The 46,391-nt window shown below is 52.2% G+C and carries 57 protein-coding genes, 4 tRNA genes and 1 rRNA gene; 53 read left to right on the top strand and 9 right to left on the bottom strand.

Annotated features, from left to right (window positions below; genetic code table 11):
• The 3 genes from rrf to birA form a co-directional block, all read left to right on the top strand.
• Positions 1 to 80: ribosomal RNA gene (rrf, locus tag MJ923_RS20920) — 5S ribosomal RNA — on the top strand; the annotation flags it as partial.
• Positions 81 to 301: 221 nt separating this feature from the next.
• Entirely contained in the window at positions 302 to 1,315 is a 1,014-nt protein-coding gene (gene murB / locus MJ923_RS20345; RefSeq protein ID WP_240592626.1) for a UDP-N-acetylmuramate dehydrogenase, read from the top strand.
• Between the two features lie 20 nt (positions 1,316 to 1,335).
• The gene (gene birA, locus MJ923_RS20340) at positions 1,336 to 2,289 is read left to right on the top strand and encodes a bifunctional biotin--[acetyl-CoA-carboxylase] ligase/biotin operon repressor BirA (RefSeq protein ID WP_240592625.1); all 954 of its coding nucleotides are present in this window, start codon (positions 1,336 to 1,338) and stop codon (positions 2,287 to 2,289) included.
• A 134-nt stretch (positions 2,290 to 2,423) separates the two neighbouring features.
• Here the strand turns inward: birA and coaA are convergent, their stop codons facing one another.
• Entirely contained in the window at positions 2,424 to 3,371 is a 948-nt protein-coding gene (coaA, locus tag MJ923_RS20335; protein ID WP_240592624.1) for a type I pantothenate kinase, read from the bottom strand.
• A gap of 212 nt (positions 3,372 to 3,583) precedes the next feature.
• On the opposite strand from coaA, the gene MJ923_RS20330 reads away from it, so the two are divergent.
• The 45 genes from MJ923_RS20330 to rplQ all read left to right on the top strand — a co-directional run bounded on the left by MJ923_RS20330 (position 3,584) and on the right by rplQ (position 35,969).
• Positions 3,584 to 3,659 (top strand) — tRNA-Thr (locus tag MJ923_RS20330).
• Between the two features lie 8 nt (positions 3,660 to 3,667).
• A tRNA-Tyr gene (locus MJ923_RS20325) sits at positions 3,668 to 3,752 on the top strand.
• A 35-nt stretch (positions 3,753 to 3,787) separates the two neighbouring features.
• Positions 3,788 to 3,861: transfer RNA gene (locus tag MJ923_RS20320), tRNA-Gly, on the top strand.
• Between the two features lie 14 nt (positions 3,862 to 3,875).
• Positions 3,876 to 3,951 (top strand) — tRNA-Thr (locus MJ923_RS20315).
• A gap of 118 nt (positions 3,952 to 4,069) precedes the next feature.
• Entirely contained in the window at positions 4,070 to 5,254 is a 1,185-nt protein-coding gene (tuf, locus tag MJ923_RS20310) for an elongation factor Tu (protein ID WP_126169070.1), read from the top strand.
• 241 nt (positions 5,255 to 5,495) lie between these two features.
• On the top strand, positions 5,496 to 5,867 hold the full coding sequence (gene secE / locus MJ923_RS20305; RefSeq protein WP_126169071.1) for a preprotein translocase subunit SecE: 372 nt from the start codon (positions 5,496 to 5,498) through the stop codon (positions 5,865 to 5,867).
• A 4-nt stretch (positions 5,868 to 5,871) separates the two neighbouring features.
• The gene (gene nusG, locus MJ923_RS20300; RefSeq protein ID WP_126169072.1) at positions 5,872 to 6,423 is read left to right on the top strand and encodes a transcription termination/antitermination protein NusG; all 552 of its coding nucleotides are present in this window, start codon (positions 5,872 to 5,874) and stop codon (positions 6,421 to 6,423) included.
• Between the two features lie 127 nt (positions 6,424 to 6,550).
• Positions 6,551 to 6,979: a 50S ribosomal protein L11 gene (rplK, locus tag MJ923_RS20295; RefSeq protein ID WP_126169073.1), complete on the top strand. Its 429-nt coding sequence runs from the start codon at positions 6,551 to 6,553 to the stop codon at positions 6,977 to 6,979.
• A 4-nt stretch (positions 6,980 to 6,983) separates the two neighbouring features.
• Positions 6,984 to 7,685, top strand: coding sequence for a 50S ribosomal protein L1 (rplA, locus tag MJ923_RS20290; RefSeq protein WP_126169074.1), 702 nt, complete (start codon positions 6,984 to 6,986; stop codon positions 7,683 to 7,685).
• 256 nt (positions 7,686 to 7,941) lie between these two features.
• The gene (gene rplJ, locus MJ923_RS20285; protein ID WP_126169075.1) at positions 7,942 to 8,442 is read left to right on the top strand and encodes a 50S ribosomal protein L10; all 501 of its coding nucleotides are present in this window, start codon (positions 7,942 to 7,944) and stop codon (positions 8,440 to 8,442) included.
• A gap of 54 nt (positions 8,443 to 8,496) precedes the next feature.
• Complete coding sequence (gene rplL / locus MJ923_RS20280; protein ID WP_240592623.1) at positions 8,497 to 8,865, top strand: 50S ribosomal protein L7/L12; 369 nt, start codon at positions 8,497 to 8,499, stop codon at positions 8,863 to 8,865.
• A 240-nt stretch (positions 8,866 to 9,105) separates the two neighbouring features.
• On the top strand, positions 9,106 to 13,134 hold the full coding sequence (rpoB, locus tag MJ923_RS20275; protein WP_240592622.1) for a DNA-directed RNA polymerase subunit beta: 4,029 nt from the start codon (positions 9,106 to 9,108) through the stop codon (positions 13,132 to 13,134).
• Positions 13,135 to 13,219: 85 nt separating this feature from the next.
• A complete protein-coding gene (gene rpoC, locus MJ923_RS20270; protein WP_240592621.1) occupies positions 13,220 to 17,434 on the top strand; it encodes a DNA-directed RNA polymerase subunit beta' in 4,215 nt (1,404 codons plus the stop codon).
• 175 nt (positions 17,435 to 17,609) lie between these two features.
• On the top strand, positions 17,610 to 17,984 hold the full coding sequence (rpsL, locus tag MJ923_RS20265; RefSeq protein ID WP_126169079.1) for a 30S ribosomal protein S12: 375 nt from the start codon (positions 17,610 to 17,612) through the stop codon (positions 17,982 to 17,984).
• An 80-nt stretch (positions 17,985 to 18,064) separates the two neighbouring features.
• Positions 18,065 to 18,535, top strand: coding sequence for a 30S ribosomal protein S7 (gene rpsG / locus MJ923_RS20260; protein WP_126169080.1), 471 nt, complete (start codon positions 18,065 to 18,067; stop codon positions 18,533 to 18,535).
• A gap of 81 nt (positions 18,536 to 18,616) precedes the next feature.
• Positions 18,617 to 20,713 (top strand): elongation factor G, encoded by a 2,097-nt coding sequence (gene fusA, locus MJ923_RS20255; protein ID WP_126169081.1) that lies wholly within the window; start codon positions 18,617 to 18,619, stop codon positions 20,711 to 20,713.
• An 83-nt stretch (positions 20,714 to 20,796) separates the two neighbouring features.
• Positions 20,797 to 21,981, top strand: a complete 1,185-nt coding sequence (gene tuf, locus MJ923_RS20250) for an elongation factor Tu (protein WP_126169070.1) — start codon at positions 20,797 to 20,799, stop codon at positions 21,979 to 21,981.
• A 370-nt stretch (positions 21,982 to 22,351) separates the two neighbouring features.
• A complete protein-coding gene (rpsJ, locus tag MJ923_RS20245) occupies positions 22,352 to 22,663 on the top strand; it encodes a 30S ribosomal protein S10 (protein WP_011758333.1) in 312 nt (103 codons plus the stop codon).
• 28 nt (positions 22,664 to 22,691) lie between these two features.
• Positions 22,692 to 23,330: a 50S ribosomal protein L3 gene (rplC, locus tag MJ923_RS20240; RefSeq protein WP_240592620.1), complete on the top strand. Its 639-nt coding sequence runs from the start codon at positions 22,692 to 22,694 to the stop codon at positions 23,328 to 23,330.
• Positions 23,331 to 23,347: 17 nt separating this feature from the next.
• Positions 23,348 to 23,953 (top strand): 50S ribosomal protein L4, encoded by a 606-nt coding sequence (gene rplD / locus MJ923_RS20235; RefSeq protein WP_126169083.1) that lies wholly within the window; start codon positions 23,348 to 23,350, stop codon positions 23,951 to 23,953.
• A complete protein-coding gene (rplW, locus tag MJ923_RS20230; protein WP_126169084.1) occupies positions 23,950 to 24,252 on the top strand; it encodes a 50S ribosomal protein L23 in 303 nt (100 codons plus the stop codon). The genes rplD and rplW overlap by 4 nt, the downstream gene beginning before the upstream one ends.
• An 11-nt stretch (positions 24,253 to 24,263) precedes the next feature.
• Positions 24,264 to 25,088 carry a 50S ribosomal protein L2 gene (rplB, locus tag MJ923_RS20225; protein WP_126169085.1) on the top strand — a complete coding sequence of 275 codons (825 nt, stop codon included), beginning with the start codon at positions 24,264 to 24,266 and terminating at the stop codon, positions 25,086 to 25,088.
• A gap of 15 nt (positions 25,089 to 25,103) precedes the next feature.
• On the top strand, positions 25,104 to 25,382 hold the full coding sequence (gene rpsS, locus MJ923_RS20220; RefSeq protein ID WP_011758338.1) for a 30S ribosomal protein S19: 279 nt from the start codon (positions 25,104 to 25,106) through the stop codon (positions 25,380 to 25,382).
• 15 nt (positions 25,383 to 25,397) lie between these two features.
• Positions 25,398 to 25,730: a 50S ribosomal protein L22 gene (rplV, locus tag MJ923_RS20215; RefSeq protein WP_126169086.1), complete on the top strand. Its 333-nt coding sequence runs from the start codon at positions 25,398 to 25,400 to the stop codon at positions 25,728 to 25,730.
• A gap of 13 nt (positions 25,731 to 25,743) precedes the next feature.
• On the top strand, positions 25,744 to 26,436 hold the full coding sequence (gene rpsC, locus MJ923_RS20210) for a 30S ribosomal protein S3 (RefSeq protein ID WP_126169087.1): 693 nt from the start codon (positions 25,744 to 25,746) through the stop codon (positions 26,434 to 26,436).
• 11 nt (positions 26,437 to 26,447) lie between these two features.
• Positions 26,448 to 26,858, top strand: a complete 411-nt coding sequence (rplP, locus tag MJ923_RS20205) for a 50S ribosomal protein L16 (protein ID WP_126169088.1) — start codon at positions 26,448 to 26,450, stop codon at positions 26,856 to 26,858.
• Positions 26,858 to 27,049: a 50S ribosomal protein L29 gene (gene rpmC, locus MJ923_RS20200; protein ID WP_011758342.1), complete on the top strand. Its 192-nt coding sequence runs from the start codon at positions 26,858 to 26,860 to the stop codon at positions 27,047 to 27,049. Before rplP ends, rpmC begins: the two co-directional genes overlap by 1 nt.
• Complete coding sequence (gene rpsQ / locus MJ923_RS20195) at positions 27,049 to 27,297, top strand: 30S ribosomal protein S17 (RefSeq protein ID WP_126169089.1); 249 nt, start codon at positions 27,049 to 27,051, stop codon at positions 27,295 to 27,297. Before rpmC ends, rpsQ begins: the two co-directional genes overlap by 1 nt.
• A gap of 174 nt (positions 27,298 to 27,471) precedes the next feature.
• Complete coding sequence (gene rplN, locus MJ923_RS20190; protein WP_011758344.1) at positions 27,472 to 27,840, top strand: 50S ribosomal protein L14; 369 nt, start codon at positions 27,472 to 27,474, stop codon at positions 27,838 to 27,840.
• Between the two features lie 11 nt (positions 27,841 to 27,851).
• A complete protein-coding gene (rplX, locus tag MJ923_RS20185; RefSeq protein ID WP_011758345.1) occupies positions 27,852 to 28,166 on the top strand; it encodes a 50S ribosomal protein L24 in 315 nt (104 codons plus the stop codon).
• A gap of 12 nt (positions 28,167 to 28,178) precedes the next feature.
• Positions 28,179 to 28,718, top strand: a complete 540-nt coding sequence (gene rplE / locus MJ923_RS20180) for a 50S ribosomal protein L5 (protein ID WP_011758346.1) — start codon at positions 28,179 to 28,181, stop codon at positions 28,716 to 28,718.
• A gap of 11 nt (positions 28,719 to 28,729) precedes the next feature.
• Complete coding sequence (gene rpsN / locus MJ923_RS20175) at positions 28,730 to 29,035, top strand: 30S ribosomal protein S14 (protein ID WP_203325703.1); 306 nt, start codon at positions 28,730 to 28,732, stop codon at positions 29,033 to 29,035.
• Between the two features lie 24 nt (positions 29,036 to 29,059).
• On the top strand, positions 29,060 to 29,455 hold the full coding sequence (gene rpsH / locus MJ923_RS20170) for a 30S ribosomal protein S8 (protein ID WP_011758348.1): 396 nt from the start codon (positions 29,060 to 29,062) through the stop codon (positions 29,453 to 29,455).
• 10 nt (positions 29,456 to 29,465) lie between these two features.
• On the top strand, positions 29,466 to 29,999 hold the full coding sequence (gene rplF / locus MJ923_RS20165; protein WP_126169091.1) for a 50S ribosomal protein L6: 534 nt from the start codon (positions 29,466 to 29,468) through the stop codon (positions 29,997 to 29,999).
• An 11-nt stretch (positions 30,000 to 30,010) separates the two neighbouring features.
• Positions 30,011 to 30,361, top strand: a complete 351-nt coding sequence (rplR, locus tag MJ923_RS20160) for a 50S ribosomal protein L18 (protein WP_126169092.1) — start codon at positions 30,011 to 30,013, stop codon at positions 30,359 to 30,361.
• Between the two features lie 13 nt (positions 30,362 to 30,374).
• Positions 30,375 to 30,881, top strand: a complete 507-nt coding sequence (gene rpsE / locus MJ923_RS20155) for a 30S ribosomal protein S5 (protein ID WP_011758351.1) — start codon at positions 30,375 to 30,377, stop codon at positions 30,879 to 30,881.
• A gap of 6 nt (positions 30,882 to 30,887) precedes the next feature.
• A complete protein-coding gene (rpmD, locus tag MJ923_RS20150; RefSeq protein WP_011758352.1) occupies positions 30,888 to 31,067 on the top strand; it encodes a 50S ribosomal protein L30 in 180 nt (59 codons plus the stop codon).
• A 2-nt stretch (positions 31,068 to 31,069) separates the two neighbouring features.
• A complete protein-coding gene (rplO, locus tag MJ923_RS20145) occupies positions 31,070 to 31,504 on the top strand; it encodes a 50S ribosomal protein L15 (RefSeq protein WP_126169093.1) in 435 nt (144 codons plus the stop codon).
• Positions 31,505 to 31,511: 7 nt separating this feature from the next.
• Complete coding sequence (gene secY, locus MJ923_RS20140) at positions 31,512 to 32,852, top strand: preprotein translocase subunit SecY (protein WP_126169094.1); 1,341 nt, start codon at positions 31,512 to 31,514, stop codon at positions 32,850 to 32,852.
• Between the two features lie 21 nt (positions 32,853 to 32,873).
• On the top strand, positions 32,874 to 32,987 hold the full coding sequence (rpmJ, locus tag MJ923_RS20135) for a 50S ribosomal protein L36 (RefSeq protein ID WP_011758355.1): 114 nt from the start codon (positions 32,874 to 32,876) through the stop codon (positions 32,985 to 32,987).
• Between the two features lie 114 nt (positions 32,988 to 33,101).
• Positions 33,102 to 33,458, top strand: coding sequence for a 30S ribosomal protein S13 (gene rpsM, locus MJ923_RS20130; protein ID WP_126169095.1), 357 nt, complete (start codon positions 33,102 to 33,104; stop codon positions 33,456 to 33,458).
• A 14-nt stretch (positions 33,459 to 33,472) separates the two neighbouring features.
• Positions 33,473 to 33,865 carry a 30S ribosomal protein S11 gene (gene rpsK / locus MJ923_RS20125; RefSeq protein WP_011758357.1) on the top strand — a complete coding sequence of 131 codons (393 nt, stop codon included), beginning with the start codon at positions 33,473 to 33,475 and terminating at the stop codon, positions 33,863 to 33,865.
• A gap of 31 nt (positions 33,866 to 33,896) precedes the next feature.
• Positions 33,897 to 34,517: a 30S ribosomal protein S4 gene (gene rpsD, locus MJ923_RS20120; RefSeq protein WP_011758358.1), complete on the top strand. Its 621-nt coding sequence runs from the start codon at positions 33,897 to 33,899 to the stop codon at positions 34,515 to 34,517.
• A gap of 24 nt (positions 34,518 to 34,541) precedes the next feature.
• The gene (locus MJ923_RS20115) at positions 34,542 to 35,531 is read left to right on the top strand and encodes a DNA-directed RNA polymerase subunit alpha (RefSeq protein WP_126169096.1); all 990 of its coding nucleotides are present in this window, start codon (positions 34,542 to 34,544) and stop codon (positions 35,529 to 35,531) included.
• 39 nt (positions 35,532 to 35,570) lie between these two features.
• Positions 35,571 to 35,969 carry a 50S ribosomal protein L17 gene (gene rplQ, locus MJ923_RS20110; protein WP_126169097.1) on the top strand — a complete coding sequence of 133 codons (399 nt, stop codon included), beginning with the start codon at positions 35,571 to 35,573 and terminating at the stop codon, positions 35,967 to 35,969.
• Positions 35,970 to 36,024: 55 nt separating this feature from the next.
• Here rplQ and MJ923_RS20105 read toward each other — a convergent pair whose 3' ends face one another.
• The 6 genes from MJ923_RS20105 to ccmA form a co-directional block, all read right to left on the bottom strand.
• The gene (locus tag MJ923_RS20105; RefSeq protein ID WP_240592619.1) at positions 36,025 to 36,996 is read right to left on the bottom strand and encodes an ABC transporter substrate-binding protein; all 972 of its coding nucleotides are present in this window, start codon (positions 36,994 to 36,996) and stop codon (positions 36,025 to 36,027) included.
• Positions 36,997 to 37,077: 81 nt separating this feature from the next.
• Positions 37,078 to 37,566 carry a cytochrome c maturation protein CcmE gene (gene ccmE, locus MJ923_RS20100; protein WP_126169099.1) on the bottom strand — a complete coding sequence of 163 codons (489 nt, stop codon included), beginning with the start codon at positions 37,564 to 37,566 and terminating at the stop codon, positions 37,078 to 37,080.
• Positions 37,563 to 37,763, bottom strand: coding sequence for a heme exporter protein CcmD (gene ccmD / locus MJ923_RS20095; RefSeq protein ID WP_126169100.1), 201 nt, complete (start codon positions 37,761 to 37,763; stop codon positions 37,563 to 37,565). The genes ccmE and ccmD overlap by 4 nt, the downstream gene beginning before the upstream one ends.
• Positions 37,763 to 38,509 (bottom strand): heme ABC transporter permease, encoded by a 747-nt coding sequence (locus MJ923_RS20090; protein WP_240592618.1) that lies wholly within the window; start codon positions 38,507 to 38,509, stop codon positions 37,763 to 37,765. Before MJ923_RS20090 ends, ccmD begins: the two co-directional genes overlap by 1 nt.
• 1 nt (position 38,510) lies before the next feature.
• Positions 38,511 to 39,197, bottom strand: a complete 687-nt coding sequence (ccmB, locus tag MJ923_RS20085) for a heme exporter protein CcmB (RefSeq protein WP_126169102.1) — start codon at positions 39,195 to 39,197, stop codon at positions 38,511 to 38,513.
• A gap of 11 nt (positions 39,198 to 39,208) precedes the next feature.
• Positions 39,209 to 39,853: a cytochrome c biogenesis heme-transporting ATPase CcmA gene (gene ccmA, locus MJ923_RS20080; RefSeq protein ID WP_418856590.1), complete on the bottom strand. Its 645-nt coding sequence runs from the start codon at positions 39,851 to 39,853 to the stop codon at positions 39,209 to 39,211.
• 320 nt (positions 39,854 to 40,173) lie between these two features.
• On the opposite strand from ccmA, the gene MJ923_RS20075 reads away from it, so the two are divergent.
• Positions 40,174 to 40,467, top strand: a complete 294-nt coding sequence (locus MJ923_RS20075; protein WP_126169104.1) for a c-type cytochrome — start codon at positions 40,174 to 40,176, stop codon at positions 40,465 to 40,467.
• A 317-nt stretch (positions 40,468 to 40,784) separates the two neighbouring features.
• Here MJ923_RS20075 and ccmI read toward each other — a convergent pair whose 3' ends face one another.
• Positions 40,785 to 42,038 (bottom strand): c-type cytochrome biogenesis protein CcmI, encoded by a 1,254-nt coding sequence (gene ccmI / locus MJ923_RS20070; protein WP_240592617.1) that lies wholly within the window; start codon positions 42,036 to 42,038, stop codon positions 40,785 to 40,787.
• A gap of 390 nt (positions 42,039 to 42,428) precedes the next feature.
• On the opposite strand from ccmI, the gene MJ923_RS20065 reads away from it, so the two are divergent.
• The 4 genes from MJ923_RS20065 to MJ923_RS20050 are packed head-to-tail and all read left to right on the top strand — an operon-like array spanning position 42,429 to position 46,085.
• Positions 42,429 to 44,405, top strand: coding sequence for a heme lyase CcmF/NrfE family subunit (locus MJ923_RS20065; protein WP_240592616.1), 1,977 nt, complete (start codon positions 42,429 to 42,431; stop codon positions 44,403 to 44,405).
• A 14-nt stretch (positions 44,406 to 44,419) separates the two neighbouring features.
• Complete coding sequence (locus MJ923_RS20060) at positions 44,420 to 45,004, top strand: DsbE family thiol:disulfide interchange protein (RefSeq protein ID WP_126169107.1); 585 nt, start codon at positions 44,420 to 44,422, stop codon at positions 45,002 to 45,004.
• Positions 45,001 to 45,507, top strand: coding sequence for a heme lyase NrfEFG subunit NrfF (nrfF, locus tag MJ923_RS20055; RefSeq protein WP_240592615.1), 507 nt, complete (start codon positions 45,001 to 45,003; stop codon positions 45,505 to 45,507). Before MJ923_RS20060 ends, nrfF begins: the two co-directional genes overlap by 4 nt.
• Complete coding sequence (locus MJ923_RS20050; protein WP_240592614.1) at positions 45,504 to 46,085, top strand: TlpA disulfide reductase family protein; 582 nt, start codon at positions 45,504 to 45,506, stop codon at positions 46,083 to 46,085. The genes nrfF and MJ923_RS20050 overlap by 4 nt, the downstream gene beginning before the upstream one ends.
• Positions 46,086 to 46,189: 104 nt before the next feature.
• Here the strand turns inward: MJ923_RS20050 and MJ923_RS20045 are convergent.
• A partial coding sequence (locus MJ923_RS20045; RefSeq protein ID WP_240592613.1) for a hypothetical protein occupies positions 46,190 to 46,391 on the bottom strand: 202 nt, incomplete at its 5' end.

Here is a 46,391-nt window from a genome sequence, read left to right as displayed (position 1 = left end):
ATTCCGAACTCAGTAGTGAAACGGAGCAGCGCCGATGGTAGTGTGGGGTCTCCCCATGTGAGAGTAGGTCATTGCCAAGCGCCTATTTCTGGTTTCCGCTTTGAAAAGTGAAATCAAACTGAGTTGAAGAGGCTACCCAAGCGGGTGGCCTTTTTGCGTTTGGACCCCTCATAACCTCACAACTGCGGCATTTACGCGCAATCAACGAGATTCCTTGCGGGTTTGGCAGTTTCTGTCTGTCGCTAATGCGCGGAATGCCACCCTTGGTTACAATGGCTTTTTATTCGTGGCGGAAAGCGGTATGCCTGTTTCTCTCAAGTCCTACAATACCTTTGGTATCGATCATCAGTGTGCTGAGCTTATCGAGATCACCGATGCCGCTAAGTTGCCAGCGTTTATTCATGATCTGGATACGCGCGGTCAGTCTTTCTTTGTTCTCGGTGGCGGCAGCAATGTGGTTCTGACATCGGACGTCGATACCACAGTGCTTAAGATGGCAAATAAGGGAATAGACGTGTTCGAGGATAAGTCCGCCTGGTATTTAAGTGTGGCTGCTGGCGAAAACTGGCATGAGCTGGTTAGCTGGACCCTTGAAAAGCAGATGCCGGGGCTTGAGAATCTGGCACTTATTCCTGGCACTGTTGGCGCTGCCCCTATTCAAAACATAGGTGCTTATGGTGTTGAGCTGATGGATGTCTGTGAGTGGGTTGAGTACCTGTCGCTGCCGGAGTGCGTGACTGTCAGGCTGACGGCTGCCCAATGCCAGTTTGGCTACCGAGATTCCATCTTTAAACAGCAGCTTAAGGGTAAAGTGATTATTACCCGGGTTGGCTTTAAGCTGCCTAAGTTGTGGCAGCCTAACCTGAATTATGGCCCGCTGGCTGAGTTTGGCATGGATACAGTGACGCCGAAGATGATCTTCGAGCGGGTAATAGCCGTGCGCTCAGAGAAGCTTCCCGACCCTGCCAAATTGGGTAACGCCGGTAGCTTTTTTAAGAATCCTATTGTGGATGCAGCAACCTTTGCGAGCATAGTAAAGCAGTATCCCGATGCAGTGGCTTACGCCCTGGAAGACGGCCGGATGAAACTGGCAGCCGGCTGGCTGATTGATAAAGCAGGTTTGAAAGGCTTTCGATTGGGCGAGGCCGGCGTGCACGATAAACAGGCGCTGGTACTGGTTAACTTTGGAAAGGCCAGCGGCAAGGATATCCTTAAACTCGCCAAGCATGTTATCGATGAGGTGCATACCCGCTTTGGGGTGCAACTTGAAGCTGAGCCCAATGTGGTGGGTCAATTTTCACTCTTAAACGATTAACCCCGGACAGGGAGTTGCAAATGGAACAGTGGCAACGCAAGCGCGACATCATCGCCATGCTATCAACCCAGGAGTTTGTCTCGGGCGAAGCCCTCGCTGAACGACTTGGTATTTCACGTGCTGCGATCAGTAAGCATATTGATGTACTTGAAACTCTTGGACTCAGTATCTTCAGCGTGAAAGGTCGTGGATATAAGCTGGCAACGCCGGTTTCTTTAATTGATGAGGCTGCACTCAAACAGGGCATTGAGCGGCGCTGTTTCTATTTTGATGACATCCCCAGCACCAATGCCTTTATGTTGTCCCACTCTGATGAGCTGGAAAGCGGCGATGTGTGCATTGCCGAGCATCAGTCTGCGGGGCGCGGGCGTCGAGGCCGCAAGTGGGTGTCACCCTATGGCAGCCATCTGTATTTCTCACTGTTCTGGCGTTTAACCGATGGCATGAGTAAGGCAATGGGGCTGAGCCTTGTTGTCGGCTGCTCCCTAGCCAGGGTACTGGCTGATCTCGGAGTAGATAATATTGGCCTTAAATGGCCAAACGATGTGTATCTCGATGGTCGCAAACTTTCCGGTATCCTGGTGGAGATGAAAGGCCAGGCCGACAGCAATTGTGAGCTTATCATAGGTATTGGGGTAAATATGGCCATGCCGGATGCACAGGGTGAGGCTATTGATCAGCCATGGGCTGATTTGCAGGGCGTTGCCATGCCGGACAAGACCGAATTTGCGATAAAGCTGCAACGTCAGCTACAGGCAGATTTAACCCTGTTTGAGCGCGAAGGGTTGCCAGCCTTTGTAAGTCGCTGGCAGCAAGCGGATCTCTTTATTGGTAAGAAGGTTAACTTGCTGATGGCCGATAAAGTGGAGAGCGGGATTTGCCGCGGAATTGATAGCCAGGGGGCTTTACTGCTGGACATTGAGGGTGAACTGAAGAGCTTCATCGGCGGTGAAATCAGCCTGCGACCCGCCTGATAGAAACTCGCATAAGTCACGAAAGACACGAAAGACACGAAAGACACGAAAGACAATGCCGACTGGGATGCAGATAGTTGTTATCTGCACCTAGGTCGGCATTTTTGTATATTGAGCTATGTGCGAACTGGGGGTTACTTACGCAGCAGTACCCGATTCATCAGGTGATCTTCGCCCTTTTGCAGGATCAGATGGGCGCGCTCGCGGGTGGGTTGAATATTCATCCGCAGGTTAGGGCCGTTAATACTGTCCCAGATCTGCGCCGCAATGTCCCGCGCTGAGTGATCATCGAGACTGGCGTAGTGACGGAAGTAAGAGTTTTCGTCGGCGAAGGCGCCGCTTCTGAACTGCAGGAAACGCTCGATATACCAGTCTTTCAGCAATGACTCATCGGCATCTACATAAATAGAGAAGTCGACGAAATCAGAGACGAATGGACGACGGATATCCACTGGCGAGTCCAGCCCGGTCTGCAGCACGTTCAGGCCTTCCAGGATTAGAATGTCCGGCTTTTCGATGATCTGACGGGTATCCGGCAGGCGGTCATAAATAATGTGCGAATACAGCGGCGCTTCAACCTGTTCCTGACCCGACTTCACCGATGAAACGAAATCAATCAGCATCTTGGTGTCGTAGCTTTCCGGGAAGCCTTTTCGCTGCAGCAATCCCTTACGCTTAAGTTCGGTCAGTGGATACAGAAAACCATCGGTGGTTACCAGATCAACCTTGGGGTGCTCGGGCCACTGTTTCAGCAGCGCCTGCAGAATACGAGCGGTGGTACTTTTGCCCACGGCCACACTGCCAGCGATACTGATGATATAAGGGCTGCCTGACTGATGATTACCCAGGAATTTATTCAACACCACGCCGCGCTGTTGACGGGCGCCCACAATCAGATTAAGCAGGCGGCTCAGCGGCAAGTATATGTCGGTCACTTCAGACAGGGAAATACGTTCATTAATACCACGCAGACGAGCCAAATCGGCCTCTGCCAACGTCAGCGGAACTGAGTTCCTGAGTTCTGCCCAGCGCTCCCGATCGAAATCGAGATAGAGCGCCTGCTGCGCCTGGTTATTAATCATTCAATTTCCTCGCCTTAGGCTGCGCACAGTACAACAGCTATGGCGCATTAACAATAGTTCAACGGCAATTGTCGGCCAGTGGAAGCAATTTGTTGTAATCGCCATCGGAGCGCGTGCAAAAAAGCGCCGCTTGGCACTTTTTTTGGCTGAAATTCGATTTTTCTATTGCAACCCAAGCCACATTTACCTAATATCCGCTACCGAAATGAAGCGCCGGCATAGCTCAGTTGGTAGAGCAACTGACTTGTAATCAGTAGGTCCCGAGTTCGACTCTTGGTGCCGGCACCATTTTGATTGGAGGGGTTCCCGAGTGGCCAAAGGGATCAGACTGTAAATCTGACGGCTCCGCCTTCGAAGGTTCGAATCCTTCTCCCTCCACCATTTTCTAGGTACTAGGTGGCCTACAGTTAGGTTGCGCGGGCATCGTATAATGGTATTACTCCAGCCTTCCAAGCTGATAACGCGGGTTCGATTCCCGCTGCCCGCTCCAAAAAATTAAGAGATGCTGATATAGCTCAGTCGGTAGAGCGCATCCTTGGTAAGGATGAGGTCGGCAGTTCGATTCTGCCTATCAGCACCAGCCTCTCTTAACATGCCGCCTTTTATCTAAACGAACGGTTCGATGTCATTGAGTGACATCGGATTTTTTCTGTATGTGCAGGTTTTCATCACCAAGAATCTTGGACTGAGGCAATACCATGGCTAAAGCTAAATTTGAACGTAACAAGCCCCACGTAAACGTGGGTACCATCGGTCACGTTGACCATGGTAAAACCACTCTGACTGCTGCTATCTCTCACGTGCTGACCAAGACTTTCGGCGGTGAGGCTCGCGACTTTTCTCAGATCGATAACGCTCCAGAAGAGCGTGAGCGCGGTATTACCATCAATACCTCTCACATCGAGTACGATACTGCAACTCGTCACTACGCTCACGTTGACTGCCCAGGTCACGCTGACTACGTGAAAAACATGATCACCGGTGCTGCCCAGATGGACGGCGCTATCCTGGTAGTAGCTGCGACTGACGGCCCAATGCCACAGACTCGTGAGCACATCCTGCTGTCTCGTCAGGTAGGTGTACCTTTCATCATCGTGTTCATGAACAAGTGTGACATGGTAGATGACGAAGAGCTGCTGGAACTGGTAGAGATGGAAGTTCGTGAACTGCTGTCTGAATACGACTTCCCAGGTGATGACCTGCCAGTAATTCAGGGTTCTGCTCTGAAAGCTCTGGAAGGTGACCCAGCTTGGGAATCCAAGATCCTTGAGCTGGCTGAAGCCCTGGATACTTACATCCCTGAGCCAGAGCGTGCTATCGACAAGCCGTTCCTGATGCCAATCGAAGACGTATTCTCAATCTCTGGCCGTGGTACTGTAGTAACCGGTCGTGTAGAGCGCGGTATCGTTAAAGTTGGTGAAGAAGTAGAAATCGTTGGTATCAAAGATACCACCAAGACTACTTGTACCGGCGTAGAAATGTTCCGTAAGCTGCTGGACGAAGGTCGTGCCGGTGAGAACTGCGGTATCCTGCTGCGTGGTACCAAGCGTGATGAAGTTGAGCGTGGTCAGGTACTGTCCAAGCCAGGCACCATCAAGCCACACACCAAGTTCGAATCAGAAGTATACGTACTGTCTAAAGAAGAAGGTGGTCGTCACACTCCATTCTTCAAAGGCTACCGTCCACAGTTCTACTTCCGTACAACTGACGTGACCGGTACCATCGAACTGCCAGAAGGCGTAGAGATGGTAATGCCAGGCGACAACATCAAGATGGTTGTAACCCTGATTTGCCCAATCGCGATGGACGAAGGCCTGCGCTTCGCTATCCGTGAAGGCGGCCGCACTGTAGGTGCTGGTGTAGTAGCCAAGATCCACGAGTAATCTCGTAGACTTGGAAAAAGGCGACCTTAGGGTCGCCTTTTGCTTTTTCCGGCATTTGTGGCCCAACTCGGCGCCTAAGTGGCTGAACTGGCCTTGCTATGCAAGCTGAATAAGAATACAATCTATGGCCGATTTTTGAGCCCCGAAACCGCACTGCGGCTATCCTTGGGGGCGAATTCGGATAGGCGGATCCCAACAGGGGATACCTAGCTCAGGCCGTAGTGAGTAACGGAATTAACCGATGACGACAAATACTGAAAACCAGGGCAGCTCCCTGGATATCGTGAAGTGGGGCGTAGCCATCCTGCTGTTGGCTGCGGCCGTAGTGGGTAACCAGATGTACAGCGAGGCCAGCGTGGTCGTGCGTGCTCTGGGTGTAATTGTGGCGTTTGCCATCGCCGGTTTTGTGGCTCTGCAAACCGAAAAGGGTAAGCAGGCGCTGGCGTTTGCCCGTGAATCTCACATCGAAGTGAAAAAAGTGGTGTGGCCTACCCGTCAGGAAGCCCTGAACACCACCTTCATCGTGCTGGCTGCGACCGGTGTTTTGGCCCTGATCCTCTGGGGTTTGGACGCGCTGCTGCTGAGAATCGTCAATCTGATCACCGGTGTATAACTCGATGACTGAAGCTAAAGAAGCAAAGAAAAGATGGTATGTGGTACAGGCTTTCTCTGGTTATGAGGGGCGTGTAGCCAAGTCTCTGGTCGAGCATATCAAAATGCACGGCATGGAAGAGTACTTCGGTGAAGTACTGGTTCCAACTGAAGAAGTGGTTGAAATGCGTGCCGGTCAGCGTCGCAAGAGCGAGCGCAAATTCTTCCCCGGTTACGTACTGGTGCAAATGGAAATGAACGATGATTCCTGGCACCTGGTTAAGAGCATTCCACGCGTGATGGGCTTTATCGGCGGCACCTCTGACCGTCCTGCGCCTATCACTGACCGTGAAGCCGAAGCCATCCTGCGTCGTCTGCAGGAAACCACTGAGTCTCCGACTCACCGCGTTATGTACGAGCCAGGTGAAGTGGTTCGTGTGGTTGACGGTCCTTTTGCCGATTTCAACGGTACTGTGGAAGAGGTCGATTATGACAAGAACCGCGTGAAGGTCTCTGTTATGATCTTCGGCCGCTCGACTCCGGTAGAGCTGGACTTCAATCAGGTTGAGAAGTCCTGATTAAATAAAGTACAAAATCCGTTTGGCAACGGGTGCGGGTTTCTATATAATCCGCACCCGTTGTTTTCGGGGAGCTGAACCGCATGTTGCGGGTTGGCGTTAGAACCCAAATAGAGGAAATGTCACAATGGCAAAGAAAATTGAAGCTTACATCAAGCTGCAAGTTGCAGCTGGTGCCGCTAACCCATCTCCACCAGTTGGTCCAGCTCTGGGTCAAAAAGGTGTGAACATCATGGAATTCTGTAAGGCCTTTAACGCTCGTACTGAAAAGTTTGAGAAAGGCATGCCGATTCCAGTAGTGATCACTGTTTACAACGATCGCTCTTTCACTTTCGAGACCAAAACTCCTCCAGCATCATTCCTGCTGAAGAAAGCTGCTGGTCTGAAGTCAGGTTCTAGCCGTCCTAACACCCAGAAAGTGGGTACTATCAAGCGCGCTCAGGTTCAGGAAATCGCTGAGACCAAAGCCGCCGATATGACTGGTGCTGACATTGAAGCGATGTCTCGCTCAATCGAAGGTACTGCACGTTCCATGGGCTTGGTAGTAGAGGACTAATACAATGGCAAAGCTGACTAAACGCATGCGCGTAATCCGCGACAAAGTGGATTCAACCAAGGCCTATGACATCAACGAAGCTATCTCTCTGCTGAAAGAACTGGCCACTGCCAAGTTCGTTGAAAGCGTAGACGTAGCCGTTAACCTGGGCGTTGACCCACGTAAATCTGACCAGAACGTTCGTGGCGCTATCGTACTGCCACACGGTACCGGTCGTGACGTGCGCGTTGCCGTGTTCACCCAGGGTGCCAACGCTGAAGCTGCCAAAGAAGCCGGTGCTGAACTGGTAGGTATGGAAGATCTGGCCGAGCAGGTTAAAGCCGGCGAAATGAACTTCGACGTAGTTATTGCTTCTCCAGATGCAATGCGCGTTGTAGGTATGCTGGGTCAAATCCTGGGCCCACGTGGCCTGATGCCTAACCCTAAGACTGGTACTGTAACTCCTAACGTTGCTGAAGCCGTTAAGAATGCCAAGGCCGGTCAGGTTCGCTACCGTAACGACAAGAACGGTATCATCCACACCACCATCGGTAAGGTTGATTTCGATTCTGTTAAGCTGAAGGAAAACCTGGAAGCTCTGCTGGTTGCGCTGAAGAAGCAAAAGCCTGCTGCTGCCAAGGGCCAGTACGTTAAGAAAGTAAGCATTTCCACCACCATGGGTGCCGGTGTTTCTGTTGATCAGGGCACCTTGGAAGCTACTGCTTAATTTTACAAGGGGCGCGCATTAGTCTATAATGCGCGCACTTTTGTGGGTTGAAGCCTGTGTTTTACCTTCGGGTGAGAGCAGGTTTCCGTCCAAGACCGCAGGTGTAACTCATTAGATTTACTTAATTTCCTGCGTAGACGGTGTCAGTCCCCAGTTTAGATTTTTTCTGCTGGATACTCTGCACCGTAAGTCACTCACCCTCGGGTGGGTAGGTAAATTCCGGGGTTTCCCCGGGTAGAATCCAGGAGTATAGCCAATGGCATTAAGACTCGAAGACAAAAAAGCGATTGTTGCTGAAGTCAACGAAGCTGCCAAAGGTGCACTGTCTGCAGTTGTAGCCGATTCTCGCGGTGTAACTGTAGGCGCCATGACCGCTCTGCGTAAAGCTGCTCGCGCCAACGCTGTGTACGTAAAAGTTGTACGTAACACTCTGGCTCGTCGTGCAGTTGAAGGTACTGCTTTTGAGTGCCTGAACGAAGTGTTCACTGGCCCAACTTTGATTGCTTTCTCTAACGAGCACCCAGGTGCCGCCGCACGTCTGCTGAAAGACTTCGCGAAAGAGCAAGCTAAATTCGAAGTTAAAGGTGCAGCTTTCGAAGGGAACTTCATCCCTGCAGCTGACATTGATCGTTTGGCAAAACTGCCAACTTACGAAGAAGCACTGGCACAGCTGATGATGACTATGAAGGAAGCATCTGCTGGCAAGTTCGTTCGTACTCTGGCCGCGCTGCGCGATCAAAAGCAAGAAGCCGCTTAATTTTAAGCTGGCCGCTTGAATTAATTGAATTCAGAACATTAGGAAATTTTTGTTATGTCTATCACTAAAGACCAAATCCTTGAAGCCTTTGCAGCTATGTCTGTAATGGAAGTTGTTGAACTGATCGAAGCTATGGAAGAGAAGTTCGGTGTTTCTGCTGCTGCTGCCGTAGTAGCCGGTGGTGCCGGTGACGCTGCTGCCGTAGAAGAGAAGACTGAGTTCGACGTAGTTATGACCTCTCATGGCGACAACAAGGTAGCTGTTATTAAAGCTATCCGTGGCGCTACCGGTCTGGGCCTGAAAGAAGCCAAAGCTATGGCCGAAGCTGCTCCAGTAGCTGTTAAAGAAGCTGTATCTAAAGAAGAAGCTGAAGCTCTGAAGAAAGAGCTGGAAGAAGCTGGCGCTCAGGTAGAGATCAAGTAAGCTATTCTGTAGCTTACAACATCCGGGAGTGATCCCGGATGGAGGCTGACGGTTTTTTAGCCGTCGGCCTTTTTTGCGCTGTAAGCGCCGGCGATTTTTTTCACCGTTTATCGCCACAGTCTGCAGTCCCTAGCAGTGATTATTGGTTAGGTTCTTGCCTTCAACGGTGATGGGCAAACGTGCTGGATTAACAAAGAGTTAGTTCAGTCTTGGTCACATCTCGCAAGCAAGAGGAAACCCATGGTTTACTCCTATTCTGAAAAGAAGCGTATTCGCAAAGACTTTGGTAAGCGTCCACAGGTGCTGGATATTCCTTACCTGCTGTCGATTCAGTTAGATTCTTTCAAGAAGTTCACCGATCAAGATCCTACCGGTGAGCGCGGTTTGGAAGCCGCCTTCCGCAGCGTTTTCCCCATCAAGAGCTTTTCCGGTAACTCTGAGCTGCAATATGTCAGCTACAAGCTGGGTGAGCCTGTATTTGATGTGAAAGAATGCCAAATCCGTGGCGTTACTTATTCTGCCCCCCTGCGCGTTAAACTGCGCATGGTGCTGTTTGACCGTGAAGCAGCTCCTGGCACGGTTAAAGACATTAAAGAACAAGAAGTCTACATGGGGGATATCCCTCTTATGACTGAAAACGGTACCTTCGTTATTAACGGTACCGAGCGTGTTATCGTATCTCAGCTGCACCGCTCTCCCGGTGTGTTCTTCGACCACGACCGTGGCAAGACTCACTCTTCGGGCAAGGTGCTGTATAACGCGCGTATTATTCCTTACCGTGGTTCCTGGCTGGACTTCGAATTCGATCCGAAAGACGCTCTGTTCGTTCGTATCGACCGTCGTCGTAAGCTGCCTGCGACCATCATCCTGCGTGCCCTCGAGTACTCTACCCAGGACATCCTGGATATCTTCTTTGAGCGCGTAGACTTCAGCATCAAGAAAGATTCTCTGGTGATGAAGCTGCTGCCTGAGCGTCTGCGTGGCGAAACCGCCAGCTATGACATCAAAGACTCTGAAGGCACCCTCGTGGTTGAGAAGGGTCGTCGCATCACTGCGCGTCACATCCGCCAGCTGGAAAAAACCAACACCACTGAACTGGAAGTACCGGTTGAGTACATCGTTGGTAAGATTGCAGCTCAGGACTACATCGATCCGGATACCGGCGAAGTACTGCTGACCGCCAACAACGAAGTACGTCTGGAAGATCTGGCTCAGCTGTCGCTGGCCGGCATCAAGGATATCTCCACGCTCTACATCAACGAGCTGGATCACGGTGCCTACATTTCTGACACCCTGCGTATCGATTCCACCACCAACCGCCTCGAGGCGTTGGTTGAAATCTATCGCATGATGCGTCCTGGCGAGCCACCAACCAAGGATGCTGCCGAAGCCCTGTTCCAGAACCTGTTCTTCAGCGAAGAGCGTTACGACCTGTCTAAAGTAGGTCGTATGAAGTTCAACCGTCGTCTGGAAATTGCCGATGACGTGGGCACTGGCGTACTGTCTAACGACGATATCGTTGCGGTGATGAAGAAGATCATCGAAATCCGTAACGGCAACGATGAAGTGGACGATATCGACCACCTGGGTAACCGTCGTATCCGTAGCGTTGGCGAAATGGCCGAAAACCAGTTCCGCGTAGGTCTGGTACGTGTTGAGCGCGCTGTACGTGAACGTCTGTCTCTGGGCGACCTGAACGAGCTGATGCCTCAGGATCTCATCAACGCCAAGCCAATTTCGGCCGCGGTGAAAGAGTTCTTCGGTTCTTCTCAGCTGTCTCAGTTTATGGACCAGAACAACCCGCTGTCTGAAGTAACCCACAAGCGTCGTATTTCGGCCCTGGGTCCAGGCGGTCTGACCCGTGAGCGTGCCGGCTTCGAAGTGCGAGACGTGCACCCTACTCACTACGGTCGTCTGTGTCCAATTGAGACCCCTGAAGGTCCAAACATTGGTCTGATCAACTCGCTGGCTACTTTCGCTCGCACCAACTCTTACGGCTTCCTGGAAACTCCATACCGTAAAGTAGTTGATGGCGTAGTAACCGACGACGTGGAATACCTGTCTGCCATCGAAGAAGGCCGCTATGTGATTGCACAGGCCAACATCGAACTGGACAACGAAGGCCGCATCCTGGAAGAGCAGGTTGCCTGTCGTCATAAAGGTGAATCTACCTTTATGCGCGCCTCTGACATCCAGTACATGGACGTATCGCCACAGCAGATCATCTCTGTTGCTGCTTCTTTGATTCCGTTCCTGGAACACGACGATGCTAACCGCGCACTGATGGGCGCGAACATGCAACGTCAGGCCGTTCCAACCCTGCGCGCAGAAAAGCCGCTGGTAGGTACCGGTATCGAACGCGCACTGGCTGTGGACTCCGGCGTAGTAGTAGCCGCCAAGCGTGGCGGTGTGATCGATTACGTTGATGCCAGCCGCATCGTGGTTAAGGTGAATGAAGATGAGCTGCGCCCAGGCGAAGCCGGTATCGACATCTATAACCTGACCAAGTACACCCGTTCTAACCAGAACACCTGTATCAACCAGCGTCCATGCTGCCAGGTAGGCGATCCTATCGTTCGTGGCGACGTACTGGCTGACGGTCCTTCTACTGACCTTGGTGATCTGGCTCTGGGTCAGAACATGCGCGTGGCGTTCATGCCATGGAACGGTTACAACTTCGAAGACTCCATCCTCATTTCTGAGCGTGTAGTTCAGGACGACCGTTTCACCACTATTCACATTCAGGAACTGTCCTGTATCGCCCGTGACACCAAGCTCGGCAGCGAAGAGATCACCGCTGACATCCCTAACGTGGGTGAGTCTGCGCTGTCTAAGCTGGACGAGTCAGGTATCGTTTACATCGGTGCCGAAGTGAAAGGCGGTGACATTCTGGTTGGTAAGGTAACGCCAAAAGGCGAAACCCAGCTGACCCCTGAAGAGAAACTGCTGCGCGCCATCTTCGGTGAGAAGGCTTCTGACGTTAAGGACAGCTCACTGCGCGTGCCTAACTCAGTAACTGGTACTGTAATCGACGTTCAGGTATTTACCCGTGACGGCGTTGAGAAAGACAAGCGTGCCATCGAAATCGAAGAGATGCACATCGCTCAGGCCCGTAAGGACCTGTCTGAAGAGTTCAAGATCCTCGAAGAAGGCGTTCTGAGCCGTGCCCGTGGTCTGCTGCTGGCCGGTGGTTACACCGAAGCTCAGCTGGATGCCATCCCACGCAAGGAACTGCTGACTCAGGTTATCGATGACGAAACCAAGCAGACCGAACTTGAGCAACTGGCGGAACAGCACGAAGAGCTGAAAGCCGACTTCGACAAGAAGTTCGAGCACAAGCGTCGCAAGATCACCCAGGGCGATGACCTGGCTCCAGGCGTACTGAAGATCGTTAAGGTTTACCTGGCGGTTAAGCGTACCATCCAGCCTGGTGACAAGATGGCGGGTCGTCACGGTAACAAGGGTGTGATCTCCAAGATCTGTCCTATCGAAGACATGCCATACGACGAGCAAGGCAACCCAGTGGATATCGTACTGAACCCACTCGGTGTACCGTCTCGTATGAACATCGGTCAGGTACTGGAAGTTCACATGGGTGCTGCTGCCAAGGGTATTGGTAACCGCATCAGCGCTATGCTCGAAGAGCAGCGTGAACTGGCCGAACTGCGCGATTACATCAAGCAGGCTTACGAGCTGGGTGAAACCCAGCAGAAAGTGGATATCGACTCCTTCACCGATGAAGAAGTTATCCGCCTGGCCAAGCACCTGAAAGACGGTCTGCCAACTGCGACTCCTGCGTTCGACGGCGCCAAAGAGAAAGAGATCAAGCAGATGCTCGAACTCGCCGGCCTGCCGACTTCTGGTCAGCTGAAGCTGTTTGATGGTCGTACCGGCAACGCCTTTGAGCGTGATGTAACCGTGGGTTACATGTACATGCTCAAGCTGAACCACTTGGTAGACGACAAAATGCACGCCCGTTCTACCGGCTCTTACAGTCTGGTTACCCAGCAGCCTCTCGGCGGTAAAGCCCAGTTCGGTGGTCAGCGTTTCGGTGAGATGGAAGTGTGGGCCCTGGAAGCATACGGTGCTGCGTACACCCTCCAGGAAATGCTCACTGTTAAGTCCGATGACGTGAACGGCCGTACTCAGATGTATAAGAACATCGTGGACGGAAACCACCAGATGCAACCTGGTATGCCTGAGTCCTTCAACGTACTGCTGAAGGAGATCCGTTCGCTCGGTATCAACATCGAGCTGGATCAAGAGTAACAGGGCGCCAAACGCGTTTGGCAATTAACACGGTGTCCCGCCCGGCAGGACGGGGCACCTGGTTTAACTCCTTCAGGAGAGAAACGTGAAAGACTTATTAAAGTTTCTGAAACAGCAGGGTAAGACCGAAGAGTTTGAAGGCATCAAGATCGGTCTGGCTTCTCCCGACCTGATCCGTTCATGGTCTTTTGGTGAAGTGAAAAAGCCAGAAACCATCAACTATCGTACCTTCAAGCCTGAGCGCGAAGGTCTGTTCTGTGCCCGCATCTTCGGTCCTGTGAAGGACTACGAGTGTCTGTGTGGTAAGTACAAGCGTCTCAAGCACCGTGGTGTTATCTGTGAGAAGTGTGGCGTTGAAGTCACTCAGACCAAGGTACGTCGTGAGCGTATGGGTCACATCGAACTGGCCAGCCCAGTTGCTCACATCTGGTTCTTGAAATCACTGCCGTCCCGTATCGGTCTGATGCTGGATATGACGCTGCGTGATATAGAGCGCGTGCTGTATTTCGAATCTTATGTGGTTATCGAGCCAGGCATGACCAGCCTGGAGCGCGGTCAGATGCTGACCGAAGAAAACTACCTGGATTCTCTGGAAGAGTACGGTGATGAATTCGAAGCCAAAATGGGCGCCGAAGCCGTACTGGATCTGCTGCGTGCCATCGACCTCGAGAAAGAAATCGAGCAGATGCGCGAAGAGCTGCCATCCATCAACTCTGAGACCCGTCGCAAGAAAGTGACCAAGCGTCTGAAGCTGATGGAAGCCTTCTACACTTCTGGCAACAAGCCAGAGTGGATGATCCTGAAAGTGCTGCCAGTTCTGCCACCGGACCTGCGTCCTCTGGTACCTCTGGACGGCGGCCGCTTTGCGACTTCCGATCTGAACGATCTGTATCGCCGTGTGATCAACCGTAACAACCGTTTGAAGCGTCTGCTGGATCTGGCTGCGCCAGACATCATCGTACGCAACGAAAAGCGTATGCTGCAGGAATCTGTGGATGCGCTGCTGGACAACGGTCGTCGCGGCCGTGCCATTACCGGTTCCAACAAGCGTCCTCTGAAATCCCTGGCCGACATGATCAAGGGTAAGCAGGGTCGTTTCCGTCAGAACCTGCTCGGTAAGCGTGTTGACTACTCTGGCCGTTCGGTAATTACCGTAGGTCCTACCCTGCGTCTGCATCAGTGCGGTCTGCCAAAGAAAATGGCACTCGAGCTGTTCAAGCCCTTCATCTACGGCAAGCTGGAAGGTCGTGGCCTGGCCACCACCATCAAAGCCGCCAAGAAGATGGTAGAGCGTGAAGTTGCTGAGGTGTGGGACGTACTGGATGAAGTGATCCGCGAACATCCAGTGATGCTCAACCGTGCACCAACACTGCACCGTCTGGGTATTCAGGCGTTCGAACCTGTACTGATCGAAGGTAAGGCAATCCAACTGCACCCACTGGTGTGTGCGGCATACAACGCCGACTTCGACGGTGACCAGATGGCGGTACACGTACCTCTGACTCTGGAAGCCCAGCTGGAAGCCCGTGCGCTGATGATGTCTACCAACAACATCCTGTCGCCAGCTAACGGTGAACCAATTATCGTTCCTTCTCAGGACGTGGTATTGGGTCTGTACTACATCAGCCGTGAACGTGTAAACGGTCGCGGTGAAGGTATGGCGTTCGAGTCTGTTGCCGAAGCTGAAAAAGCCTATCGCGTAGGTGCTGCCGAGCTGCACGCCCGCGTGAAAGTACGTATTACCGAAACCATCGTGGGTGAAAACGGTGAGCGTACCAAACAGCGTCGTATCGTTGATACCACTGTTGGTCGTGCCATCCTGTCGCAAATCCTGCCAGCCGGTCTGTCTTTCGACCTGGTGAACCAGGACATGGGCAAGAAGCAGATCTCCAAGTTGCTGAACACCTGTTACCGTCAGCTGGGTCTGAAAGATACCGTTATCTTCGCTGACCAACTGATGTACACCGGTTTCCACTACGCCACCATCTCTGGTGCGTCTGTGGGTATCAACGACATGGTGATCCCGGAAGAGAAGTACACTCTGGTTGCCGACGCCGAAGCCGAAGTTATCGAGATCCAGGAGCAGTTCCAGTCTGGTCTGGTAACCGCCGGTGAGCGTTACAACAAGGTGATCGACATCTGGGCAAGCGCCAACGAGAAGGTGTCCAAGGCCATGATGGAAAACCTGTCTACCGAGACAGTGATTAACCGTCAGGGCGAAGAAGAAAAGCAGAAGTCGTTCAACAGCATCTACATGATGGCCGACTCAGGCGCGCGGGGTAGTGCCGCTCAGATCCGTCAGCTGGCGGGTATGCGTGGTCTGATGGCCAAGCCAGACGGCTCCATCATCGAAACGCCCATCGTGGCGAACTTCCGTGAAGGTCTGAACGTACTGCAGTACTTTATCTCTACCCACGGTGCTCGTAAGGGTCTGGCGGATACCGCACTTAAGACTGCGAACTCAGGTTACCTGACTCGTCGTCTGGTGGATGTGGCCCAGGATCTGGTGATCATCCAAGACGACTGTGGCGCGACCGAAGGTCTGTCCATGAAGCCGCTGATTGAAGGTGGTGACGTGGTTGAGCCGCTGCGTGAGCGCGTACTGGGCCGTGTGGTTGCCGAAGACGTGTTCTACCCAGGTACCGACGAAGTGCTGGCGCCTCGTAACACTCTGCTGGACGAAGCCTGGTGTGACAAGCTCGAACAGCACAGCGTTGACGAAGTACAGGTTCGCTCAGTAATTACCTGTGAAACCGACTTTGGTGTGTGTGCCAAGTGTTACGGCCGCGACCTGGCCCGTGGCCACATCATCAACATGGGTGAAGCCATCGGTGTGGTTGCTGCCCAGTCAATCGGTGAACCAGGTACACAGCTGACGATGCGTACGTTCCACATCGGTGGTGCGGCATCTCGAGCGTCTGCCGAAAACAGCGTACAGGTGAAGAACGCCGGTACTCTGAAGCTGCACAACGCCAAGTACGTTACCAACAGCGACGGCAAACTGGTTATCGTATCTCGTTCTTCTGAGCTGGCCATCATCGATGAGCTGGGTCGTGAGAAAGAGCGCTACAAGGTGCCTTACGGTACCGTGCTTGACACCAAAGAAGGTGCCGAGGTGAATGCAGGCCAGATCATTGCGAACTGGGATCCGCACACTCACCCAATCATCACTGAAGTGGCAGGTAGCATTAAGTTCGTAGACATGATTGACGGTGTAACCATTACCCGTCAGACCGACGAACTGACCGGTCTGTCTTCAATCGTGGTACTGGACGTGGGTCAGCGTACCTCTGCCGGTAAAGAAATGCGTCCAGCAGTTCGTCTGGTAGATGACAACGGCAACGACCTGACTATCCCAGGCACCGACGTTCCAGCGCAGTACTTCCTGCCTGGCAACGCGATTGTGAACCTGGACGACAACGCCAAGATCAGCGTGGGTGACGCCCTGGCACGTATTCCTCAGGAATCGTCCAAGACCCGCGACATCACCGGTGGTCTGCCACGGGTTGCTGACTTGTTCGAAGCCCGTCGTCCAAAAGAGCCTGCGATCCTGGCCGAAATCAGCGGTACTATCTCCTTCGGTAAAGAAACCAAAGGTAAGCGCCGTCTGGTTATCACCCCGAACGACGGTGGCGATGCTTACGAGGAAATGATTCCTAAGTGGCGTAACCTGAACGTGTTCGAAGGTGAAAAGGTTGAGCGTGGTGAAGTTATCGCCGACGGCCCAGAGTCAGCCCATGACATTCTGCGTCTGCGTGGCATCCACAACGTGGCCAACTACATCGTGAACGAAGTACAGGACGTTTACCGTCTGCAGGGTGTGAAGATCAACGACAAGCACATCGAGGTGATCATTCGCCAGATGCTGCGTAAGTGCATCATCACCCAGGCCGGTGATTCTGAGTTCCTGGAAGGTGAACAGGTAGAAGTGGCTCGCGTGAAGATTGCCAACCGCGATCTGGAAGCTGCCGGTAAGCTGCCAGCCAAGTTCGAACGCGAACTGCTGGGTATTACCAAGGCGTCTCTGGCGACTGAGTCCTTTATCTCTGCGGCCTCGTTCCAGGAAACCACCCGCGTTCTGACCGAAGCGGCTGTTGGCGGCAAGTCCGACAACCTGCGCGGTCTGAAAGAGAACGTGATTGTGGGTCGTCTGATCCCGGCTGGTACCGGTTTCGCGTACCACACCAACCGCGCCAAGGCGCGTGCTGCGGGTGAAGAAACTGCGGCTCCGACCATCACTGCCAGCGAAGCTGAGCAGAACCTGGCGGATCTGCTGAACCTGGCCGGTAGCCAAGAGTAAGTTACTGCTCTGTGAAAAAGGCGCCGAAAGGCGCCTTTTTTGTCGGTAAATCGGTCCATAAGTTGGCTATTTCTTGACAGTTTGCGCCGACCTTTCTAAAATTCCGCGTCCCACTACTGTGGGATTAGATTTTTACACCCTTACGTTGAGCTTTTTCAACTAAACGGAGCAAAACATGGCAACTGTAAACCAGTTGGTACGTAAGCCACGTGCACCAAAAGTCGACAAGACTAATGTGCCTGCACTGGAAGCGTGCCCACAAAAGCGTGGTGTTTGTACTCGTGTGTACACCACCACCCCAAAGAAACCAAACTCTGCACTGCGTAAAGTAGCTCGTGTGCGTTTGACCAACGGTTTTGAAGTTACTTCATATATCGGCGGTGAAGGCCACAACCTGCAGGAGCACAGTGTGATCCTGATCCGTGGCGGTCGTGTTAAAGACCTGCCAGGTGTTCGTTATCACACCATTCGTGGCGCTCTGGACTGTGCTGGCGTTAACGCTCGCCGTCAGGCTCGTTCTAAGTACGGTGCCAAGCGTCCTAAGTCTTAATGGTTATCCGTTAAGTAAGGCCAAGCTTTTTTTTAAAAACTTCCAGTTTTGGAAATACCTGAAGCATACGGAGAATTGTTATGCCAAGACGTCGCGTAGTAGGTCAGCGCAAAATCCTGCCTGATCCAAAGTTCAATAGTGAGTTGCTGGCTAAGTTCATCAACGTCATTATGCAAGACGGTAAGAAATCCGTCGCAGAAAAAATCATTTACAAGGCTCTGGATGTAGTTGCCGAGAAGAAAGGCGAAGACCACCTGGTGGTTCTGGAAGCCGCTCTGGACAACGTTCGTCCTGCCGTGGAAGTTAAGTCCCGCCGTGTTGGTGGTTCTACTTACCAGGTTCCTTGTGAAGTCCGTCCAGTACGTCGCAACGCTCTGGCGATGCGCTGGTTGGTTGAAGCTGCTCGTAAGCGTGGTGAAAAATCTATGGCTCTGCGCCTGGCAGGTGAACTGCTGGATGCATCCGACAACAAAGGCACTGCAGTGAAGAAGCGTGAAGACGTTCACCGCATGGCCGAAGCGAACAAAGCGTTCGCTCATTACCGCTGGTAATAAAAATGGCGAGGACTGCCTCGGCAGTCCTCGCCGCTACGGATTTTGCCGGAAACTATTCCGGTATAGAGGATTATTATCGTGGCTCGTACAACTCCCATTGAGCGCTACCGTAACATCGGTATTTGTGCTCACGTTGACGCAGGTAAGACGACTACCACCGAACGGGTGCTGTTCTATACTGGCCTGTCTCACAAAATCGGTGAAGTACACGATGGTGCCGCGACCACTGACTGGATGGTTCAGGAGCAGGAACGTGGTATTACCATTACCTCGGCTGCCGTAACCACCTTCTGGCGCGGTATGGACGCCCAGTTCACCGAACACCGCATCAACATCATCGACACCCCCGGACACGTTGACTTCACCATTGAAGTAGAGCGCTCTTTGCGCGTACTTGACGGTGCAGTAGTAGTGTTCTGCGGCGCCTCCGGCGTTGAGCCTCAGTCTGAGACTGTATGGCGTCAGGCCAACAAGTATGGCGTACCGCGCATGGTGTTCGTTAACAAGATGGACCGTGCCGGTGCCGACTTCGATCGCGTATGCAACCAGATCCGCAAGCGTCTGGGGGCGACCTGTGTGCCTATCCAATTAAACATTGGTGCGGAAGAACACTTCAAAGGCGTGATTGACCTTATCAAGATGAAAGCCATCAACTGGAACGAAGCGGACCAGGGGATGACCTTCACCTATGAAGACATTCCTGCGGATTTGGTGGATAAAGCCACTGAAATGCGCGAGTACCTGGTGGAAAGTGCCGCCGAAGCCTCAGAAGAGCTGATGGAAAAGTACCTGGAATCAGGCGAACTGACCGAAGCTGAAATCAAGGCCGCACTGCGTCAGCGTACCATCAACAACGAAATCGTTCTGGCCACCTGTGGCAGCGCCTTCAAGAACAAAGGCGTGCAAGCAGTGCTGGATGCCGTTGTTGAGTATCTGCCGGCTCCAGTCGACGTACCTGCCATTAAGGGTATCGACGATGATGAGAAAGAAGTTGAGCGTCATGCCGACGACAACGCGCCTTTCTCTGCGCTGGCATTCAAGATTGCTACTGACCCATTCGTGGGTACCTTGTGCTTTATCCGCGTTTACTCAGGCGTACTGGAATCCGGTGCCTCTGTGTACAACTCAGTGAAGCAGAAGCGTGAGCGTATCGGTCGTATCGTGCAGATGCACGCCAACGATCGCACTGAGCTCAAAGAAGTGCGTGCCGGTGATATCGCCGCCGCCATCGGTCTGAAAGAAGTGACCACAGGGGATACCCTGTGTGACTCAGACAACAAGGTGATCCTCGAGCGTATGGAGTTCCCAGAGCCCGTGATCACTATTGCCGTGGAGCCACGCTCCAAGGCGGACCAGGACAAGATGGGTATCGCGCTGCAAAAGCTGGCTGCTGAAGATCCGTCTTTCCGGGTAGAAACCGATGCAGAATCAGGTCAGACTCTGATCTCAGGTATGGGTGAACTACACTTGGACATTATCGTTGACCGTATGCGTCGCGAATTTAATGTTGAGTGTAACGTGGGTAAACCTCAGGTTGCCTACCGTGAAACCATCCGTGCCAAAGTCGAAGCCGAAGGTAAGTTCGTACGTCAGTCCGGTGGTCGTGGTCAGTTTGGTCACGTCTGGTTGCGTATCGAGCCCAACGAAGAAGGCGCCGGCTATGAATTTGTCAACGAAATCGTGGGTGGTGTGGTTCCCAAGGAATACATCCCTGCCGTTGACAAGGGTATCCAGGAACAGATGAAGAACGGTGTTTTGGCCGGCTTCCCTGTGCTGGACGTGAAGGTCACCCTGTTCGATGGTTCCTACCACGATGTGGACTCGAACGAAATGGCCTTCAAAGTTGCAGGTTCAATGGGCTTCAAAAAGGGCGCACTCGAGGCGAAACCTGTGTTGCTCGAGCCTTGCATGAAGGTAGAAGTAACCACTCCAGAAGATTACATGGGTGACGTAGTAGGTGATCTGAACCGTCGTCGTGGTCTGATTGAAGGTATGGATGACGGCGTCGGTGGCGTTAAGATAGTCCATGCCGTGGTGCCTCTGTCTGAAATGTTTGGATATGCGACTGATTTGCGCTCTGCAACTCAGGGTCGTGCGTCATACTCCATGGAGTTTTATAAGTACGCCGACGCGCCGCAGAACATTGCAAAGGCAGTTATTGAAGCCCGCAGCTGATGTCCAGCAAGGGTGTAACTGTTAAACTAACTGATATTACCCGCTCGTATTGACGGGTATTTCTGAAAAGAAAGGAATATATCGTGGCTAAAGCTAAATTTGAACGTAACAAGCCCCACGTAAACGTGGGCACCATCGGTCACGTTGACCATGGTAAAACCACTCTGACTGCTGCTATCTCTCACGTACTGACCAAGACTTTCGGTGGTGAGGCTCGCGACTTTTCTCAGATCGATAACGCTCCAGAAGAGCGTGAGCGCGGTATTACCATCAATACCTCTCACATCGAGTACGATACTGCAACTCGTCACTACGCTCACGTTGACTGCCCAGGTCACGCTGACTACGTGAAAAACATGATCACCGGTGCTGCCCAGATGGACGGCGCTATCCTGGTAGTAGCTGCGACTGACGGCCCAATGCCACAGACTCGTGAGCACATCCTGCTGTCTCGTCAGGTAGGTGTACCTTTCATCATCGTGTTCATGAACAAGTGTGACATGGTAGATGACGAAGAGCTGCTGGAACTGGTAGAGATGGAAGTTCGTGAACTGCTGTCTGAATACGACTTCCCAGGTGATGACCTGCCAGTAATTCAGGGTTCTGCTCTGAAAGCTCTGGAAGGTGACCCAGCTTGGGAATCCAAGATCCTTGAGCTGGCTGAAGCCCTGGATACTTACATCCCTGAGCCAGAGCGTGCTATCGACAAGCCGTTCCTGATGCCAATCGAAGACGTATTCTCAATCTCTGGCCGTGGTACTGTAGTAACCGGTCGTGTAGAGCGCGGTATCGTTAAAGTTGGTGAAGAAGTAGAAATCGTTGGTATCAAAGATACCACCAAGACTACTTGTACCGGCGTAGAAATGTTCCGTAAGCTGCTGGACGAAGGTCGTGCCGGTGAGAACTGCGGTATCCTGCTGCGTGGTACCAAGCGTGATGAAGTTGAGCGTGGTCAGGTACTGTCCAAGCCAGGCACCATCAAGCCACACACCAAGTTCGAATCAGAAGTATACGTACTGTCTAAAGAAGAAGGTGGTCGTCACACTCCATTCTTCAAAGGCTACCGTCCACAGTTCTACTTCCGTACAACTGACGTGACCGGTACCATCGAACTGCCAGAAGGCGTAGAGATGGTAATGCCAGGCGACAACATCAAGATGGTTGTAACCCTGATTTGCCCAATCGCGATGGACGAAGGCCTGCGCTTCGCTATCCGTGAAGGCGGCCGCACTGTAGGTGCTGGTGTAGTAGCCAAGATCCACGAGTAATCTCGTAGACTTGGAAAAAGGCGACCTCAGGGTCGCCTTTTTGTTGCCCGGTAGAAAATGGGTCCCAGAATACCTGTGCATAAAAAGCTGGCAATTTGTGCAAAAGTCCGTATAATGCCGCGCTACTTATGTTTCGACAGATTATTGTCGACGAATTGCTCAGCTAGCTTGATCCTGCGTGTCGGCCGTGTATAATAAGCCGCTCGCGAACTTAGGTTGGCGACATAGTTGACCGGGCTTTTTGCTTAAGGTCACTACTACAGCGACCCCGATTGGGGGTCGAACGGTTAAATCATCTCGCTCTGTCTTTCCCAAAAGGGAAATGGCTAGAGGGTGATTTTTTATGTGTTCATTTTAGGAGCTCTGGTCAATGCAGAACCAAAGAATCCGTATCCGCTTGAAAGGATTTGATCATCGTTTGATCGATCAGTCTACTGCGGAAATCGTTGAAACTGCTAAGCGCACTGGCGCTCAGGTTCGTGGTCCTATCCCACTGCCGACTCGCAAAGAGCGTTTCACCGTTTTGATCTCTCCGCACGTTAATAAAGATGCTCGTGACCAGTACGAACTGCGTACTCACAAGCGTCTGGTTGACATCGTTGAGCCAACCGAGAAAACCGTTGACGCCCTGATGCGTCTGGATCTCGCTGCTGGCGTTGATGTCCAGATTAGCTTGGGTTAACAGAGATCCTTATAAGAGGTTTGTAGAGATGGCTATCGGTCTTATTGGTCGTAAAGTGGGCATGACCCGCATCTTCACCGAAGATGGCGTGTCTATCCCTGTTACTGTAATCGAAGTAGAAGCCAACCGCGTAACCCAGGTTAAGACTCTGGAAAACGACGGTTACCGCGCACTTCAAGTTACAACTGGCGCCAAAAAAGCCCATCGCGTAACCAAGCCAGAAGCTGGCCACTTTGCCAAGGCGGGCGTTGAAGCCGGTCGTGGTCTGTGGGAAATGCGTCTGGCCGACGGTGAAGGCGAAGGCATTGAAGTTGGTGCTGAGCTGAATGTAGATATCTTCGCTGACGTGCAGAAAGTAGATGTTACTGGTCAGTCTAAGGGTAAAGGTTTCCAGGGTGGCGTTAAGCGCTGGAACTTCCGCACCCAGGACATGACTCACGGTAACTCTTTGTCACACCGCGCTAACGGTTCTATCGGTCAGAACCAGACGCCAGGTCGTGTATTCAAAGGCAAGAAGATGTCAGGTCACATGGGCGCTGAGCGCGTTACCACTCAAAATCTGGACGTTGTACGTGTAGATGTTGAGCGTAACCTGCTGCTGGTTAAAGGTGCCGTTCCAGGCGCTACCAACGGCAACCTGATCATCAAGCCAGCTGTTAAAGCCTAAGGTCTGAGGAGATAGTAATGGAATTGGTATTGAAAGACGCTTCTCGCGCTCTTGAAGTTTCCGAGACTACCTTCGGCCGTGACTTTAACGAAGCACTGGTTCATCAGGTAGTTGTAGCTTACGCTGCGAACGCGCGTCAGGGCACTCGTGCTCAAAAGACTCGCGCTGAAATCACTGGCACTGGCAAAAAGCCATGGCGCCAGAAGGGTACCGGTCGCGCTCGTGCCGGCGGTATCAAAGGTCCACTGTGGCGTGGTGGTGGCGTAACATTCGCTGCTAAAACCCAAGATCACAGCCAAAAAGTAAACAAGAAGATGTACCGCGGCGCTCTGAAGAGCATTCTGTCCGAGCTGGTACGTCAAGAGCGTCTGGTTGTAGTTGAAGAGTTTGCTGTTGAAGCTCCTAAGACTAAAGAACTGAAGGCCAAGCTGAAAGCTATGGACCTGGAAGACGTGCTGATTGTGACTGCAGAAGTTGACGAGAACCTGTTCCTGGCTGCTCGTAACCTGTACAAGGTTGACGTGCGTGACGTAGCAGGCCTGGATCCAGTAAGCCTGATCGCGTTCAACAAGGTCCTGGTAACTGCTGATGCTGTGAAGCAAATCGAGGAGATGCTGGCATGATCCGCGAAGAGCGTTTACTGAAAGTTATCCTGGCTCCACACATCTCTGAAAAGAGCACTGTGGTTGCTGAGAAGACCAACACTGTAGTTTTCCGTGTAGCTATCGATGCCACCAAGAGTGAAATCAAAGCTGCCGTTGAAAAACTGTTCGAAGTTGAAGTTGCTGGTGTTCGCACCCTCGTCAACAAAGGCAAAACCAAGCGTCACGGTGCCCGTGTAGGCCGTCGTAGCGATTGGAAAAAAGCCTATGTGACTCTGGCTGCCGGCGCTGACATCGACTTCGCTGGCGCTGAAGCGTAAGGAGATTACTCATGGCAATTGTTAAGTGTAAGCCTACTTCTCCAGGTCGTCGTGGCGTTGTGAAGATCGTTAACAGCGATCTGCACAAAGGCAAGCCTTTCGCTGGCCTGCTGGCCAAGAAGTCTAAGTCTGGTGGTCGTAACAACACTGGTCGTATCACCGTTCGTCACGTTGGCGGTGGTCACAAGCAACATTACCGTCTGATCGATTTCAAGCGTAACAAAGACGGTATCCCAGGCAAGATTGAGCGTCTGGAGTACGATCCAAACCGTACCGCCAACATCGCTCTGGTGCTGTACGCCGACGGTGAGCGTCGTTACATCCTGGCTGCCAAAGGCATGCAGGCTGGCGACAAAGTCGTTTCTGGCGTTGATGCAGACATCAAAGTGGGTAACGCTCTGCCACTGCGCAACATCCCTGTGGGTTCTGTTGTTCACGCGGTGGAAATGAAGCCTGGTAAAGGTGCTCAGATCGCACGTTCTGCTGGTGCTTATGTTCAGGTTGTAGCTCGTGATGGCGAATACGCCACTCTGCGTCTGCGCTCCGGCGAAATGCGCAAAGTGCCTGTAGACTGTCGCGCTACCCTGGGTGAAGTGGGTAACTCCGAGCACATGCTGCGTCAGCTGGGTAAAGCTGGTGCCAAGCGTTGGAGAGGTGTACGCCCAACCGTTCGTGGTGTTGCCATGAACCCGGTAGATCACCCACACGGTGGTGGTGAAGGCCGTACTTCTGGTGGCCGTCACCCAGTAACTCCTTGGGGTGTTCCAACCAAGGGTTATAAGACTCGTAGCAACAAGCGCACCGACAAGTACATTGTACGTCGTCGTAATAAGTAATTAAGAGGATTCGCCATGCCACGTTCTCTCAAGAAAGGTCCATTTATCGACCTGCACTTGCTGAAGAAGGTAGAGAAAGCGGTGGAAGCGGGTGACAAAAAGCCTATCAAGACTTGGTCACGCCGTTCTATGATCATCCCACAAATGATTGGGTTGACCATCGCTGTCCATAATGGGCGTCAGCACGTACCTGTGTTCGTTACTGACGAGATGATTGGTCACAAGCTTGGTGAGTTTTCACCAACTCGCACTTATCGCGGCCACGCTGCTGATAAGAAAGCGAAGAAGCGCTAATACGGGAGACTTAAGATGGAAGTTTTAGCTAAACATCGTTTTGCCCGTACGTCGCCTCAGAAGGCTCGCCTGGTTGCTGATCAGATCCGCGGTCTGCCTGTTGCCAAGGCCCTGGAGATTCTGACTTTCAGCCCGAAAAAGGCTGCCGTACTGGTTAAGAAAGTCGTTGATTCTGCTATCGCCAACGCCGAGCACAACGAAGGTGCTGATATCGACGATCTGAAAATCGCCAAGGTTTTCGTTGACGAAGGCCCAACTATGAAGCGCATCATGCCACGTGCCAAAGGCCGTGCTGATCGTATCATGAAGCGTACCAGCCACATCACTGTGGTTGTATCAGATCGCTAGGAGATAGAGAGCAATGGGACAGAAAGTACATCCTAATGGTATCCGTCTGGGTATCACCAAGCCTTGGATCTCTACCTGGTACGCCGATAAGTCAGATTATGCAAATAACCTGAACAGCGACTGGGAAGTGCGTAAGTTTCTGGAAAAGAAACTGGAAGCCGCATCTGTATCCAAGATCGTGATTGAACGCCCAGCGAAAAGCATCCGCGTTACCATCCACACTGCCCGTCCAGGCGTTGTGATCGGTAAGAAGGGTGAAGATGTTGAAGTACTGCGCGCTGAAGTTGCCAAGATTTCTGGCACTCCTGCCCAAATTAACATCGCTGAGATCCGTAAGCCCGAGCTGGACGCTAAGCTGGTAGCTGATTCTATCGCTCAGCAGCTGGAGCGTCGCGTAATGTTCCGTCGTGCTATGAAGCGCGCTGTACAGAACGCCATGCGCATCGGTGCACAAGGTATCAAAGTTGAAGTTAGTGGCCGTCTCGGCGGCGCTGAGATTGCGCGTACCGAATGGTACCGTGAAGGTCGTGTGCCTCTGCACACACTGCGTGCTGATATCGACTACGCTACTTCTGAGAGCCACACCACCTACGGTGTGATCGGCATTAAAGTTTGGGTCTTCAAAGGTGAAGTTCTGGACGGTATGCTGCCTCAGGTAGAAGAGCCGAAACAGCAGCAACCTAAGCGCAAGCCTCGTAACAAGTAGGAGAGCCGGCAATGCTGCAACCAAAACGTATGAAGTTCCGCAAGATGCACAAAGGCCGCAACCGTGGTCTGGCTGCAGGTACTGAAGTAAGTTTCGGTACTTTTGGTCTGAAAGCCGTCGGCCGTGGTCGCCTGACTGCCCGTCAGATCGAGTCTGCGCGTCGTGCTATGACACGTCATGTTAAGCGTCAAGGTAAGATCTGGATCCGTGTCTTCCCTGACAAGCCTATTACCGCTAAGCCTCTTGAAGTGCGTATGGGTAAAGGTAAAGGTAACGTTGAATACTGGGTATGCCAGATTCAGCCTGGTAAGGTACTCTATGAGATGGATGGTGTTCCAGAAGAGTTGGCTCGTGAAGCCTTCGGTCTGGCCGCTGCCAAACTGCCTATCAAGACTACCTTTGTAATTAAGACGGTGATGTAATGAAAGCGAGCGAACTGAGAGAAAAGAGCGTTGAAGAACTGAACGCTGAATTGCTTGGTCTGCTGCGTGAGCAGTTTAACCTGCGTATGCAACACGCCACTGGCCAGCTGGCCCAAACTCACCAGCTGAAGCAAGTGCGCCGTAACATTGCGCGTGTTAAGACCATTATTACTTCTAAGGCGGGTGCATAATGTCTGACAAAATCCGTACTTTGCAGGGTCGCGTGACCAGCAACAAGATGGACAAGTCCATTACTGTGGCTGTTGAGCGTCTGGTGAAACACCCAATCTATGGTAAGTTCATCAAGCGTACAACCAAGATCCATGCACACGACGAACTGAACCAGTGCAATGAAGGCGACGTAGTGACTATTCGCGAATGTCGTCCTCTGTCTAAGACCAAGTCTTGGACCCTGGTAGACGTAGTTTCTAAGGCTTAATTTTAGCCTGGAAAGAAAAACGGCCCCTTTTCGGGGCCGTTTGTTTTTTAGCACTGTTCATTCAGATTTAACGGTGTTATACTTGCGCGCCATTTTTGTCTGTTTCTGGACCAAAATGGTTAGTTAATGCCCCAATAATGGGGTTCGTGAAGTAACGATAGCGGAGCACTTAAAATGATCCAAATGCAATCGACTCTGGACGTCGCATGTAACAGTGGCGCTCGCAGAGTTCAGTGTATTAAGGTCTTGGGTGGCTCTCATCGTCGTTATGCCGGTATCGGCGACATCATCAAGGTTTCTGTTAAAGAAGCCATTCCTCGCGCTAAAGCGAAGAAAGGTGATGTGTATAACGCGGTGGTAGTCCGTACTAAGAAAGGCGTACGTCGTCCAGACGGTTCTGTCATTCGCTTCGATCGGAATGCAGCTGTTCTGCTGAACAACAACCTGCAGCCGATTGGTACTCGTATCTTTGGACCTGTGACACGTGAACTGCGTACTGAGCAATTCATGAAGATTGTGTCGCTGGCACCAGAAGTACTGTAAGGAGCTTCAAAATGGCAGCAAAAATCCGTCGTGAAGACGAAGTGATTGTTCTGACCGGTAAAGATAAAGGTAAGCGTGGCAAAGTGACTCGCGTACTGGTTACCGGCAAGGTAGTTGTTGAAGGCATCAATCTCGTTAAGAAGCACACCAAGCCGAACCCACAACTGGGTATCACTGGTGGCATCGTAGAGAAAGAAGCTGCGATTCAAGTATCAAATGTGGCGATCTTTAACCCTGCTACTGGCAAGGCGGATCGTGTAGGTTTCCGATTTGAAGACGGCAAGAAAGTACGTTTCTTCAAATCGAATGGTGAACTCGTTAAGTAACTGGAGTAAACGATGGCGAAACTGCATGATAAATACAAAGAGACTGTTATCGCTGAACTGTCTAAAAAGTTCGGTTATACCAGTGTCATGCAAGTCCCTCGGATTGAGAAAATCACCCTGAACATGGGTGTTGGCGAAGCTGTTGCTGACAAGAAAATCATGGAAAATGCTGTCCGTGATATGACTGCAATCGCTGGTCAGAAGCCAGTAGTAACTGTTGCTCGCAAATCAGTTGCTGGTTTCAAAATCCGTGAAGGCTACCCTATTGGCTGCAAAGTAACCCTGCGCGGTGAGCGTATGTGGGAATTCTTTGAGCGTCTGCTGGATATCGCAATCCCTCGTATCCGTGACTTCCGTGGTCTGAGCGCTAAGTCGTTCGACGGCCGTGGTAACTACGCGATGGGCGTGCGTGAGCAAATCATCTTCCCTGAGATCGACTATGACAAGATCGATCGCGTTCGTGGTATGGACATTGTGATCACCACAACCGCCAAGAACGATGAGGAAGGTCGTGCTCTTCTGGACGCTTTTAACTTCCCATTCAAGAAATAAGGGGTAGCGTAATGGCAAAAACTTCAATGAAGGCACGCGAAGCTAAGCGTGCAGCTCTCGTGGCTAAGTATGCTGAAAAGCGTGCTGCTCTGAAAGCTATCATCAACAGTCCAGAGTCTACCGACGACGCTCGTTGGGACGCTGTTCTGAAGCTGCAAGCTTTACCACGTGATTCCAGCGCCGCTCGTCAGCGCAACCGCTGTAATCAAACTGGTCGCCCACATGGTTTCCTGCGCAAGTTCGGCCTGAGCCGTATCAAGCTGCGTGAAGCTACCATGCGTGGTGAGGTTCCTGGTCTGCGCAAGGCCAGCTGGTAAGTACTTGTCACGGAGAAAGCTAATATGAGCATGCAAGATCCTATTGCGGATATGCTGACCCGTATCCGTAACGGCCAGGCTGCTAACAAAGTATCTGTGAAGATGCCTTCCGCTAAACTGAAAGTAGCTATCGCTAAGCTGCTGAAAGACGAAGGTTATATCACTGATTACGCTGTTGCGTCTGAAGGCAATAAAGCCGAGCTGGAAGTTACTCTGAAGTACTTCCAGGGCCGTCCAGTTGTTGAGACTATCCAGCGCGTAAGCCGTCCTGGTCTTCGTATTTACAAAGGTAAAGACGAACTGCCAAAAGTGATGGGTGGCCTGGGTATCGCAATCGTTTCCACTTCTAAAGGCCTGATGACTGATCGTGCCGCCCGCCTCGCTGGCATGGGTGGTGAGGTTATCTGCTACGTAGCATAAGGAGCTAGGAATGTCTCGTGTAGCAAAAGCACCTGTATCTATTCCTGCCGGCGTAGAGGTGACCTTGAACGGTCAGGAAATTACCGTTAAAGGCGGTAAGGGTACTCTGACTCGCGTAATCAACAGCGCTGTTGCAGTGACTGTTGAAGACGGTGCTATCAAGTTTGGTCCTGTTGAAGGCGTTGTTAACGCTTGGGCTCAAGCGGGTACCGCACGCGCCCTGATCAACAACATGGTTGTGGGTGTATCTCAGGGTTTCGAGAAGAAGTTGCAGCTGGTTGGTGTGGGTTACCGCGCCAAAGTAACCGGTAGCGACGTCGACCTGTCTCTGGGTTTTTCTCACCCGCTGGTACACAAACTGCCTGCTGGCGTTACTGCTGAATGCCCAAGCCAAACCGAAATCGTTCTGCGTTCTATCGACAAAGAACTGGTTGGTCAAGTGGCTGCTGAGATCCGTGGCTATCGTCCACCTGAGCCTTACAAAGGTAAAGGTGTTCGCTATGCTGACGAACAGGTACGCCGTAAAGAGGCTAAGAAGAAGTAAGGTAACGCGATATGGATAAGAAATCATCTCGCTTGCGTCGCGCTACTCGCGCTCGCAAGAAGATCCAAGAGCTGGGCGTGAACCGTCTGGTTGTACATCGTACACCACGTCACATCTACGCTCAGGTGATCAATCCTGAAGCTCAGGTTGTTGCAGCGGCTTCTACTGTTGAGAAATCAATCAAGGAAGCCCTGAAGTCTACCGGTAACGTGGATGCCGCTAAGGCCGTTGGTAAAGCCATCGCCGAACGCGCCGTCGAGAAGGGCGTAACTGTTGTTGCGTTCGATCGTTCTGGCTTCAAGTATCACGGTCGTGTTGCTGCCCTGGCAGACGCCGCTCGTGAAGCTGGCCTCCAGTTCTAAGGGGTTTATTACAATGGCTAAAGTAGAAGCTCAGCAGCAGAAAGACGATCTGCAAGAGAAACTGATTGCAGTAAACCGTGTTTCTAAAGTAGTTAAGGGCGGTCGTATCTTCAGCTTCACTGCATTGACTGTAGTGGGTGACGGTAACGGTCGTGTTGGCTACGGCTACGGTAAAGCCCGTGAAGTTCCAGCTGCCATTCAAAAGGCAATGGAAAAGGCTCGCCGTAACATGGTGACTGTAGAACTGAACGAAGGCACTCTGCACCACCCAGTTAAGGGACGCCACACTGGTTCGCGTGTTTACATGCAGCCTGCGTCTCAGGGTACCGGTATTATTGCCGGTGGTGCGATGCGCGCCGTATTGGAAGTAGCAGGCGTTCACAACGTACTGTCTAAGGCCTACGGTTCTACCAACCCAATCAACATCGTTCGCGCGACTGTTGATGCTCTGACGCACATGAAGTCACCAGCGCAGGTTGCTGCCAAGCGTGGTCTGAGCGTCGAAGAAATTCGGGGGTAATGCATCATGGCTAAAACTATCAAAGTAACTCAGACCAAAAGTGCCATTGGCCGTCTGCCAAAGCACAAGGCCACTCTGACTGGCCTGGGTCTGCGTCGCATTGGTCACACCGTTGAACTGGAAGATACTCCAGCTGTTCGCGGTATGATCAATAAGGTCTACTACATGGTTAAGGTGGAGGACTGATAATGCGTCTGAACACACTTTCTCCTGCCGTAGGCGCGAAGTCTGCTCCTAAGCGTGTAGGCCGTGGTATTGGTTCTGGCTTGGGCAAGACCGCTGGTCGCGGTCACAAGGGTCAAAAATCTCGTAGCGGTGGCGGTGTACGCCCAGGCTTCGAGGGTGGTCAAATGCCACTTAAGATCCGTCTGCCTAAGTTCGGCTTTACCTCTCGTGTTTCTATGGTAACTGCTGAAGTTCGTCTCGGCGAACTGGCTAAAGTTAACGGTGATGTTATCGACCTGAACGCACTGAAAGATGCGAACGTAGTAACTCGCAACATCCAGTTTGCGAAAATCGTTCTTTCAGGTACCATTGAGCGCCCAGTGACCGTAAAAGGTCTGAAGGTTACCAAAGGTGCACGCGCAGCTATTGAAGCTGCTGGCGGAAAGATCGAGGAATAATACGTCGATGGCAAAACCAGGACTTGATTTAAAAAGCGCGAAAGGCGGTCTGTCAGAATTGAAAGCCCGTCTCCTGTTCGTGATTGGTGCAATTATCGTGTTTCGTGCCGGTTCTTTTGTACCAATTCCTGGTATTGACGCAGCTGTATTAGCAGAGCTGTTTGCTCAACAGAAGGGAACCATCCTGGGCATGTTTAACATGTTCTCGGGTGGTGCCCTTGAGCGTGCCTCAATATTCGCATTGGGGATCATGCCGTACATTTCGGCGTCGATCATCATGCAGCTGTTGACTGTGGTGCACCCCGCACTCGCCGAACTGAAAAAGGAAGGTGAGTCTGGTCGTCGCAAGATCAGTCAATACACCCGTTGGGGTACCCTGGTGTTGGGTACATTCCAGTCGGTCGGTATCGCAACCGGTCTGCCTAACCTGGTTCCAGGTCTGGTAGTGAACCCAGGTTTTGGGTTCTATTTCGTTGCGGTGGTGAGCTTGGTTACCGGGACTATGTTCCTGATGTGGCTGGGTGAACAAATTACCGAGCGTGGCATTGGTAACGGTATTTCGATCCTGATTTTCGCAGGTATCGTGGCCGGCCTGCCATCAGCTATCGGCCAAACGGCCGAGCAGGCGCGTCAAGGTGATTTGAACGTATTGGTATTGTTGTTGATTGGTGTGATTGTATTCGCCGTCACTTATTTCGTGGTGTTTGTGGAGCGTGGTCAACGTCGTATCGTTGTTAACTACGCCAAGCGTCAGCAGGGCCGTAAGGTGTTTGCCGCGCAATCCACTCACTTGCCACTGAAAGTGAACATGGCGGGTGTTATTCCCCCAATCTTTGCGTCCAGCATCATTCTGTTCCCTGGAACCCTGGCTCAGTGGTTCGGTCAGAATGAAGCCCTGTCTTGGCTGAGCGATATTTCGCTGGCCGTAAGCCCTGGGCAACCGCTGTACTCACTGCTTTATGCAGCAGCGATCATCTTCTTCTGCTTCTTCTATACCGCGCTGGTGTTTAACCCACGCGAGACAGCAGACAACCTGAAGAAGAGTGGTGCGTTCATTCCCGGGATCCGTCCTGGCGAACAGACCTCGCGTTACATTGATAAAGTGATGACCCGACTGACTCTGGCAGGCGCGTTATACATTACCTTTATCTGTTTGATTCCGGAGTTCATGCTCATCGCCTGGAAAGTACAGTTCTATTTTGGCGGTACTTCCCTGTTGATTATGGTGGTAGTGATCATGGACTTCATGGCTCAGGTTCAGACCCATATGATGTCTCATCAATATGAGTCTGTAATGAAGAAAGCTAACCTTATCAACAAAGCGAATCTCGATCGCTTTGGCCGATAAGTTAGTTTACGGAGTTGTGAAATGAAAGTTCGAGCTTCCGTGAAGAAGATCTGCCGTAACTGCAAGATCATCAAGCGTAGCGGCGTTGTACGCGTTATCTGTGTTGAACCAAAACACAAACAGCGTCAAGGCTAAAAAATCTGGCCAGTCCCTGGTAACAGGGCTGGCCAAAAAATGTTTGCAAAACTGTCACCTGTCGAGTATCCTTTCGGGCTTTTCACAGGTGGCCTTTAACTTAAGGAGTGCATAGTGGCCCGTATAGCTGGCATTAACATTCCTGATCATAAGCACGCAGTCATCGCTTTGACTGCAATCTACGGTGTTGGTCGTACTCGCGCAAAAGCCATTTGCGCCGCTACCGCCATTGCTGAAGATGCCAAGATCAAGGAATTGAGCGAAGCTCAAATCGATACCCTGCGCGAAGAAGTTGCCAAATACACAGTAGAAGGTGACTTGCGTCGTGAGGTTTCCATGAACATCAAGCGTCTGATGGACCTTGGTTGTTATCGTGGCCTCCGTCATCGTCGCAGCCTGCCCCTGCGTGGGCAACGTACCAAGACCAATGCGCGTACTCGCAAAGGTCCACGTAAACCCATCAAGAAGTAACGGGAAGGTGAGAAATGGCTAAAGTTCCATCACGTTCTCCGCGCAAGCGCGTACGTAAGCAGGTTGCCGATGGCATGGCTCACATCCATGCATCTTTCAACAATACAATCGTGACTATCACCGATCGTCAAGGTAATGCTCTGTCTTGGGCTACTGCAGGTGGTTCAGGCTTCCGTGGTTCACGTAAGTCTACTCCGTTTGCTGCTCAGGTAGCAGCTGAGCGTGCAGGTGTTGCCGCTCAGGACTACGGTCTGAAAAACCTTGAAGTTTTCGTGAAGGGTCCAGGTCCAGGTCGTGAATCAGCCATTCGTGCGCTGAACGCTGTTGGTTACAAAATCACCAACATCACTGACGTGACACCGATCCCTCACAACGGTTGTCGCCCTCCTAAGAAACGCCGCGTGTAACGCCGTTAGTTAGGATAGTTGGAGAAAGAACATGGCAAGATACTTGGGTCCCAAGCTCAAGCTCAGCCGCCGGGAAGGTACTGACCTCTTCCTGAAAAGCGGTGTGAGAGCAATTGATTCGAAGTGTAAGCTGGAAACCGCTCCAGGCCAGCACGGTGCGCGTAAGCCACGTCTGTCTGAATACGGTACTCAGCTGCGCGAGAAGCAGAAAGTTCGTCGTATTTACGGTGTACTGGAAAAGCAGTTCCGTAACTACTATAAGGAAGCTGCACGTCTGAAAGGCAACACCGGTGAAAACCTGTTGCAACTTTTGGAAACCCGCCTGGATAACGTAGTTTATCGTATGGGCTTTGGTTCAACTCGTGCCGAAGCACGTCAGCTGGTTAGCCATAAGTCTGTTATGGTAAACGGTCGTGTTGTTAACATCCCTTCATTCAAAGTGTCTGCGAATGATGTAGTAAGCATCCGTGAGAAGTCACGCACTCAAGCCCGTATCAAAGCGGCTTTGGAAGTGGCTGCCCAGCGTGAGAAGCCTACTTGGGTTGAAGTAGACGCCGCTAAGATGGAAGGTGCTTTCAAGCGTCTGCCAGAGCGTAGCGATTTGTCTGCGGATATTAACGAACAGCTGATCGTCGAGCTTTACTCTAAGTAAGGCTAACAAACAAGAGAGGACACAATGCAGGGTTCTGTTACAGAATTTCTTAAACCGCGTCTCGTGGACATCGAGCAGGTTAGCCCAACTCGTGCCAAGGTCGTTCTGGAACCGCTTGAGCGTGGTTTCGGTCACACTTTGGGTAACGCGTTGCGTCGTATCCTTCTGTCGTCCATGCCTGGCTGCGCGGTCACCGAAGTTGAAATCGACGGTGTACTGCACGAATACAGCAGCAAGGAAGGCGTTCAGGAAGACATCCTCGAGATCCTGTTGAACCTGAAAGGTTTGGCCGTGATCATCGAAGGAAAAGACGAGGCTATGCTCACGCTGAGCAAGTCCGGCGCAGGCCCTGTTACTGCAGCAGACATCACCCACGACGGTGATGTAACCATCGCTAACCCTGATCATGTTATCTGTCACCTGACCGGTAATCATGACATCAGCATGCGTATCCGCGTTGAGCGTGGTCGTGGTTATGTGCCGGCTTCTGCCCGTGCCCAGAACGAAGACGATGATCGCCCAATCGGCCGTCTGCTGGTTGACGCTTCTTTCTCACCGGTTGCCCGTATTGCCTACAACGTAGAAGCGGCCCGTGTTGAGCAGCGTACTGACCTGGATAAGCTGGTAATCGATATGACCACTAACGGTACTATCGATCCAGAAGAAGCCATCCGTCGCTCTGCAACCATTCTGGCTGAACAGCTGGATGCGTTTGTAGAACTGCGTGATGTGTCTGTTCCAGAGCAGAAAGAAGAGAAGCCAGAGTTCGATCCTATTCTGCTGCGTCCTGTCGACGATTTAGAGCTTACTGTACGTTCGGCCAACTGCTTGAAGGCCGAAGCGATTCATTACATCGGTGATCTGGTTCAACGCACTGAAGTTGAGCTGCTCAAGACTCCTAACCTGGGTAAGAAATCTCTTACCGAGATCAAGGACGTATTGGCGTCTCGCGGACTGTCGTTGGGTATGCGTCTGGAAAACTGGCCTCCAGCCAGCTTGGCAGACGACCTGTAAGACCGGATTGGTACAGAGATAGTTTATAAGGATTAGGTCATGCGCCATCGTAAGAGTGGTCGTCAACTTAACCGCAACAGCAGCCACCGTCAGGCTATGTTCCGCAACATGGCTTCTTCACTGGTACGTCACGAGATCATCAAGACTACCGTTGTGAAGGCGAAAGAACTGCGTCGCGTAGTTGAACCCCTGATTACACTCGCTAAGAGTGATAGCGTAGCAAACCGTCGTCTGGCGTTTGCTCGCACCCGCGACCAAGAAGTCGTAGGTAAACTGTTCAACGAGCTGGGTCCACGTTACCAGGAGCGTCCTGGTGGTTACACCCGTATTCTGAAGTGTGGTCTGCGTGCCGGTGACAAAGCCCCTATGGCTTACATCGAGCTGGTAGGTCGCCCAGAAGCTGCCGTAGCTGTTGAAGTTGAAGCTGCCGCTGAGTAATCAGTGAAAGCGAAGAAAACCGGACCTTAGGGTCCGGTTTTTTTATGTCCGCGATTTATTCAATCCAATCAATTTTGCCATCCAGCCTTTCTGGCACCGTCAGTTGCCACTTTTTCATACCACTGCGACTGAAAATAAAACGGCCACTGTCATCTATCACCGGATAGATACTCGATGCCGGAGTGCCATTTAAAATACGTTCTGCCATCCCTGCTGCGGTTTTTCCGTGGGCATAGCCATCCAGCACAAAGCCGCCAACGTTGCCCCTGGGGCCAATCGAGAAATCCCAGAAACCAAAGGAAGGCACAGAGGTGTGGTCGTGGATCCAGGCGAGCATCTCGTCTGGCTCGGTATAGCTGCCATCAGTTTCTGAGAGCGTATGGTAGAGGCCGACGATAATGGCATCGTAGCCTTGTGCTTTCGCATGGCTTACCCGTTCCCGCCACACTTCGCTGCGGTTATCCAGACGGATATCAATATGCATTTTGCCAATCTTCACATAGGGCTCAAGTTGGCTCAGATGATCGTGGGATACGGTTGAAGTGGTTGAGGCATCAAATAATACCAGAATTCGCGGGGAGTCTTTTTTAAGCAAGGCACTGAGAAACAGCACCGAGCGCTTCAGCAGCGGCCGTTCAAATACCCCGGTGATGGCGCTGAACTGATCCAGACCATAGTCGCGGGGTGTGCCGTTAAGCCCAAGGAAAACCACGGGAATATTCAATGTGCTTAAACGCGCTGACAGCAATCTGAAAGCGTTATCGTCACCAATTAATATCAGTTCAGGCCGATAGGCGGTCAGGCCATTCCAGACCCTATCTGCAGCCATTTCATAGTCTTCACGTTGAATTCGTTTGGTGTCGAGCTGAAAGCGTTCGAGCTGATGGCCTGCCAGTACATCTTCAATCCCCTGGACGTACTCATGATCCCAGGCATAGTCGGCATGGTAGCTTTCAATAATGGCAACCCGGGCGGCAAATGCCGGCGAGAGCAGGAAGCAGCAGAGCAATATGAGTAAGCGGTACATGGCGTCATCTCCGTGAATGACTTCTCCAAGTATAGCCCTGCCGTTAAAAAGAAAGCCTCCGATTGGAGGCTTTCGAGAAGATTAGCGTGAACCGCCTTTCTGATCTTCGCTGTACTGCAGCTTCTCATGGGTTTTACCCATGGCTTCAGCTACTTCGGGCGGCATGTAGTTCTCGTCGTGCTTGGCGAGCACTTCACTGGCTTCCAGCTTGCCGTCTTCGGTCAGTACGCCCTGAGCCACAATGCCCTGGCCTTCACGGAAGAGATCCGGCAACAGATCATCATAAGTCACAATCACTTCACCGCCGCCGGCATCGTGCACGGCAAACTCAACGTGCAGACTGTTGGGATCCCGTACCATGGATCCAACAGTCACCATGCCGCCCACACGGATGCGCTGTCCGGCTTCGGGCTTGATGCCGGTATCGGCTTTTCCGTGAATGATTTCGGTAGGGGTGTAGAACAGGTTCAGGTTGGTGTTCAGCGCGTACAGCAGCAAAGAAGCCACCGCGGCTACACCACCAATCAGGCCCACTGCGAGGGCGAGTCTCTTTTTACGTCTTGGGTTCATTCTTTGTTGCTCCGGCTTTCTTTCAGGCGCTCTTCCCGAGCGATTTTCTTAGCGATTTCCGTGAGCACCTTGCCTTTTTGGCGCGTGCTAAGAACGATAAGGGTGATAAGGCTGGTGAAGGTGACACCGTAAGCCAGCCATACATAGAAGGCATAACCTCCCATGTTGATAAAGTCTGCAAAGCTTTCAAATTGCATTATTTAGCTCCTTGAGCCAGGGCCATTTGACGTACCCATGGGCGCATGGCGTTGCGCGCCAGGATCTCGGCCTTGAATCGAACCAGGGTCAGCGCACCGATCATCAAACCAAATCCAACGATATTGATGAGCAGTGGATACAGCATGTCAGTTGACATGGTGGACTTCTCAGTGATCCTGATGGTGGACGGCTGGTGCAGTGAGCTCCACCATTCCACAGAGTATTTGATAATCGGGATGTTAATAACACCCACAATCGCCAGAATGCCAGCGGCACGGGCGGCAAGCACCTTGTCTTCAAAGGAGGCATACAGGGCAATCACACCCAGGTACAGGAACAGCAGCACCAGCTCAGAGGTCAGGCGCGCATCCCATACCCACCAGGTACCCCACATGGGCTTACCCCAGGTGGCGCCGGTGAAGAGGGCGATAAAGGTCACTACGGCACCGATTGGGGCGATAGCTGCGGCGGTCCAGTCGGCCGCTTTGATTTGCCATACCAGACCAATAAAGGCGGCGGTGGCCATCCCCATGTAAGCAGCCATCGACATCGATGCGGCTGGCACGTGGATAAAGATGATGCGGTAGCTGTCGCCCTGCTGATAATCAGTCGGCGCAAACGCCAGCCCCCAGACGGTACCGGTGCCAATAAAGGCGATAGCCAGAAAGGCAAACCAGGGCAAGAGTTTGTCTGATAACTTGTAAGCACGCTCGGGATCGGCGTAAGGATGTAACCACTTCCACATATTAGTTAGTACTCACTCTTAGTGATGCGCCAATTGCAAAGGGCGCCAGTGTTAAAGACCCAACCAGCATGGCCCCTATTATAGCGAGCTGGCCGTCATAGGGTAAATTCATTCCCGCGGCATCAATGGCACTGGTCGCAAAAATCAGTACCGGAATGTACAGCGGCAGGATAAGCAGACTGAGCAGCACCCCACCTTTGCGCAGGCCAACCGTCAGTGCGACACCGATAGCACCAAGCAAACTCAGTACCGGCGTACCCAGTGCCAGAGTCGACATCAGCGCACCGTAGCTGTTGTCCTCAAGGTGCAGCAGCACGGCCAGTAGCGGTGATACCAGAATCAGTGGCACCCCGGTTAACAGCCAGTGGGCCAACACCTTGGCCAGCACTGTGAGATACAGTGGCTGCGGGCTCAGCAGCATTTGTTCCAGCGAGCCGTCTACATAATCGGCCTTGAATAGCCGTTCGAGCGACAGCATGGATGCCAGTAGCGCCGCAACCCAGATAATGCCGGGGGCAATGCGGGTTAACACCTGTGGCTCGGGGCCAATACCCAATGGGAACAGGGTCACCACCATCACGAAAAATAGCAGCGGGTTAAAAATGTCTCCCCGGTGACGTACCGCGATCTTAAGATCGCGCTTGAGCACCGTGAAGAACGCTTGTCTGTAGCTAATGCCTCGTTTCATGGGAGCCAACCTTATATAAAGCGGTATTCGAGCTTGAGCTTGCGCAGCCGCTCGTCCGTGATGAGCCCCATATCCTGGTGAGTGGTCAGGATTACGCAGCCGCCGTTGTCAGCATGGCGCAGGAACAGTTGTTCCAGTTCTGCCACGCCGCGTTTATCGATGGCGGTGAAGGGTTCATCCAGGATCCAGACTTTGCAGCTGGTGTGCCACAGCCGTGCCAGTGCGGTGCGTCTGTGCTGTCCGGCGGACAGGTGGCCTGCCAGTGCTTCTTCGAATCCTTTCAGGTTGACTTTGGCGAGGATTTCGCCGCTGTTGAAGTCATCATAGCCACTTAACCTTAAATTGAAGTTAAGGTTTTCTTCGGCGGTGAGCTCGCTCTTAACGCCCGCCAAGTGCCCGAGATATAAGAGATCTTCGTTAAACTCGTCGCGGCAGCGAGTGATGTCTTCGGTTTGGTAAAATACGCGCCCGGCATAGGGGCGAGAGAGTCCGGCAAGGATCCGGAGCAGGCTGGTTTTACCGGCCCCATTTGGGCCTTCGATCTGAATGATATCGCCTTCGTTGACACTGAAACTCAGCTCATCGAAGAGAATTCTTTCTTCACGGATACAGGTCAGCTTATCTGCGGATACCAGTGTTTTGGTTGTTGTTGTCAATTGTGTCACCAAGACCTCTAATCCAGCGGTGGAACTGTGCCGATACTAACATACTTAAAGGGCAGGGTTTACTTCGTAAGGTGACTAAGTATCAGCAATTTGATGCACTTCCAATATGTGCAATGATGCCGGAACTTTTTTAAGATTTGCTAATATATTGCCGAAATTGTGGCCTAAATCTCATCTCCCGAAACAAGCTGGGAGAGATCTCACAAAAAGGTGAGATCTTTTGAAGTTTGTAGTACCCTTAGCTCGCTAAAACTAGTCTGCCTTCGAGGGCAGCGTTGAGCATGTAAGTATTTGCATTAGGAACATTGAACATGAAAAAACTGTTAGCAATGACTGCAGTAGCTGCTCTGACTATGGCTGCCAGCGTATCTGCTCAAGAAGGTGAAGCTATTTATAACAAGGCTTGCCAGGTTTGCCACAGCATGGGCGTAGCCGGTGCGCCTAAGGCTCACGACGCTGCCCAGTGGGAACCACGTCTGGCCAAAGGTGTTGACGCTCTGGTTGCCAGTGTTAAAGGCGGTCTGAACGCTATGCCTCCAGGCGGTATGTGTACCGACTGTACTGATGAAGACTACAAGAACGCTATCGAGTTCATGTCCAAGTAATTGGAATGTAGTTAGAAGAACCGGCCCTCTGGCCGGTTTTTTATTGCCTGTGATTTGGCCGTGTTTCGATGCTCAGCGCTGATTTACTGGCAAGCCTAAAAGGCCAAAGAATGCCGGTGCGGCACTCTCTCGTCGGTCGATCGTAATCCAAATTGGCGGCCCCGCTTCTCCAATAGATGCCTTCTCCAGCAAATAGCAACTCCAATAACGAGCTACTCCACTAAGCCGCTGCGCCAACCAATAGCTGTGCCAATAGAGGGCTGCGCCAATAAAAAAGCCGGCGTGGTTAGCCGGCTTCATTAAACGAGATGGATGCTTTACTGCACCAGGGTATCCAGTACCAGGTTTACAGACTCACCGCCCACATCGACTGAGGCCAGGGTGCCCTTGATGTCGCCAGTTTGCGGCTTCACGCTACCGTGCTTGGACAATACCGCGATCACTTCCACCTGCTTGGCGCTGCTGAGTTTCACATCGCCACCCATGTTGGTGCTGTCATCCAGAGTGATAGTAACTGGCAGGGTTTTGGCGCTCAGCTTGGTTGCGGCCAGTGGCACTTTGGGGCCTTCGGTGGCGCGGGCGAAGATGAACAGCATATCGGTTTCATTTACCTTGGCTGCCAGCTCAGGCGATACCGATACCTGCACAGTTACAGTGGGAGCCGTTGTCGCTACGCCCTGATGTACGCTGTCGGTTGGCATCATGCCGGTTTCGGACATCATCTTCATTTTGGCAGTTTCGATGGCGTTGATCAGCGCAGTGCGGTCGATATCGTTGCGATCGGTGGCCAGAATGGTCTGCCAGGCGTCGATAGCCTTTTGGTATTCGGCGGTGAAGAAGGCATCCATACCAACCAGCAGCAGGGTTGATGGATCTTTGGGATCCAGCGCCAGCGACTGGTCGATCAGCGCCTGGATCTCAGGCGACATCTGCTGGTTGTTTTTGTAGTACAGCGCTGTGGCCTTGGGACCAATCAGCTCGGCGTGGGTGCCAACCAGCTCCATCACTTTATCGAAAGCATTTACCGCTTCATCAAAACGATTGGCAGAGATATAGGCGTGACCCAGGTTAAACCAGGCCTGGCTGTTTTCCGGTTCGGCCTGTACGGCCATTTCCATCATCTGTACCCGCTGCGACATGATTTGTTCGGCAGTCATGCCTTCATGGGGATTGGCGGCGCGCGGTGGGTTAGATACGTTTTGGTACTGTCCCAGGTCCTGATAAAGGTAGCCGGAAATACCCAATAGCGTGACAGACATCAGCACAGGCCACAGCAGGCCTTTGGGTTTTACTGTATTAACCAGCGATTCATCGGCGCCTTGCTTAATGTCCTGCAGCAGGCTGATTTCCAGCTCTTTCTTCAGGCCTTCAAATTCCTGGTCATCCAGCAGGCCTTCGGCAAGTTCTTTTTCGAGAATGGCGAGACGTTCGTTGAACAGCTCGAGGTTGGTTTGCTTACGTACACCTGCCTCTTCGGTCTTGAGCAGACGCTGCTGACGGAAGTGGGGTACCCAGATCAGCATAAGGCCGATCAGCACAACAAATGCAATCAGAATCCAGAAAGTCGTCATTATCTATTTTTCACCTTGGTTGCCTTGACTGGCGATACCGCCGGGTTTGCGGGTCAGATTATACGAAAAGCATATTCATTGAACAGTAATATAAGCTTAAGCGCCGACGGGAAACGCCAGAGTTGGGCACTGGTTCACAGAAAGCTGATTTAACTGCAACCAATTCAGATAAAAGGCGTCAGAATGTCTGCCAAGGGGTAGAGTTAGCTCGGTTTTGCCTGTGAAACCAAGAATGAGACTGGCGACCCATATTTGCGCGAAAGTGGCAGACAGGAACTATAGCAAATACTAAAATGGCGCAAATTCGTAAAAACTAATGTGTGATTCATGTTGTGCGTCGATAGTAGAAGTCAGGCTGTCGACATGACTATATAAGACTGAGGAGTACCCATGATCCCGGAACTTGGACACTTTGCGCTGATCACAGGGCTGGCATTCGCCATCCTGCTCAGCACCGTGCCACTTGTCGGGGTAGCACGCAAGGATCAATACCTTGTGCGCTATGCCTGGCCGTTAGCATACGGCATGTTCCTTTTTATCAGCTTGTCGGTTATCACCCTTGGCTACAGCTTCGCGGTCGATGACTTCTCCGTAGCCTACGTGGCGCACCATTCCAATTCGCAACTTCCCAGCTTCTTCAAGATCGCCGCCGTTTGGGGTGGTCACGAAGGTTCTCTGCTGTTCTGGGTGTTCTCCCTGTCGGTCTGGGCCGCGGCGGTTGCCAAGTTCAGTAAGGGCCTGGAAGAAGTCTTTACCGCCCGGGTACTGGCGGTGCTCGGTATGATTACCGTGGGCTTCACCCTGTTCATGCTGCTGACTTCCAGCCCATTCGAGCGTCTGTTCCCGGCGCCAATGGAAGGTCGTGACCTGAACCCCATGCTGCAGGATGTGGGTCTTATCTTCCACCCGCCAATGTTGTATCTGGGTTACGTGGGCTTCTCGGTAAGCTTTGCGTTTGCGATTGCAGCACTGCTCAGTGGCCGTCTTGACTCGGCCTGGGCGCGCTGGAGCCGTCCGTGGACCCTGGCAGCCTGGATTTTCCTGACCGGCGGTATTGCGCTGGGTTCCTGGTGGGCTTACTACGAGCTCGGCTGGGGCGGCTGGTGGTTCTGGGATCCGGTTGAGAACGCATCCTTTATGCCATGGCTGATTGGTACTGCACTCGTGCACTCGCTGATTGTGACTGAGAAACGCGGCACCTTCCGTAACTGGACCGTACTGCTGTCAATCTTCGCCTTCTCACTGAGTTTGCTGGGTACCTTTATCGTACGTTCCGGGGTACTGACATCGGTGCACTCATTTGCCGCCGATCCTAGCCGCGGTATGTTCATTCTGTTGTTGCTCGGCCTTGCCATTGGTGGCTCGCTCACGCTGTTCGCCTTCCGCGCCAGTGAGATGACCAGCCCGGCCAAGTTTGAGCTCTGGTCGAAAGAAACCATGCTGCTGGTGTGTAACCTGATGCTGACAGTGGCTTGCGGCACTGTGCTGCTGGGTACCCTGTACCCACTGCTGATTGACGCGCTGGGCATGGGCAAGATTTCGGTAGGCCCTCCATATTTCAATGCAGTGTTTGTACCTATCATCCTGGTGATGTTTGTCTTCATGGGTATTGGCCCCATCATCCGCTGGAAGAAAGCCAAGGCCGGTGAAGTGAAGCGTCAGCTGATGATCCCTGCCATTGTTTCGGCAGTGGTAGGTATTGCCGCGCCTTTCATCGCCGGTGGTGAGTTCAATATCTGGGTTGCCCTGGGTATTGGTACCGCGATGTGGATCACCCTTGCCAGCCTGCGTGCCGGATACAACGCCATCAAGACCAACGAAGGCCTGAGCCTGGCGCGTCTGGGTCGCAGCCAACTGGGAATGATCATCGCTCACCTGGGTATTGCTGTGTCGGTAGTGGGTGGCACCATGGTGTCCAACTACTCCATCGAGAAGAGCGTACGCATGGGCCCAGGAGTCAGCCACGAGCTGGCCGGTTACACCTTCAAGTTCCTTGAGACCAAAAACGTGGTGGGTCCAAACTACACCGCTCAGCAAGGACAGATTGAAGTGTACAAAGGTGACAACTTCGTCACCCTGCTCAAGCCTGATCGTCGTCAGTACAACGTGCGCACCATGGACATGACCGAAGCCGGTATCGACTGGGGTCTGTTCCGTGACCTGTACGTCACCATGGGTGACCCTATCAGCGCAACCGAGTACGCGGTGCGTCTGAACTACAAGCCATTTGTGCGTTGGTTGTGGTTCGGCGGTATCTTCATGATGGTGGGCGGTTTCTTTGCTGCCTCAGACAAACGCTATCGTGTTAAGGTTGCTGCCAAAGACAAAGCGCAGCAAGACGCCAAAGGCAAATTGGCAACTGCCTGAGATTTGGAGAAAAAATGAAGAAGCTGGTCTTATTCATTCCATTGGTATTGTTTCTGGGGATGGGCGTGTTCCTCTACAAGGGCCTGTTCCTCAATCCTCAGAAGCTGGATTCAGCACTGGAGGGCAAGCCGGTGCCTGCCTTCCAACTGGAAAAATTGGAAACCCCGGGTGAAATGCTCACCCAGGAAAACCTTAAAGGTCAGGTGGCGCTGCTGAACGTATGGGCGACCTGGTGCCCATCCTGTAAGTATGAGCATCCGTTTCTGATGTCGTTGGCACGCCAGAAGCTGGTACCAATCTACGGTATCAACTATCGCGACGAGCGCGCCGAAGCTATTCGTGAGCTGCGCCGCGAAGGCGACCCTTATGCGCTGAACATCTTTGATAAAGATGGCCGTTTGGGTCTGGACCTTGGGGTATATGGTGCGCCTGAAACCTTCTTGGTAGACCATAAAGGGATTATTCGTTTCCGCTACGCAGGTCCTGTGGATCAGCGCGTTTGGACTGAAACCCTGTATCCGATGGTGAAGCAGCTGCAACAGGAGGCCGCCACTGAGGCGGCAGCCAACAGCCCAGCCGCAACAGGAGCCGCATCATGAAACAGTTGAACGCATTACTGGCCATGGTGCTGCTGTGCTTCAGCTCATTGGTTCTGGCCACGCCGGTTGACACCTATGAGTTCAAGTCGGCAGACAACCAGAAGCGTGCCCTGTCACTCGCCCATGAACTGCGCTGTCCTCAGTGTCAGAATCAGAACCTGATTGACTCCAACTCACCGGTTGCCCGCGACCTGCGTTTGGAAGTGTACAAGATGGTGGATGAGGGTAAGTCGGACGATCAGATCATTGAGTTCATGACCACCCGCTACGGTGACTTCGTGCTGTATAAGCCAAGAATGGAAGGTCGCACTTACATTCTGTGGTTGGGGCCAGTCATCCTGCTGCTGATCGGTTTGACCGCCGGTATCCTGTTTATTCGTAAACAGCGTAGTCAGCCTGTAGAAGCGGCCGACCTGACGCCAGAGCAGCAAGCAGAACTCGATGCCTTGCTCAAAGGCGACAAGCCTGATGTCGATAAACACGACAAGGGTAAGAAATCATGAAGCGCATTGTCTGCGCACTGATGTTGGCGGCCTCCGGGGCCGCCATCGCTTATCCGGGGATGCAACAGCAAGCAGCGCAACCGGCATCCAGTGTGGATCTTATCCGTCAGTTACCCCATCCGTTTCCGATCGAAGTGGTTCCCTTTGAAGACGCAAGCGGCAAAGCCGTCGACTTCAGTCAGTATCAGGGCAAGGTCGTAATGGTTAACATGTGGGCCACCTGGTGTCCGCCCTGTGTCAGGGAGATCCCGGCACTGGAACGTCTTAAAGCCAAGTTGGACCCAAACACATTCGCTTTCCTGCCGATCTCTATTGATGCTGGTGGCAAGACAGAAGTCGAGGCCTTCTTAAAGGCACAGGGGATGGAAGACTTTGGTTCTTTCTTCGATGCGCCGCAAAACTTAAGGCAGGTGTTCCCCCTCGATACCATTCCTGCCACCTTTATCCTTAACAGAGAAGGGCAGCTGGTGGCCTTTGTCAGAAGCTACGTCGACTGGGACGACCCCAAAGCCGAAGCATTGTTGAAAGGCATTATCGAGGCGCCAGCCGCCGCGCCTGCAGTCAAAGCCGCCAAATAACCAGCCAATCAAACGTCTGGATCCTGGAAAGATCGCATTTTGCCTAAAAGATCGGCATGCGATCTTTTTCTTTTAAAAAGGGCTTGCACTTCGAGTCAGGCTCCCTATAATGCGCATCCGTTGTCACGGCAAAACTGCTCAGGCAGAGCTGAGATAACAACGCGAAAAGTAAACGAAAAGGTGAGTGTGGTGACAAAATCGCCAAACAGAAAAACCTTGAAGTAAATCACTTGACGCGAAAACAGGAAAGCGTAGAATACGCAGCCCTGACCCGGTGAGCCCAGCGCGACCGGATGTTCTTTAAAA

It is taken from the genome of Shewanella zhuhaiensis, assembly GCF_022484835.1.
Taxonomy (GTDB): domain Bacteria; phylum Pseudomonadota; class Gammaproteobacteria; order Enterobacterales; family Shewanellaceae; genus Shewanella; species Shewanella khirikhana.
The sequence above is the reverse complement of the archived record's forward strand: the minus strand, read 5'-3'. Positions and strand labels throughout refer to the sequence as shown.

Excerpts from the sequence above, each read along its gene's own strand:
- murB (WP_240592626.1), top strand. The coding sequence starts at position 302 with ATGCCTGTTTCTCTCAAGTCCTACAATACCTTTGGTATCGATCATCAG.
- birA (WP_240592625.1), top strand. The coding sequence starts at position 1,336 with ATGGAACAGTGGCAACGCAAGCGCGACATCATCGCCATGCTATCAACC.
- coaA (WP_240592624.1), bottom strand. The coding sequence starts at position 3,371 with ATGATTAATAACCAGGCGCAGCAGGCGCTCTATCTCGATTTCGATCGG.
- tuf (WP_126169070.1), top strand. The coding sequence starts at position 4,070 with ATGGCTAAAGCTAAATTTGAACGTAACAAGCCCCACGTAAACGTGGGT.
- secE (WP_126169071.1), top strand. The coding sequence starts at position 5,496 with ATGACGACAAATACTGAAAACCAGGGCAGCTCCCTGGATATCGTGAAG.
- nusG (WP_126169072.1), top strand. The coding sequence starts at position 5,872 with ATGACTGAAGCTAAAGAAGCAAAGAAAAGATGGTATGTGGTACAGGCT.
- rplK (WP_126169073.1), top strand. The coding sequence starts at position 6,551 with ATGGCAAAGAAAATTGAAGCTTACATCAAGCTGCAAGTTGCAGCTGGT.
- rplA (WP_126169074.1), top strand. The coding sequence starts at position 6,984 with ATGGCAAAGCTGACTAAACGCATGCGCGTAATCCGCGACAAAGTGGAT.
- rplJ (WP_126169075.1), top strand. The coding sequence starts at position 7,942 with ATGGCATTAAGACTCGAAGACAAAAAAGCGATTGTTGCTGAAGTCAAC.
- rplL (WP_240592623.1), top strand. The coding sequence starts at position 8,497 with ATGTCTATCACTAAAGACCAAATCCTTGAAGCCTTTGCAGCTATGTCT.
- rpoB (WP_240592622.1), top strand. The coding sequence starts at position 9,106 with ATGGTTTACTCCTATTCTGAAAAGAAGCGTATTCGCAAAGACTTTGGT.
- rpsL (WP_126169079.1), top strand. The coding sequence starts at position 17,610 with ATGGCAACTGTAAACCAGTTGGTACGTAAGCCACGTGCACCAAAAGTC.
- rpsG (WP_126169080.1), top strand. The coding sequence starts at position 18,065 with ATGCCAAGACGTCGCGTAGTAGGTCAGCGCAAAATCCTGCCTGATCCA.
- rpsJ (WP_011758333.1), top strand. The coding sequence starts at position 22,352 with ATGCAGAACCAAAGAATCCGTATCCGCTTGAAAGGATTTGATCATCGT.
- rplC (WP_240592620.1), top strand. The coding sequence starts at position 22,692 with ATGGCTATCGGTCTTATTGGTCGTAAAGTGGGCATGACCCGCATCTTC.
- rplD (WP_126169083.1), top strand. The coding sequence starts at position 23,348 with ATGGAATTGGTATTGAAAGACGCTTCTCGCGCTCTTGAAGTTTCCGAG.
- rplW (WP_126169084.1), top strand. The coding sequence starts at position 23,950 with ATGATCCGCGAAGAGCGTTTACTGAAAGTTATCCTGGCTCCACACATC.
- rplB (WP_126169085.1), top strand. The coding sequence starts at position 24,264 with ATGGCAATTGTTAAGTGTAAGCCTACTTCTCCAGGTCGTCGTGGCGTT.
- rpsS (WP_011758338.1), top strand. The coding sequence starts at position 25,104 with ATGCCACGTTCTCTCAAGAAAGGTCCATTTATCGACCTGCACTTGCTG.
- rplV (WP_126169086.1), top strand. The coding sequence starts at position 25,398 with ATGGAAGTTTTAGCTAAACATCGTTTTGCCCGTACGTCGCCTCAGAAG.
- rpsC (WP_126169087.1), top strand. The coding sequence starts at position 25,744 with ATGGGACAGAAAGTACATCCTAATGGTATCCGTCTGGGTATCACCAAG.
- rplP (WP_126169088.1), top strand. The coding sequence starts at position 26,448 with ATGCTGCAACCAAAACGTATGAAGTTCCGCAAGATGCACAAAGGCCGC.
- rpmC (WP_011758342.1), top strand. The coding sequence starts at position 26,858 with ATGAAAGCGAGCGAACTGAGAGAAAAGAGCGTTGAAGAACTGAACGCT.
- rpsQ (WP_126169089.1), top strand. The coding sequence starts at position 27,049 with ATGTCTGACAAAATCCGTACTTTGCAGGGTCGCGTGACCAGCAACAAG.
- rplN (WP_011758344.1), top strand. The coding sequence starts at position 27,472 with ATGATCCAAATGCAATCGACTCTGGACGTCGCATGTAACAGTGGCGCT.
- rplX (WP_011758345.1), top strand. The coding sequence starts at position 27,852 with ATGGCAGCAAAAATCCGTCGTGAAGACGAAGTGATTGTTCTGACCGGT.
- rplE (WP_011758346.1), top strand. The coding sequence starts at position 28,179 with ATGGCGAAACTGCATGATAAATACAAAGAGACTGTTATCGCTGAACTG.
- rpsN (WP_203325703.1), top strand. The coding sequence starts at position 28,730 with ATGGCAAAAACTTCAATGAAGGCACGCGAAGCTAAGCGTGCAGCTCTC.
- rpsH (WP_011758348.1), top strand. The coding sequence starts at position 29,060 with ATGAGCATGCAAGATCCTATTGCGGATATGCTGACCCGTATCCGTAAC.
- rplF (WP_126169091.1), top strand. The coding sequence starts at position 29,466 with ATGTCTCGTGTAGCAAAAGCACCTGTATCTATTCCTGCCGGCGTAGAG.
- rplR (WP_126169092.1), top strand. The coding sequence starts at position 30,011 with ATGGATAAGAAATCATCTCGCTTGCGTCGCGCTACTCGCGCTCGCAAG.
- rpsE (WP_011758351.1), top strand. The coding sequence starts at position 30,375 with ATGGCTAAAGTAGAAGCTCAGCAGCAGAAAGACGATCTGCAAGAGAAA.
- rpmD (WP_011758352.1), top strand. The coding sequence starts at position 30,888 with ATGGCTAAAACTATCAAAGTAACTCAGACCAAAAGTGCCATTGGCCGT.
- rplO (WP_126169093.1), top strand. The coding sequence starts at position 31,070 with ATGCGTCTGAACACACTTTCTCCTGCCGTAGGCGCGAAGTCTGCTCCT.
- secY (WP_126169094.1), top strand. The coding sequence starts at position 31,512 with ATGGCAAAACCAGGACTTGATTTAAAAAGCGCGAAAGGCGGTCTGTCA.
- rpmJ (WP_011758355.1), top strand. The coding sequence starts at position 32,874 with ATGAAAGTTCGAGCTTCCGTGAAGAAGATCTGCCGTAACTGCAAGATC.
- rpsK (WP_011758357.1), top strand. The coding sequence starts at position 33,473 with ATGGCTAAAGTTCCATCACGTTCTCCGCGCAAGCGCGTACGTAAGCAG.
- rpsD (WP_011758358.1), top strand. The coding sequence starts at position 33,897 with ATGGCAAGATACTTGGGTCCCAAGCTCAAGCTCAGCCGCCGGGAAGGT.
- MJ923_RS20115 (WP_126169096.1), top strand. The coding sequence starts at position 34,542 with ATGCAGGGTTCTGTTACAGAATTTCTTAAACCGCGTCTCGTGGACATC.
- rplQ (WP_126169097.1), top strand. The coding sequence starts at position 35,571 with ATGCGCCATCGTAAGAGTGGTCGTCAACTTAACCGCAACAGCAGCCAC.
- MJ923_RS20105 (WP_240592619.1), bottom strand. The coding sequence starts at position 36,996 with ATGTACCGCTTACTCATATTGCTCTGCTGCTTCCTGCTCTCGCCGGCA.
- ccmE (WP_126169099.1), bottom strand. The coding sequence starts at position 37,566 with ATGAACCCAAGACGTAAAAAGAGACTCGCCCTCGCAGTGGGCCTGATT.
- ccmD (WP_126169100.1), bottom strand. The coding sequence starts at position 37,763 with ATGCAATTTGAAAGCTTTGCAGACTTTATCAACATGGGAGGTTATGCC.
- MJ923_RS20090 (WP_240592618.1), bottom strand. The coding sequence starts at position 38,509 with ATGTGGAAGTGGTTACATCCTTACGCCGATCCCGAGCGTGCTTACAAG.
- ccmB (WP_126169102.1), bottom strand. The coding sequence starts at position 39,197 with ATGAAACGAGGCATTAGCTACAGACAAGCGTTCTTCACGGTGCTCAAG.
- MJ923_RS20075 (WP_126169104.1), top strand. The coding sequence starts at position 40,174 with ATGAAAAAACTGTTAGCAATGACTGCAGTAGCTGCTCTGACTATGGCT.
- ccmI (WP_240592617.1), bottom strand. The coding sequence starts at position 42,038 with ATGACGACTTTCTGGATTCTGATTGCATTTGTTGTGCTGATCGGCCTT.
- MJ923_RS20065 (WP_240592616.1), top strand. The coding sequence starts at position 42,429 with ATGATCCCGGAACTTGGACACTTTGCGCTGATCACAGGGCTGGCATTC.
- MJ923_RS20060 (WP_126169107.1), top strand. The coding sequence starts at position 44,420 with ATGAAGAAGCTGGTCTTATTCATTCCATTGGTATTGTTTCTGGGGATG.
- nrfF (WP_240592615.1), top strand. The coding sequence starts at position 45,001 with ATGAAACAGTTGAACGCATTACTGGCCATGGTGCTGCTGTGCTTCAGC.
- MJ923_RS20050 (WP_240592614.1), top strand. The coding sequence starts at position 45,504 with ATGAAGCGCATTGTCTGCGCACTGATGTTGGCGGCCTCCGGGGCCGCC.